The 57,671-nt window shown below is 42.3% G+C and carries 42 protein-coding genes, 3 tRNA genes, 1 pseudogene and 1 riboswitch; of the genes and pseudogenes, 19 read left to right on the top strand and 27 right to left on the bottom strand.

What is annotated here, in order from left to right:
- Positions 1-378: 378 nt before the first annotated feature.
- Positions 379-945 (bottom strand): SecY-interacting protein, encoded by a 567-nt coding sequence (gene syd / locus Xmir_RS35515; protein ID WP_099114032.1) that lies wholly within the window; start codon positions 943-945, stop codon positions 379-381.
- Between the two features lie 507 nt (positions 946-1,452).
- On the opposite strand from syd, the gene Xmir_RS35510 reads away from it, so the two are divergent.
- The 5 genes from Xmir_RS35510 to xni all read left to right on the top strand — a co-directional run bounded on the left by Xmir_RS35510 (position 1,453) and on the right by xni (position 6,876).
- Positions 1,453-3,144, top strand: a complete 1,692-nt coding sequence (locus tag Xmir_RS35510) for a cholesterol oxidase substrate-binding domain-containing protein (protein ID WP_099114031.1) — start codon at positions 1,453-1,455, stop codon at positions 3,142-3,144.
- Positions 3,145-3,317: 173 nt separating this feature from the next.
- Positions 3,318-3,491 carry a YopJ family acetyltransferase gene (locus Xmir_RS35505; RefSeq protein ID WP_167385959.1) on the top strand — a complete coding sequence of 58 codons (174 nt, stop codon included), beginning with the start codon at positions 3,318-3,320 and terminating at the stop codon, positions 3,489-3,491.
- Between the two features lie 88 nt (positions 3,492-3,579).
- Positions 3,580-4,425, top strand: coding sequence for an NADPH-dependent 7-cyano-7-deazaguanine reductase QueF (gene queF / locus Xmir_RS35500; protein WP_099114030.1), 846 nt, complete (start codon positions 3,580-3,582; stop codon positions 4,423-4,425).
- A 246-nt stretch (positions 4,426-4,671) separates the two neighbouring features.
- A complete protein-coding gene (ppnN, locus tag Xmir_RS35495) occupies positions 4,672-6,039 on the top strand; it encodes a nucleotide 5'-monophosphate nucleosidase PpnN (protein ID WP_099114029.1) in 1,368 nt (455 codons plus the stop codon).
- 78 nt (positions 6,040-6,117) lie between these two features.
- Positions 6,118-6,876 carry a flap endonuclease Xni gene (xni, locus tag Xmir_RS35490; protein ID WP_099114028.1) on the top strand — a complete coding sequence of 253 codons (759 nt, stop codon included), beginning with the start codon at positions 6,118-6,120 and terminating at the stop codon, positions 6,874-6,876.
- A 92-nt stretch (positions 6,877-6,968) separates the two neighbouring features.
- On the opposite strand, the gene Xmir_RS35485 is transcribed toward xni, so the two are convergent.
- The 9 genes from Xmir_RS35485 to Xmir_RS35445 all read right to left on the bottom strand — a co-directional run bounded on the left by Xmir_RS35485 (position 6,969) and on the right by Xmir_RS35445 (position 18,305).
- Positions 6,969-8,480, bottom strand: a complete 1,512-nt coding sequence (locus tag Xmir_RS35485) for a M10 family metallopeptidase C-terminal domain-containing protein (protein WP_099114027.1) — start codon at positions 8,478-8,480, stop codon at positions 6,969-6,971.
- A 308-nt stretch (positions 8,481-8,788) separates the two neighbouring features.
- Positions 8,789-10,255, bottom strand: a complete 1,467-nt coding sequence (locus Xmir_RS35480; RefSeq protein WP_099114113.1) for a TolC family outer membrane protein — start codon at positions 10,253-10,255, stop codon at positions 8,789-8,791.
- A gap of 5 nt (positions 10,256-10,260) precedes the next feature.
- Entirely contained in the window at positions 10,261-11,598 is a 1,338-nt protein-coding gene (locus tag Xmir_RS35475; RefSeq protein ID WP_099114026.1) for an HlyD family type I secretion periplasmic adaptor subunit, read from the bottom strand.
- Between the two features lie 51 nt (positions 11,599-11,649).
- Positions 11,650-13,410, bottom strand: a complete 1,761-nt coding sequence (locus Xmir_RS35470; RefSeq protein WP_099114025.1) for a type I secretion system permease/ATPase — start codon at positions 13,408-13,410, stop codon at positions 11,650-11,652.
- 61 nt (positions 13,411-13,471) lie between these two features.
- Positions 13,472-13,807 (bottom strand): protease inhibitor Inh/omp19 family protein, encoded by a 336-nt coding sequence (locus tag Xmir_RS35465; protein WP_099114024.1) that lies wholly within the window; start codon positions 13,805-13,807, stop codon positions 13,472-13,474.
- A 251-nt stretch (positions 13,808-14,058) separates the two neighbouring features.
- Positions 14,059-15,492, bottom strand: coding sequence for a serralysin family metalloprotease (locus tag Xmir_RS35460; RefSeq protein ID WP_099114023.1), 1,434 nt, complete (start codon positions 15,490-15,492; stop codon positions 14,059-14,061).
- A gap of 377 nt (positions 15,493-15,869) precedes the next feature.
- Positions 15,870-16,967, bottom strand: a complete 1,098-nt coding sequence (gene rlmM / locus Xmir_RS35455) for a 23S rRNA (cytidine(2498)-2'-O)-methyltransferase RlmM (RefSeq protein ID WP_099114022.1) — start codon at positions 16,965-16,967, stop codon at positions 15,870-15,872.
- Entirely contained in the window at positions 16,960-17,355 is a 396-nt protein-coding gene (locus Xmir_RS35450) for a DUF423 domain-containing protein (protein ID WP_099114021.1), read from the bottom strand. The genes rlmM and Xmir_RS35450 overlap by 8 nt, the downstream gene beginning before the upstream one ends.
- Positions 17,355-18,305 (bottom strand): transcriptional regulator GcvA, encoded by a 951-nt coding sequence (locus tag Xmir_RS35445; protein WP_099114020.1) that lies wholly within the window; start codon positions 18,303-18,305, stop codon positions 17,355-17,357. Before Xmir_RS35445 ends, Xmir_RS35450 begins: the two co-directional genes overlap by 1 nt.
- A gap of 404 nt (positions 18,306-18,709) precedes the next feature.
- Between Xmir_RS35445 and csdA the strand changes: the two genes are divergently transcribed.
- A complete protein-coding gene (gene csdA / locus Xmir_RS35440) occupies positions 18,710-19,915 on the top strand; it encodes a cysteine desulfurase CsdA (protein ID WP_099114019.1) in 1,206 nt (401 codons plus the stop codon).
- A 139-nt stretch (positions 19,916-20,054) separates the two neighbouring features.
- Here csdA and Xmir_RS35435 read toward each other — a convergent pair.
- Positions 20,055-20,332: pseudogene (locus Xmir_RS35435) on the bottom strand (IS1 family transposase); the annotation flags it as partial.
- A 735-nt stretch (positions 20,333-21,067) separates the two neighbouring features.
- Between Xmir_RS35435 and Xmir_RS35430 the strand changes: the two are divergent.
- From Xmir_RS35430 to csdE, 6 genes are all read left to right on the top strand, one after another.
- Entirely contained in the window at positions 21,068-22,123 is a 1,056-nt protein-coding gene (locus Xmir_RS35430; protein WP_099114017.1) for a fatty acid desaturase family protein, read from the top strand.
- 24 nt (positions 22,124-22,147) lie between these two features.
- Positions 22,148-23,128, top strand: a complete 981-nt coding sequence (locus tag Xmir_RS35425) for a proline dehydrogenase family protein (RefSeq protein ID WP_208620409.1) — start codon at positions 22,148-22,150, stop codon at positions 23,126-23,128.
- 23 nt (positions 23,129-23,151) lie between these two features.
- Positions 23,152-24,408: an ATP-grasp domain-containing protein gene (locus tag Xmir_RS35420; RefSeq protein WP_099114016.1), complete on the top strand. Its 1,257-nt coding sequence runs from the start codon at positions 23,152-23,154 to the stop codon at positions 24,406-24,408.
- Positions 24,401-25,615 (top strand): MFS transporter, encoded by a 1,215-nt coding sequence (locus Xmir_RS35415; protein ID WP_099114015.1) that lies wholly within the window; start codon positions 24,401-24,403, stop codon positions 25,613-25,615. The genes Xmir_RS35420 and Xmir_RS35415 overlap by 8 nt, the downstream gene beginning before the upstream one ends.
- 1 nt (position 25,616) lies before the next feature.
- Positions 25,617-26,729 carry an aminotransferase class V-fold PLP-dependent enzyme gene (locus Xmir_RS35410; RefSeq protein ID WP_167385957.1) on the top strand — a complete coding sequence of 371 codons (1,113 nt, stop codon included), beginning with the start codon at positions 25,617-25,619 and terminating at the stop codon, positions 26,727-26,729.
- A gap of 293 nt (positions 26,730-27,022) precedes the next feature.
- Entirely contained in the window at positions 27,023-27,481 is a 459-nt protein-coding gene (gene csdE / locus Xmir_RS35405) for a cysteine desulfurase sulfur acceptor subunit CsdE (RefSeq protein WP_099114013.1), read from the top strand.
- 8 nt (positions 27,482-27,489) lie between these two features.
- On the opposite strand, the gene tcdA is transcribed toward csdE, so the two are convergent.
- Positions 27,490-28,302: a tRNA cyclic N6-threonylcarbamoyladenosine(37) synthase TcdA gene (gene tcdA, locus Xmir_RS35400; RefSeq protein WP_099114012.1), complete on the bottom strand. Its 813-nt coding sequence runs from the start codon at positions 28,300-28,302 to the stop codon at positions 27,490-27,492.
- 72 nt (positions 28,303-28,374) lie between these two features.
- The gene (gene mltA / locus Xmir_RS35395) at positions 28,375-29,472 is read right to left on the bottom strand and encodes a murein transglycosylase A (protein ID WP_099114011.1); all 1,098 of its coding nucleotides are present in this window, start codon (positions 29,470-29,472) and stop codon (positions 28,375-28,377) included.
- A 225-nt stretch (positions 29,473-29,697) separates the two neighbouring features.
- On the opposite strand from mltA, the gene Xmir_RS35390 reads away from it, so the two are divergent.
- From Xmir_RS35390 to Xmir_RS35380, 3 genes are all read left to right on the top strand, one after another.
- Positions 29,698-29,774: transfer RNA gene (locus tag Xmir_RS35390), tRNA-Met, on the top strand.
- 122 nt (positions 29,775-29,896) lie between these two features.
- Positions 29,897-29,973: transfer RNA gene (locus tag Xmir_RS35385), tRNA-Met, on the top strand.
- Between the two features lie 68 nt (positions 29,974-30,041).
- A tRNA-Met gene (locus tag Xmir_RS35380) sits at positions 30,042-30,118 on the top strand.
- A 150-nt stretch (positions 30,119-30,268) separates the two neighbouring features.
- Here Xmir_RS35380 and amiC read toward each other — a convergent pair.
- Positions 30,269-31,516 carry an N-acetylmuramoyl-L-alanine amidase AmiC gene (amiC, locus tag Xmir_RS35375; RefSeq protein WP_099114010.1) on the bottom strand — a complete coding sequence of 416 codons (1,248 nt, stop codon included), beginning with the start codon at positions 31,514-31,516 and terminating at the stop codon, positions 30,269-30,271.
- 257 nt (positions 31,517-31,773) lie between these two features.
- Here amiC and argA point away from each other — a divergent pair, with 257 nt between their 5' ends.
- Positions 31,774-33,099 (top strand): amino-acid N-acetyltransferase, encoded by a 1,326-nt coding sequence (gene argA, locus Xmir_RS35370; protein ID WP_099114009.1) that lies wholly within the window; start codon positions 31,774-31,776, stop codon positions 33,097-33,099.
- Positions 33,100-33,201: 102 nt separating this feature from the next.
- Here the strand turns inward: argA and recD are convergent, their stop codons facing one another.
- From recD to rppH, 12 genes are all read right to left on the bottom strand, one after another.
- Positions 33,202-35,091 (bottom strand): exodeoxyribonuclease V subunit alpha, encoded by a 1,890-nt coding sequence (gene recD, locus Xmir_RS35365; RefSeq protein ID WP_208620415.1) that lies wholly within the window; start codon positions 35,089-35,091, stop codon positions 33,202-33,204.
- A gap of 5 nt (positions 35,092-35,096) precedes the next feature.
- Positions 35,097-38,804: an exodeoxyribonuclease V subunit beta gene (gene recB / locus Xmir_RS35360; protein ID WP_099114007.1), complete on the bottom strand. Its 3,708-nt coding sequence runs from the start codon at positions 38,802-38,804 to the stop codon at positions 35,097-35,099.
- The gene (gene ptrA / locus Xmir_RS35355; protein WP_099114006.1) at positions 38,801-41,686 is read right to left on the bottom strand and encodes a pitrilysin; all 2,886 of its coding nucleotides are present in this window, start codon (positions 41,684-41,686) and stop codon (positions 38,801-38,803) included. Before ptrA ends, recB begins: the two co-directional genes overlap by 4 nt.
- A gap of 19 nt (positions 41,687-41,705) precedes the next feature.
- Positions 41,706-45,128: an exodeoxyribonuclease V subunit gamma gene (gene recC / locus Xmir_RS35350; RefSeq protein ID WP_099114005.1), complete on the bottom strand. Its 3,423-nt coding sequence runs from the start codon at positions 45,126-45,128 to the stop codon at positions 41,706-41,708.
- Complete coding sequence (locus Xmir_RS35345; RefSeq protein ID WP_099114004.1) at positions 45,121-45,504, bottom strand: prepilin-type N-terminal cleavage/methylation domain-containing protein; 384 nt, start codon at positions 45,502-45,504, stop codon at positions 45,121-45,123. The genes recC and Xmir_RS35345 overlap by 8 nt, the downstream gene beginning before the upstream one ends.
- Positions 45,501-45,959, bottom strand: coding sequence for a YgdB family protein (locus Xmir_RS35340; protein ID WP_244170903.1), 459 nt, complete (start codon positions 45,957-45,959; stop codon positions 45,501-45,503). The genes Xmir_RS35345 and Xmir_RS35340 overlap by 4 nt, the downstream gene beginning before the upstream one ends.
- 7 nt (positions 45,960-45,966) lie before the next feature.
- Positions 45,967-46,638, bottom strand: coding sequence for a prepilin peptidase-dependent protein (locus Xmir_RS35335; protein ID WP_244170902.1), 672 nt, complete (start codon positions 46,636-46,638; stop codon positions 45,967-45,969).
- Positions 46,635-47,216, bottom strand: a complete 582-nt coding sequence (locus tag Xmir_RS35330; RefSeq protein ID WP_099114002.1) for a prepilin peptidase-dependent protein — start codon at positions 47,214-47,216, stop codon at positions 46,635-46,637. Before Xmir_RS35330 ends, Xmir_RS35335 begins: the two co-directional genes overlap by 4 nt.
- A gap of 290 nt (positions 47,217-47,506) precedes the next feature.
- Positions 47,507-48,301 (bottom strand): thymidylate synthase, encoded by a 795-nt coding sequence (thyA, locus tag Xmir_RS35325; RefSeq protein WP_099114001.1) that lies wholly within the window; start codon positions 48,299-48,301, stop codon positions 47,507-47,509.
- Positions 48,298-49,188: a prolipoprotein diacylglyceryl transferase gene (gene lgt / locus Xmir_RS35320; protein ID WP_099114000.1), complete on the bottom strand. Its 891-nt coding sequence runs from the start codon at positions 49,186-49,188 to the stop codon at positions 48,298-48,300. The genes thyA and lgt overlap by 4 nt, the downstream gene beginning before the upstream one ends.
- A gap of 221 nt (positions 49,189-49,409) precedes the next feature.
- Positions 49,410-51,656 (bottom strand): phosphoenolpyruvate--protein phosphotransferase, encoded by a 2,247-nt coding sequence (ptsP, locus tag Xmir_RS35315; protein WP_099113999.1) that lies wholly within the window; start codon positions 51,654-51,656, stop codon positions 49,410-49,412.
- A gap of 9 nt (positions 51,657-51,665) precedes the next feature.
- Positions 51,666-52,196 carry an RNA pyrophosphohydrolase gene (rppH, locus tag Xmir_RS35310; protein ID WP_099113998.1) on the bottom strand — a complete coding sequence of 177 codons (531 nt, stop codon included), beginning with the start codon at positions 52,194-52,196 and terminating at the stop codon, positions 51,666-51,668.
- A gap of 116 nt (positions 52,197-52,312) precedes the next feature.
- A riboswitch (TPP riboswitch) is annotated at positions 52,313-52,417 on the top strand.
- 102 nt (positions 52,418-52,519) lie between these two features.
- Between rppH and thiB the strand changes: the two genes are divergently transcribed.
- The 3 genes from thiB to thiQ are packed head-to-tail and all read left to right on the top strand — an operon-like array spanning position 52,520 to position 55,801.
- The gene (gene thiB / locus Xmir_RS35305) at positions 52,520-53,533 is read left to right on the top strand and encodes a thiamine ABC transporter substrate binding subunit (protein ID WP_099113997.1); all 1,014 of its coding nucleotides are present in this window, start codon (positions 52,520-52,522) and stop codon (positions 53,531-53,533) included.
- Complete coding sequence (gene thiP, locus Xmir_RS35300; protein ID WP_099113996.1) at positions 53,509-55,113, top strand: thiamine/thiamine pyrophosphate ABC transporter permease ThiP; 1,605 nt, start codon at positions 53,509-53,511, stop codon at positions 55,111-55,113. The genes thiB and thiP overlap by 25 nt, the downstream gene beginning before the upstream one ends.
- Positions 55,106-55,801 (top strand): thiamine ABC transporter ATP-binding protein ThiQ, encoded by a 696-nt coding sequence (gene thiQ / locus Xmir_RS35295; protein ID WP_099113995.1) that lies wholly within the window; start codon positions 55,106-55,108, stop codon positions 55,799-55,801. The genes thiP and thiQ overlap by 8 nt, the downstream gene beginning before the upstream one ends.
- 432 nt (positions 55,802-56,233) lie before the next feature.
- Here the strand turns inward: thiQ and Xmir_RS35290 are convergent, their stop codons facing one another.
- Entirely contained in the window at positions 56,234-57,379 is a 1,146-nt protein-coding gene (locus tag Xmir_RS35290) for a hypothetical protein (protein WP_339373879.1), read from the bottom strand.
- Between the last annotated feature and the right edge of the window lie 292 nt (positions 57,380-57,671).

The raw sequence follows: 57,671 nt of genomic DNA, 5'->3' as shown, positions 1-57,671 counted from the left end.
CTTAATCGTTGTACTGCTCAATTATTATACTGATAGTATCCGGCGATAATGGCATTTGGCGATCCTGCCTCTACCTGACCTTCCCTGAACCATCTTCCCGATGGGTTTATTCCCTGGTTATTGTTTTGCTGTGATCCCTTACGGAACAGTAAAAGGATCTATGATTTGGGCGGTTGGAACAAGCAACCGAACAGGAACCGTCAGTACGATGGTAAAAAGGATACTGCTGTCACATTCTGTATGATATTGATATAAAATAGAAATAATTTCACGCGCTAATATTCACTTTGTGATTAAAAGAAATATCTCACGCACCATGTGAGATATCTCTTACAAAAGATCAAACTAATATCTGCAAGTGACTGCACACATCTGCAACTAACTGCACACAACGGGATTGATAACTGAAAGGAAACTTGCCAGATTTGCAGATAACATTGTCCTCTCGTTACTGCCAAACTGCTCCAGAATCACCTGGCCGGTCAGATTACATACAGAAATCAGCCCCATATCAGAATCAGTCGTGCCAATAAATACGGTTGGTGAGAGCTTTAACCGCTTCTGTGTGACAAGATGACCAATTAGGTTTTCCTGTAACCGAATAAAATCATCTTCACTCCATACCTGAATCAAACTGAAATTCTGCCCTTCAAAACTGGCCGTCATATCACCCGCAAGTTGCGTCACATAGTAATCATGGATAGCACTTTGCAAACAAATATCCAGCGCTGTTTCGACCTTCTGGAGTTTTTCCCGGACAGAAAACGGCTGGGGAAGCCAATGCACTACACCATCTCCGGTACGTTCAATACAGGGTGAAGGTATGCCATACAGATCACTGCTGGCTGGCGGAAAACCTGTCTTCTCTTGCCACAATTCAACATAGCGTTGGGTGAAGCCAGAGAGAGCTTCTGTCACATTAGCTTCTGTCACATTAAAGGTCATATGATTATATCATCCATCATTTTCAGGTTTATAATGTTATCCTACTTATTCCTATACGTTTTTTAGCAAAATAACAACCGAAGAGTGATGTTACCATTGTTATGAAAGTTACCATTGTTATGAAAAAGTGTTGATATGACTTCCTTCATCTGAATACCTGTCATCTATTCCAATAAATGCTAAAAATGAGATCATTTTCGTATCTGACCTATAAAACTTTCTATTATCCTCATCATTAACCCATATTATTTAATTTCAACAAAATTTATGTTTTCTGAATTTCTTCACAAGTCTGAAATTTAAAGCATTTAATGACGACTATATGTCATCCATATCGCATCAAGTACATATCAGAGATAAAATAAATATTAACAGATGATCCCCACTGCCTAAAGGCGGAATGACCTTTTAATGTTCATAGTAAATAATCCCGTAATAAACGGATTTAGTTTTAAATTCATATTAAAGAACCCAAAACTCACAAAATAAAAATTAAGGTGACAAATAATGACCACATCAGATATAAATCGACAAGATGAAAATTACTTACAAGATAACATTATTACTGAGCCAGAATATCACTTGCCTCATTTTCCTGACCATATTATCTGGAAAAATTTAAACTTTAAAAATTGGTCAGGAGAAGTTCAGGCTCACAATGTACCATGCTGTATACCTCGTTCTGCTGAAGAGGTTATTTCAGTCGTCAATTGGGCATGGAAGGAAAATTATAAGCTAAGAATTGTCGGACAATCTCATAATTGGTCACCATTGATCCTGGAATCAGGGCAAAGCTTCAAAAATCGTATTATGTTGATGGATCTCTCTGAGCATTTTACTCACGTCAATATCGAACACCGTTCCCAATTTTCTATCGTAACCGCACAAACGGGTATATTGATGGAAACACTAATGACTCAAATGGAGGATCAAAATCTTGGTTTCACCGCAACACCAGCTCCCGGTGATTTAACATTAGGGGGCGTTCTCGCGATAGGCGGGCATGGAACTGCCATTAAAGCAGTGGACGAAACGCCACTTCCCGGGCACACATATGGCTCTCTGAGTAACACAATATTGTCCCTGTCTGCTGTTGTGTGGGATGCAGAAAACCAGCAATATACTATCAAGCATTTTGAGCGAAGTGATCCAAATTGTGCACCACTATTAACTCACTTAGGTTGTTCCCTGATTTTAGAAGTCCAGTTTCAGTCTGGTAAAAATCAACGCTTACGCTGCCAAAGCTTCACTAATATCTCAGCGGCGGAATTATTTGCCGATGCCGAATTTCCAGAAAGCAATCGAACTTTTAGTCATTTTCTAAATAAAAGCGGTCGGGCTGAGATTATTTTATTTCCTTTCACAAACCTCCCATGGTTAAAAGTCTGGAGTGTGGCACCAACCAAACCGGCTGCCAGCGTTGAGGTTAAAACACCCTATAACTATCCATTTTCCGATAATATCTCACCAGCCATATCGAATATCGTGGATGACATTCTTTCCGGTTTCCCTGCAATAACGCCTCTGGTCGGTGAGATGCAATATCAACTGGCAAATACCGCTTTACAAGGCCATGGAAAAGATATTTGGGGTTGGAGTAAAAACCTATTGCTGTATGTGAAACCCACAACACTGCGTGTTACAGCAAATGGCTATGCGGTATTAACGCGCCGTGCTGATATCCAGCGCGTTTTGAATGAATTTTATACCGAATGGCAAAAATTAATGCGTGAATTTGCAAATCAGGGGCGATATCCCATCAATGGCCCTATTGAAATCAGAGTCACTGGATTAGATGATCCTGCCGACGTCCTACATGAAAAGGCGGTTGTTCCCAGTTTATCTGCAATCCGTCCCCGTTTAGATCAGCCTGAATGGGATGTTGCAGTCTGGCTCGATATATTGACCTTTCCAAACACACCTTATGCCATTGAATTTTGCCGCCAATTTGAACAGTGGCTATTTAAAGAATTTGAGGGTTCTTATGCCTCAGCCCGTGTTGAATGGAGTAAAGGTTGGGCTTATGGCACCAACGTTGCGTGGGAAGATAAAGAAGTTTTAACCAAAATAATTCCAGCTTCATTCACTGATGGATTGCCTGCCGATAACAATTGGGTTTCAACAATTTCTGCATTGAAGAAATACGATCCACATCACATATTCAGATCGCCATTATTAGATAAATTACTTTCTGAATAAAGGCATCTTAACAAATAGTAGATATATTTTTATATCTACTATATCCATAGGCTTTCAAATTATAATTTCGTTAGTTACACGATGCTTCACAATGACATGGCAACCACATCATGAATTATGCTTTCTGGGATTTAACTTCCTTATCATCATGCCGCATCTGAAATCCATTGGGTATGACCATAAAAGTATGGAGAAAAAAAAGAGAAACCCTGCCAGAACGATATAAACGTCATTTGATTACCCGCACAATTGATGGTAAGTCACGAGACTACAGTACATCTATTGAAGAAAAAAGGCTTAGCCTTGCAGAAGCAGCGCTAAAATGGCTCGATGAGTACGGAGAATAATGCACAATAAAAATACGACCATTCAGGATTCCTTGATAAACTACGGTCTACCTCAAACATAATGATTTACCAATTTTAAGGAATCTTAATGTCTTTATATCAGGATAATCAGGCACTCGCTCAACTCACGTTAGGTAAACCCACTCCCTACCGCGACAACTACGATCCGACTTTACTGCAAGCGGTTCCCCGCAGCATGAACCGTGAACCGCTTGGACTATTCCCTGAAAGTATTCCTTTTCATGGTGCCGATATCTGGACGATGTACGAACTTTCCTGGCTCAACGCACGCGGTGTTCCTCAAGTTGCTATTGGTCATGTCAGTCTGGATGCCACCAGCGAAAACCTTATCGAATCAAAAAGCTTTAAGCTTTATTTGAATAGTTTTAACCAAACCCGCTTTGCTGATTGGGAAACCGTACAAAAAACGCTGCAACAGGATTTATCTGCGTGTGCCAATGGCAATATCGACGTTGTCTTACATCCCCTCCACAACTTCAGTCAGCAGCCAATTGCCGAATTTACAGGAAAATGTATCGATAATCAGGATATTGAAATTGATGATTATCAGTTCAGTCGCGATTATCTTAACAATGCAGCCATTGGCCCTATTGTTGAAGAAACTTTAGTGAGTCATTTGCTAAAATCAAACTGCCTGATCACTAATCAGCCAGACTGGGGATCTGTCATGATCCACTATAAAGGCGCCAGAATCGATCAGGAAAAGTTATTGCGCTACTTAGTTTCTTTCCGCCATCACAATGAATTTCATGAACAATGTGTCGAGCGTATTTTCAATGACTTAATGACATTATGCGTGCCTGAAAAACTCACTGTTTATGCACGTTATACCCGCCGGGGAGGGTTGGATATCAATCCGTGGCGCAGTAACGAAGAATTTACTCCAGCAATAGGAAGGTTAGCCCGTCAATAATCAAATCAATTTGATTAGCAATGGGTAACCAGACTGCTGGATGAAATCAGTTATACCCAATAAATTTCAGGTTGCTGTGACGGCAAATAAGCTAATTCCCCAGAAACTGAGATAACTGTCATAAGGTAACATCATGTTATTTCGTTATATCGCTGGAAGGAGTGGACGCAATAAAGCAGCAATTTGAAAGATAGAGGGTATAAATCATTATTGAGGAACCCCTATAAGGGGTAAAAGGAGTCATTCTTGATTACACATGTCAATCCATTGGGATCGATGGATTTACTCTCTCAGCTTGAAGTAGATACGCTTAAGCGTACCGCAAGTAGTGATTTATACCGCCTTTTTCGTAACTGTTCACTGGCGGTTCTTAATTCTGGAAGCCAAACCGATAACAGTAAAGAATTGCTGTCAAAATATGAAGATTTTGATATCAACGTACTGCGCAGAGAACGCGGCGTAAAGCTGGAGTTAGTCAATCCACCGGAAGACGCTTTTGTTGATGGTAAAATCATCCGTTCCCTGCAAGCAAATCTGTTCGCAGTGTTAAGGGATATTTTGTTCGTTCACGCGCAAATTACCAATGCACAGAAAGCTCACAATTTAAATATGGAAAATGGTACACATATTACCAGCACCATTTTCTCCATCCTGCGCAACGCTAACGCCCTGCATATCTCAGAAGATCCGAATATGATTGTTTGTTGGGGCGGTCATTCCATCAATGAAAAAGAGTATTTATATGGGCGCAAGGTAGGGAATGAGCTGGGGTTACGCGAACTGAATATCTGTACAGGTTGTGGCCCGGGAGCAATGGAAGCCCCAATGAAAGGCGCTGCGGTAGGGCATGCCCAGCAGAATTATAAAAACAGTCGGTTCGTCGGTATTACAGAGCCTTCAATTATCGCGGCAGAACCTCCCAACCCGTTGGTGAATGAGCTGATTATCATGCCTGACATCGAAAAACGTCTGGAAGCCTTTGTCCGTATTGCTCACGGTATTATTATCTTCCCCGGCGGCGTGGGTACGGCAGAAGAACTGCTGTATTTGCTGGCTATCCTGATGAATCCTGAAAATAAAGATCAGGTTCTGCCACTGGTCTTAACAGGCCCCAAAGAGAGTGCCGATTACTTCCACGCGTTAGATGAGTTTATCGTTAATACTTTGGGAAAACAGGCTCGTCACTACTACCGCATTATTATGGATGCACCATCAGAAGTCGCACGTATAATGAAAAGGGCGATGCCAAACGTCAAAGAGAATCGCCGTTCTACCGGAGATGCTTACAGCTTCAACTGGTCATTGAAAATCAGCCCTGATTTACAATCTCCATTCAATCCAGCCCATGACAACATGGCTAACCTGAATTTATATCCAAATCAACCACCTGAGAAACTTGCGTCAGCATTGCGATGCGCATTTTCTGGCATTGTGGCAGGTAATGTAAAAGAAGTGGGTATTCATGCCATAGAGAAATACGGGGCATTCAAGATCCACGGTGATGCTGACATTATGCACTGTATGGATAACTTGCTAGAAGATTTTGTGGAGCAAGATCGCATGAAACTTCCGGGAGGTACTGCTTATGAGCCGTGTTATGAGATAATCAAATAAATCACAGATACCTTTTCTCTTCACGATTCAATGAGGCTAGTGCCAAGGAATAAAATCCAAGGATGGAATATAACGACCATGATACATCTTTTAATTGTAGACGCCCTAAATCTGATTCGACGCATCCATGCGGTACAGGGAAGCCCTTGCGTTCCTGCCTGCGAACATGCGTTAAAGCAATTAATCACCCACGCATCCCCGACTCATGCCGTTGCCGTATTTGATGAAGATGATCGCAAACATAGCTGGCGCCATCAACTTTTCCCTGACTACAAAGCAGGGCGTTCTGCTATGCCAGAAAACTTACAACAGGAGATGCCGCTGATTAAGCAGGCATTCAATGAACTTGGCGTAGCTTGCTGGCATGCAGAAGGACATGAGGCGGATGATTTGGCCGCAACATTGGCGACTAAAGTCGCCAATACCGGTCATCATGTCACAATTGTTTCAACAGATAAGGGCTATTGCCAGCTTCTTTCTCCCAATATTCAAATCCGTGATTACTTCCAAAAACGCTGGCTGGACTTACCGTTCGTTCAGCAAGAATTCGGCGTTTCCCCTGACCAACTTCCTGATTATTGGGGGCTGGCAGGTATCAGTAGCAGTAAAATCCCCGGCGTTCAGGGCATTGGCCCGAAGACAGCCGCCACCCTGCTACAACAAGCCGGTTCGCTGGATAATTTATTCCAGAATCTGGAAGCCCAACCAGATAAATGGCGAAAAAAATTAGAAGCTCATAAAGAAATAGCTTATATCAGCCGGGAAGTCGCTTCATTAAAAACCGATCTATCACTACAAGGAAATTTGCAGCAACTCAGGCTGATTTATGTCGAATAAATCTCAAATCGCAGAGAAGAATAACCGTCTAAGAAAGTGAGCCGGAAAAACCAGTCATCTTGCGACTTGAAAAACAATATGTATAAACTGAATTAGAGAATAAAATCTGATTCAGTTAATTCTTTTATCCCTATAAATACTAACATAAACATATCAGAGACCATTCCTTTCCCTAACTTAATATATAAACTTGTTGAATTGTATATACTCTGGTATATAAAATAGGCATCTCCTGGCTGACCAAAATTGTGACGCTCAACAAATTTCACTTTTCCTGTTCCACCAAAATCAAAACCTGATAAATCGACTTTATCTTTACCTGATTCAAAATCAAGAATGGTATCGTAACTGCTATCTATTGATTGATTACCAGACAAATAAACGAATGTGTTTTTTCCCGTTCCTCCCCTTATCGTTCCTCCTCCAAAGCCACTATATAAAATATTATTGCCCGCAGTGCCTTCCAAATTTTTTGGAACATTATTACCTATAATGATATCGTTACCACGACCACCAATAGCCTCATGAATAGTACAACCGCGGGCGATAGAGACATTGCCTTTCAATCCACCAACATCAGAAAAAGCCCCCTCATTCAAATTGATAACCTGATCCTGCACAAAACCAGAAAAGTCAAACCTATTAACCTCTATTTCTTTGCCTGAAATAATATTAGGAGGACAGGCACAAAATATCAATTTACTCTCTTTGTGTAATGCAGTTTCATAATCCAAACCGGTATTAGAATTAAAACCATATACAATATAAGTAGGATAATTACTACTGTTAAGACCATATAACTTTTGAACAGCAGAAATATCATTCATTACAGGGCAAGATGGGTATAAATCCTCAAAATCCTGCCCAGTATAAGATGAATTAAAATAACTCATAACAGTATAAGCGAAACTATCCTCAAAATGAGAAGCACTCTTCTCATAATTGGGTTTCTCTTTATCACCGGCATCATATGGAGACGGGTGGATCAGACTCAATTGATGCCCAATTTCGTGAACAAACGCCTTTCGTATATTTCTATTGACTTCAAGAAATTTTTTATCAGAAAATTTGTCATTATTCATATTAAACCATGAATGGGATTTATAATTTCCTTTAGTAGGTAATTTAGTAAATGGATTAAGATCTGCTTTTTTTATATTTTTACTATAAAAACAAACGACAAGATCAGCTTTATCATAATCATAAACTTCGGTAAAAGAGATATTAGCAACACGACTCCAAGATTCATAGGATTTATCCAAAGCTTCCTTAATATCCATATCAATGGTCGCAAGTTCTGCAACCTTGGCTTTCTCCATAGCTTTTTTAACCGCAGGTTCTTTCGCAAATTTAGACTTTGATGTTAATATACAATATTTGAATTGTACAGGCTCGTTAGGTAGCGTCTCTTTTTTCTTATTCTTCCAAATAAAATTCTTTCTCAAAATTTTCTCATATGATTTATCACCATATATTGGTTTTTTATATTTATTAATATTTTTATTTTTACTTGGATTGTAATAATCCAAATATTTTTTTATTTGTTTAACCGCATAAGAATATAAAACCTCATTCTCATTAATTTCTTTTTTCGACAAGGACATCCCGACCTCCTTAAAAAGGCATCAACCTGAAATAAAAGACGGAAATCAATTGCTGACATATAATAAACACATCAACCACAATATAAAGTTTAGTTCAAATTCCTGTGAAAAGAGATCATTTTACATATCGTTTAACATTTATTTAAACTTATCCCTCTCTTAATCAGATAAGCTAAACAATCCCATTAAATTATTTTATAAAAATAAAAAACAGCATAGCTTTATAATAAAGTACGCTGTTTTCTCTTATCTGTTATTTAATGGAAATTTCAAAAAATCATTTAAATCGGTTTCTGCATAAAATCAGATCAACCAAAATAATCAGCAATTAACTTAATATGTTCACCATTTAATTGCCCCGACTCATTCAGCAATCCAATCCACGCTTTCATATAGTCATATTTAGCCTGAGACAGTTCACGACGCGCAGTATAGAGTTGTTGCTCAGCATTGAGCACATCGACATTCACTCGCTGCCCCAAAGCAACGCTTTTTTGCGTCGCTTTCACCTGTAATTCAGCCGCTTCTACCGCGGTTTCATAGACTCGTATCCGCTTCTCACCATTAACATAGGCATTATAATTGCGGCGCAGTGCATTCAGGATTTCGCCTGCCTGTGCATCCATCTCATATTTAGTCTTGCCATAATTTGCCGCCGATTGACGTACTGCCGCCGCCGTTCCGCCGCCATTATAAAGATTCATGGAAACACGCAAGCCAATAGAATCTGTCCGGTATTTTTGGTCAATACTGTTATCGCTACTGGACTTATTTTCGCTATGAGAAGCATACAACTCAAGTTTTGGCAGGTATCCCGCACGATTGCGGTTAATGTCATGATACGCCACATCAACTTTCTGCCGGGCTGCCGCCAATTGAGGGTTCTGGCTTAATGCCTGCTGTTCCCAATCAGCATAACGCCCGATATCCCGTTTGATGGCTTTGAACTGTGGTGCGTCGGACAAGCGATTAACCGGTAAACCGGCGGGCAACGGTACACCAACTAATAGCTGCAAGTCACGGATTGCGGCATCCAGCTCATCCTGCACCATCAATTCATCGGCCAGTACCTGGCTGTAACGTGTTTGCGTTTCTGCCACATCGGTGCGAGTGCCCTCGCCAGAGGAAAACAATTTCTGATTGCGTTCCAGTTGCTCTTCATAGGCAGTCCTCTGCCGGGCGACTTGCTCCAGCCGATCCTGTGCATAGGCTACAGCCACATAGCTGTTCACTACCCTGACCGCCAATTGCTGGCTATCCGCCCGAAAGCGGGCATCACTCATCAGCGTATAAGCCTGACGGGTTCGATAACGCGCCCACGCTTCAAAATCAATCAGCGGCTGGGTCAAAATAATCGCACCGCTATAGCTGTCATACTTCCGGTCACGGCTTTCGCTAACCTTCCGACCACGCATATCTACAGAATGAGATTCCATTTTCTGCCAGTTTTGCGGTGAATTCTGATAGCTAATCAATACCTTGGGCAGCAATTCTGCCAGCCCAAGATTTTTCTCTTCCTGCCCTGCTTCCTGCTCTTTGATGGCGGCCTGAAATGTTGGATCATGCTGCAATGCCAGAGCATAAGTTTCCGTCAAAGAAAGGGCTTTCGCGGAACCGGAAGCTGACATCACCAACAATGCCGTTAAAAACATTTCCCTCAAAAACATTGCCCTTAAAAACATTGCCCTTAAAAACATTGCCCTCAAAAACATTCGCCTTAAAAACAGAGGCAATAGCAAAGTACGTTTATTGGCAAAACCGCAATACCTCAACATCTCCATTACTCCTCAATCAGCGATGTAGACGCCCTATCCACCAGTGGCTTGAACAGATAGCTCAACAGAGAGCGCGATCCCGTTTTGACGAACACCTCAACCGGCATCCCCGGCTTGATATTCAGTCCTGCCAATTTCTCCATTCCCTCAGGGGTCACTTTCAATCGCATCTGGTAATAAGGTTCCCTTGTTACTCCATCCACTAACCGGTCAGCAGAAACCACTGCCAGCTTAGCCGTCACTTTCGGCGTCCGGTTTTGGTTGAACGCAGTAAACATCAAATCAACATCCTGACCTACAGCCACCTTATCAATCAAATGCACCATCAAGCGCGCTTCCACTTCCAAGGTACTCTGAGCAGGGAGGATCTCCATCAATTTCTCACCGGAAGCCACCACACCGCCTTGGGTAAATACGTTCAACCCCACCACTGAACCATCGACCGGAGCCGTAATTGAGGTATGAGACAAATCAAACTGGGCCGTTTCCAGCTTATTGCCTAATTCATTAGCCAACACCTGCACATCCGACAATTGGCTGCGTACTTCACGTTGGTAATCAGCCTGACGCTGAATAATTCGCTGTTGCGTTTCCTGCCGCTGCTTTTCAAGCTGACCAATTCGCCCAGACATCTCGGCCACACTGCCACTTAACTCACTTTGGTTACGCAGTAATTCCAGATACTGGTTACGGGGAAAATAGCCTTCCTCTGTTAAAGGTTGCAGGTTAGTCACTTGCTCCTTGAGTGAAGCCTGCTGTTGTCGCTTGCTTATTAAGGCTTCTCGTAATCCTTTGATTTGGAAATTCAGCCCTTCCTCAGTCTGTTGCATGCCTGCCAAGTCACTTCGCAACATCTCACGGCGTGACAGAAAGAGCTGTTTCTGCAATGCCAGAATATCCTGAACGCGCGGCTCCGATTGCTGACTCAATAATGTGGATGGAAAGACAATGGCATCCTGTCCTTGTTGTTCGGCCAACAGTCGGGCTTCCGTTGCCAAAGTGGTATAAAGTTGCTGTTTCAGAGAATCAATCTGCGCATTAACCTGCACTTGGCTGAGCTGAACCAAAACCTGCCCGGCCTTGACTTGCTCACCCTCTTTCACCTGAATTTGCCTGATAATACCATTCACCGGGGACTGTACCGTTTTTCGGTTTCCATCCACGACAACCGTCCCTGAAGAAGCCACCCCTTTATCGAGTGGCGCAAACGCGGCCCAGATTAAAAAGCCCAGAATGCCAATGCCAATAACCAACCAGCCTATTCGCAGGTAACGATTCGCATCCAGCGGCAATAATTCTGACGCCTCATTTTGGGCATCCTTTGCATTGGTCTGATAGGACATCTTTACTCCCAGATAGCAATATCCCAAGAATTTAAATATGGCTGAATCATGTTACGAGGCACGTTCGACCGCTTTTGGTTGTGGCTGTGGCTGTGACGGAGACAGCGCCGCCATGACTTGCTGGGAAGGGCCAAACATTTTCATTTTACCCTGCACCAACAGCAAAACTTTGGTTGTTTGCGAGAGCAATGAAGGACGATGGGTAATCACCACCACCGTTTTCCCTTGTTCCCGTAATTGAGCAATGGCATTACTCAGCGCTTTTTCTCCGATATCATCCAGATTCGAATTAGGTTCATCCAATACCACAAGCGACGGATTACCATACAAAGCGCGAGCCAGCCCAATCCGCTGTTTTTGCCCACCAGACAGCCCCATTCCTCCGGCACCAATGACCGTGTCATAACCCTGTTCAAGATTGAGCACCAATTCATGGACGCCGGCTTTTTGTGCCGCCTCGATCACTTTTTCAGGATCAACATCGTTAAAACGCGCGATATTCTCAGCAATCGTGCCACCAAACAGTTCAATGTCCTGCGGCAAATAACCAATGGATGCCCCCAATTCATCTTTGTTCCACTGGTAAATATCGGCACTATCAAGTCGTACAACGCCTTCCTGTGCCGGCCAAATCCCCACCAGCAAACGGGCTAATGTGGATTTCCCTGACGCACTGGGGCCAATCACCCCCAGAACATCGCCGGGATTTAAGGCAAAGTTGATATCCTGCAAAACATATTGCTTGTTTTGTGATGTCTGGCTTGGTGATGCCTGAGCGGCACGTGTTTTACCGGGTGGTATTGCAGAGACTTTCTCCAACAGCAATACGCCCTTGGGAACAGGCAATGACATGCCACTTTTGCGCTCTGGCTGAGCTTTCAGGAGCTTGTCCAACCGCTGCCATGACAAACGAGCCGCACTCCAGCTCTTCCATGCCTGTATCAACTGCTCAATCGGGGACAACGCCCGCCCCATCAAAATGGAACCTGCTATCATCATTCCCGGCGTGATATTCCCTTCAATCGCCAGCCAACCGCCCAAACCCAGAATCAAAGATTGCAAGGCTATGCGTACTGTTTTAGTCAGCGCAGCAATGAATGCCGCTCGTTCACTGGCAATACACTGGAAATGGAGAAAGCGCTTATGCAAACCAAACCAGCGGTGACGCAATACCGGCAACATTCCGAGCGCTTCGATCACTTCTGCGTTGCGTAAGTTGGTGCTGGCAAGATGGGCTGATCGTAAAGAGAGGTTGCTTGCTTCGGCTAACGGTGCCTGGGATAGCCACTGGTTCAATACCGCCAGCGTGATAAGAATGATGGCCCCAACCAGTGCCAACAATCCCAGATACGGGCTAAACAGGAAAATGACACAAAGGTAGACGGGGAACCAAGGAGCATCAAAAAAAGCAAACAGTGCATTCCCCGTCAGAAACTGGCGAATAGTCGCCAAATCATTGAGCATTTGCCCCGCATCTGTTGAGCCACTTTTTAGGTTGGACTCATACGAAGCGGTGTAAACCCGCTGGTTCAGGCTCATATCAAACTGGTTGCCAATGCGGATTACCACCTGACTGCGGATATATTCCAGCCCGCCCATGATGGCAAACATACCCAGTGTGATAAGCGTCAGCATTAACAGGGTCATTTCATTACCGGATGGCAGTACCCGATCATATACCTGAAGCATATAAATCGAGGGAACCAGCATCAACAGATTGATAAACGCTGTAAATAAGCCAATAGTCCAGAATACTTTGCTGCGTGCACGGATAACATCCGTGATTTCATCCTTCGGAAAGCGTAATTTCACTGCAATCCCTTTATCATTAACTGAAGCAAAACGAATTAGTTATCAAATCATGCCTGATTTTTTATTTTGTCACTGCATTCGCTGTGCCACTAAATGTCATGACCAATTCCCTGCCATCAACAAGGTAGGCGACCCATTGTTCTTCAGACTCATGACCAAAAAAGGCCAGACTATTACCGTCATCATCCGTCAATGTGATTCCATCGGGAGCCGGACGCCATCCTTCAACAGGCTGACCAAACAGCGCTGTCGCACAGGCGTCACTTTTTAGCGCCCAAATTGACCCTTCAGGTAAACGGGTATCGGTCAATTCAACACGACATACCTGCTGCCCATCGGAGAGTTGCCATAGCCCTTTCAACTCATCAGCGGGTGGAAGTCTCAAACTACTCGCCATACATCCTCCTGCAAAAAAAAGAGATAAAATTACCGATAATTTCAATGCCGATAAATTTATTGTCGATAAAAAAGCTCTCCGCAAACATGTCTTCAACCTATAAAACGGAGTTCCAAAAAATTCATACTGATGAAACAGGGGACGAAAGAAAACCGATATTATCTTCAGATGACGATATAACACAGCGGCCTCCTTAATACTGCCGTACACCAAGAAGCATACGGCAGCATTCAGTTATTGCGATGACATCATCAAACGATGAAATCTGCCTCAGTCAGCGGCTGGCCAACAACTTTCACTAGGAAATCGTTGCCCGCCAGATCACCACCAAGACTGATCTCTAAATCTGTGACTTCATTCACTTGGTCATAAGTGAACTTCACTTCACCCGCCTTGCCTGAGAATGAATCCACAAATTTGATATCGCCACGACTACCGAAGTTGAAGAAAGACAGATCGATCTTATCTTCACCAGAAGTAAAATCATGAATCCAATCCGGGTTGTCTTTCAATGATTCTTTGCCATCCAGATAAACAAAGGTATCCTTGCCTTCGCCACCCCACAGATGGTCACCGCCAAGCCCGCCATAAATGATGTCGTCGCCTGCACCACCTTTCAGGATGTTATCTGCGCTGTTACCGACCAGAATGTCGTCACCGCTACCGCCAATCGCATTTTCAATAACGACACCACGTGCGATAGAAACGTTACCTTTCAAGCCGCCAACATCAGAGAAAGCCCCTTCATTCAGGTTAATACGCTGATTTTGGGTAAAGCCAGAGAAATCAAATGTATCTTCACCGCCCGCATCCCAAACGCTGAACACCAGTTTGCTGTTCGCATCGGTAGCGGTCATGAAATCACGGCCAGTATTGGAATTGAAGCCATATATGGTATCGTCTGCACGAGTTTCCATATTAGCGCCATACAAATCCTGAATGGCAGAGATATCATTCAGCAAAGGTGCTGATGAATATTCACCTTTGAAATCCTGGCCCGTGTATTTCTCACCGAAATAACTCATGACCGTATAGGCACGAGAGTCTTCGAAATATTTTGCTTTAGTGATATAGCTTGGACGCACTTTATCAGAAGCATCATAATCAGCAGGGTGTTCCAATCCTAAAGTATGTCCAATTTCATGCGTGAAAGTCTGACGGGCATAACCATTCACATCAATGTCATTGTCTACAAAAGTATGGCTCTTAGCGTTATACCATGTATAAGCTGTTTTTTGTCCCTGTGGCAGATTTGCGAATGCGTAATCTTTCGCTTTGCTATAATCAAAGAAGCCAAAAGTGATATTTGCTTTATTAGCATTACTTACTTCGGTAAATTTAATATTGGCAACATCAGACCAAGACTGTAAAGAAAGTCTCGCTGCATCTTTCTGATCTTCATTAAACGCACTGAAGCCAGAAACATTAAACAGCGGCATGATAGCCGGTGTTTTTGTTAGAAAATGATATGATAATTCCAATGTTCCAGAAGAATTAACATATTTATTGGACCAGTGATAATGGCCCCTCACAAGCTGATCAGGCGCATTATCGCCCAATGGATTATGATCAACACGAATAGAAGAATCGTAATTCGGAACGTAGGCTGTGAGAAGTGCTTTTACATCCTGAACAGAATTAGAATCAGATAACCCCGAATAGGTATATTTTTTCTTTGAGGTCATGTAAATCTCCTGTAAGAACAAGATTAATTTTCTAAAACCCGAAATAGTTGTAATAACGGGAGCAAGAGTTTTAAATTCTTTCTAAGTTCCCCTTAGAAATAAAACTCCAGCATAAAATAGCGTTAGTTCTTGTCCGTGTAAAAATAATTAATATATCTTTTTAGAATACATATTGAACAAATTTAGTTTATGTATTTAATTATTTATTTTTCAATGAAATTTTTTTGATAACAAAAAAACAGTATTATTTATTATAAAATAATACTGTTTTTATCTGCTGGAAATTAGCCCTAAGAAAGAATTATCTATTTACACTTTCTTTTTTCAAATTGCGGTATTTTCACCGCAACTTGAAATTTATTCCCTATCCATCACCTTCAATAATCCCTTTCAGTTGCATAAACAGACCAGATGCGGCGAACATGTACTGTAATCTCTTCACGATCGTGATACAGATGTTTCGCCTGAATTTGAGCATTTACACCATTCTCTTTCAGTTGCGACTCAATTTTCTGCAATATGTGATCCACTTCCTCATAACGCTTTTTCATCGGCAATTTGAGATTGAAGATCGCTTCACGACACCAGCTTTTTACCAACCAATCTGTCATCAAGTGTGCAACTTTGGCAGGTTTTTCAACCATGTCACAAACCAGCCAGTAAATGTTTTTTACTGACGGCTCAAATTTAAAGCCATCCACGCGGTGATGCTTCACCTGACCGGTTTCCATTAAACTTTCCGCCATCGGGCCATTATCTACCGCATGAACCAGCATGCTGCGTTTTACCAGCTGGTAAGTCCATCCTCCCGGACAGGCACCGAGATCCACGGCATGAAGACCGCTGCATAGACGTTCTTCCCATTCGTCATAAGGAACAAAGACATGAAAGGCTTCTTCCAGTTTCAGCGTGGAACGGCTTGGTGCATCAGATGGAAATTTCAGACGAGGGATCCCCATATAGAAACGGGAATTATTGTTACTGTAGGAATACCCCACATAGCAGCAACCTGAAGCAATGAAAAAAACATGGATTACAGGACGGCTGTAGTTTTCCTTTGCCAGCAAGAGCTTTTCCTGACGCATTGCATTACGTAGTGGAACCGTAAATTTACGGCAGAATTTCATCAACTCTTTGCTTTCATTGGTGTCCGGGACTTCTACACGCAGCTCACCGGCTCGCTCAATCACCCCCATCAACATACCAATAATCGGTGTAATGCGATCTTCCTGCGGCAGATCTTTCAACAACTCGCCCACGACCAACATTTGGCGGGCAAAAATCAATTCCTTAAACGGAATTTCACGGATCAGACGATCGGCATCATCAGGCTGATAACACTCAAACAGTACATATCCGCTGTTTTCTTTCACACGGGCGAAACCGTAAATTTCTTTTTTACCCGCTTTATCGGTAATTTCTGCCGCACACTCTTTTTCAAAACCCGGGCGGCAATATAAAGCAACTTTATTCATGGCTAAGCGCCGATTTCCTTAGACGCAGAGCGCCAATTAATACACATAACCAACCAATGAGAAAACTCAGCCCACCGATTGGTGTCAAATACACCAGAAATTTTAGCGGTAAAAAGGCCAGACAATAAAGACTGCCGCTAAACAGCACAATTCCCGCTGCGAAAAAAATACCACTCCATCCAAATTGGGGTACTGGCTGACGCATCAAAAAAACAGCCAGCGCCATCATGGCGAGTGTATGCAGCCCTTGATATTGCAGGCCGGTATGAATCCATTCCATCTGACGTGAAGTCAGGACAGGCGCCAACATATGTGCCCCCATCGCTCCCAATGCCACGTAGAAAAAACCACTGATCCCGACAAAAATAAGCATGACCCGACTGCTCATCACACAGCTCCTGTTTCAGATTGGCATCTATTGGGTATAGTGATATATCCCAACCTTTCTTGTTCGGACGCGGCTTGCGTCAATATCCATTTCCGAAAAGCGGCAATCTTGCCCAATTCTGCCTGATTATCGTGACAAACCAAATAAAATGCGTTCTTACTGACCAGAACATCATTGAATGGACAGACCAAACGCCCCGCATCAATTTCATTTTGTGCCATAACATTATTGGCAAGGGCAACCCCCTGACCGTGCACAGCCGCCTGAATCACCATTGCACTGTGACTGAATATTGGCCCTTGCTGGACATTGATTTGTTGCTGCATGTCAAGCTGACGAATATAGGCTTGCCAATCCCTCCGGGATGAATCGTGCAATAAGGTATGCCTGGCAAGATCTGAAGGGGTTTTCAAGGGCCGGTCTCCCGCCAACAAGGCCGGAGAACAGACGGGCAGTAAATACTCAGGATAAAGACGATCGGTCCGCAACCCCGGCCAATTGCCCCTGCCATAAAAAATGGCGACATCAACATCATCAGTCAATTTATCTTCTTCCCGATCTATCGCCTGAATCCTGACATCAATCCCCGGAAAGCTCTGATTAAAACCAGAAAGCCGTGGCACCAGCCATTGAATAGCAAAACTGGGAGACAAACTCACGGTTAACGCCCCTTTAGCGCTACGTGCCTGAAGCTTGCGGGTTGCATCATTGATAGCAGTAAAAATTTCCTTGATATCGAGATAGTAACTCTGCCCATCTTCAGTTAACAACAGTGAACGATTACGACGACGAAAAAGCTTTAATCCCAGAAAATCTTCCAGACTTTTCATCTGATGACTAACTGCGGCCTGAGTCACAAATAATTCTTCTGCCGCCTTAGTAAAACTTAAATGACGGGCGGCGGCATCAAAAACGCGTAAGGCATTGAGTGGAGGTAAACGTTTAGACATGTTGGTTTCTTATATGGTGGTGACGATACCGGTAACTCTTTTCGTTCAGGTATTAGTTTTTATAATCCGAAGCATTATAATTTGTCCCTTGATGATATACCAGCAAATCCCTATAGTGTGCGCACTTCCTAAGCCGGAACGAAAAGTCTCTTTGTATTAATACATTGATACTTTTGGCTTTGTGGTTGTGATGTTGTGTTTGCAAGTTGTCTGGTAATCCAGACTTTGTAGCGTAAGCTACCGTTTTTTTTCACTTCCTGTACATTTACCCTGTCTGTCCATAGTGATTTTTTTAATGCACCGCAATTGCGGTGCTTTTTTTCTCAACTTTCCTGTAGAATTCCCCTTCCTCTGGCTAAAGAAAAACTTATTCTTTATCACACAATGATTAAATTACACCGTTTATGAAAGCCTTTGACTCAGAACAATTCCGCCAACAATTTCCTGCCCTGCAAGAATCAACCACGTTTCTGGATAGTGCCGCCACTGCATTAAAGCCGAGATGTATGATTGAGGCGACCGAACACTATTACCAGAACCACAGTGCGACGGTACATCGCAGCCAGCACGCGACAGCACAAGCCATGACCGCGCGTTATGAGCAAGCCCGATCACGGGTCGCGGAATTGATCAATGCGCCATTACCTGTGGATATCATCTGGACGAAAGGCACCACTGAGTCCATTAATCTGGTAGCGCAGAGTTACTTTCGCACCCGCCTGAACGTAGGTGATGAAATCATTATCAGCGAACAGGAACACCACTCTAACCTGCTACCGTGGCTGATTCTGGCAGAACAGACAGGCGTCAAAATCGTAAAATGGCCGATTGGCAACCAACGCCAACCTGAAATAGAGAAACTGGTAGAACTGTTAAATGAGAAAAGCCGACTAGTCGCCATCAGCCAAATGTCGAACGTGACTGGCGCCGCCATCGATTTGGCACAGGTCACAACACTCGCCCATCAATATCACTGCAAGGTACTGGTTGATGGTGCTCAGGGCATCGTTCACGCACCTATTGATGTTCAGCAACTGGATATCGATTTTTATGCGTTCTCAGCCCATAAACTGTATGGCCCGAATGGGTTGGGTGTGTTGTATGGCAAAACTGAGTTACTGAATGCGATGTCTCCGTGGCATGGCGGCGGCAAAATGCTGACTCAAGTCTCATTTGACGGTTTCACACCGGAAGCCGTGCCCTATCGCTTTGAAGCAGGTACACCTAACGTTGCTGGCGTAATCGGCTTTGCAACAACTCTGGAGTGGCTGAAAACCATTGATATCCAGCTCGCCGAATCCCATGCCATTGCCCTGACGGATTACACCGAGCAGCAACTCAGCCTTCTGCCGGGTTTTATCAGCTACCGTGTGGCTAGTTCCAGTTTGCTGGCGTTCAATTTCGCCGGAATACATCACAGTGACTTAGCAACACTGATTGCAGAACAAAATATCTCCCTGCGTTCGGGGCAACATTGCGCTCAACCCTTGCTAGAAGCTCTTGGGATCAGCGGCTGCTTGCGCGCTTCATTTATGCCTTATAACAACCAGCAAGATGCAGATAGATTGATTGAAGCGGTGAAATTTGCGCTGTCGTTGCTGGATGAGTGATATTAGTTTGTTGTTGATTACGCCTCTATTTATAGTAGGGGCGTGTGTTTAATATATTGACTGAAACGTTCAAGGAAATGCTTCTGTTTCATAAAATTGTATCTTAATCAGTTAGTCATGACTCCAATAGTGAGATCATTTAAAGGAAGTAGTATTCATTTTCAATGAACGTTCCTATCCTTTATTGTGTGTTTCTTCGGATTTGGAATAACCTATCGTTTTTCGGTTTAGCCTTTTTAGGCGGATACGCTGAGTGAGATTAGTTCTCCCGATACGTTGGGTAAACGTCTTTCCCGTGAGGTGTTTTTTCTCAGGAAAGCAATGACAAACGACATAGTCATCTGTACAGTAAAACCAGATATTAAAAGAAGACAGAAGTAAAAGCAGTTTTTCCAACGTTTTCCTGCTGCGATCACCACTTTGACATGTTCTAATTTGTGACAATAACAACAATAGACGTTAACTTTAGCCATGCTTTACCTTCATCACTAAAAACCGATAAGCCTGCTACAACTCATTATTTAATACATGACCCCATCCTGAATATAATATCTGATCTATTTAGTTTAATAGATAAATTGACATTATTTAATTTTTCAGAGCGACATTATGTGTAGATAAAATTACTATCCAAACTTTTTCTCTGAAGAGCATTTCTAATTTTTATTTCTTCATAAATAAAAAACCAATTAGAGTATGGCATTGTTTATAAATTTCATTATAAGGATGTGTATTTTTCACAAAATGAAACCAAATTGGAAGCACTAAAATAAATTTAACCCTAAAGTGTTATTTTTTTAATTTAGTTTGTTGTGTTTATGTAACTTGTTTGCTATTTTAATTTTTGTGTTTATCTAGCGTAGTCATATTAAATATTTATCAGTGAAACTATAACCAAATGTTTAATGCTTGGTTTATATTTAAAACTAAAATTAGATTTTTATAGGAGTGATTATGTACTTGTGTGAAAGTTAAATAAAATTTAATGTAGATAGTTATAATTGACTTTAAAAGCAAGTTTCTTTAGTTATAATTACGCATTTAATTTCGAAATTAAATACTACTTTCTAGTAAAAATCAAGTTTTATCTTTATTGGAAAATATATTATCAACATCATGATCTTATTTTTCCTTATTAAGTAAGGGTGTGTTATGATTTCTGAAAATATAGAGGTATCTAATAGGTATAAAATATCAAGAGATGTAATTAGAGGATTAAAGCCTTTATGTAAACAAGATAATTATCACTGGCTGTTAGCTATTTTAAAGGACTACTCTCTTATAGCTATATCAATATATTTAACACTTGGTGTCAGTTATTGGTTTTACCCTATTTCATTATTTGTGATTGGTTCTACACAAAGAGCGTTCACTAATATATTACATGAGGCATCTCATAATGTCTTGGCTAAAAATAAGGTGTTAAATTATATAGCTGGTACTTACTTGTCTGGCTATTTGGTGTTTCATTTTTATAATTCTTATAGTTATTCGCATATTAAATATCATCACGTTTATTTAGGGGATAAAGATAAAGATCCAGATTATAACTTTCATATAAAATCTGGGCTGTACAATTCGAATGAAGATTCAAAAGATTTCTTCATTAAAAATATTTTATTAGCCCTAACAGGTTACAGGTCCTTCAAATATATACAATATGTAATAAAAGATAGAATAAAGATACAAAATAATGAGAACGAGGAGGGGAAAAAAGAGTTAATTCCATTTTTATTATATTGGATTGCTATTTTATCAGTTTGTGTATACTTTGATGTTATATTATATTTTTTAGCTTTTTGGTTAGTGCCATTATTTACCTTTGCCGTTGCGATTGGTTGGATAGTTGAACTTTCCGAGCATTACCCCTTGCCTGAATCTGAAAATGAAGCACTATTACTAACTCGAAATCGCAAAGGAGCATGGTGGGAGAATTTCTTTTTTGGCAGACATAATGATAACTATCATCTGGTTCATCATTTACATCCGGGTATTCCACATTGGAATATGAAAAAAGCCCATATCCATCTGATGAGTGACACAAATTATGCTAGGTGGGATCGATTATGGGGAGGAATATTTACACGTAAAAATAAAAACGAAGAAACACTGCTTAGTTATGCTAAAAAATATAGAGAGTATAAACGATTGAATGAAAAAAATGATGTTAGTCACAGTTTTGCGAAATATATGTTGTCTCTTCAATAACCTATATTAAAAAGGATATTGCTTATGAACCTTGTTTTTATGAATGACGTAAACCAAAGACTAATAACCTCTAAGGCACTTAAGTACTTTGCTGCCAATGCTTCTTTAAGAGAATTATTCATATCATCAAAAGAATTTCAGGACTTTTTAAGACCTGCAGCACATCGCTATATTGTCGGTGAAAATATTTCTGAGTTATTCGAAAGGTTACAAAATTTAGCAAGTATAGGCTATAACACGGGAATCGAATTTGCAGGTGAAGAGGCTTCCTCAATAGCTGAAGTAGATACAATAGTTAATGAATATCTTAATTTGATCGACCGTATAGACAATGGGGTTGATAGTAAACCTCAGTTAGGATTTGATTTATCTAATTTAGGTTCAGGAATTTCAAAAGAGATTGCTATTCTGAATTGTGAGAAAATTTGTGAGAAAGCAATCAAAAAAGATATACCCATAATCATTAGTATGGAAAGATCTAAATGGACTGATATCATTCTTGATATTTTCTTTATGCTGAGAAAGAAGTTTAGTAACTTAGGAATAACGTTACAAGCTCAATTAAATAGAACTAAGGATGATATAAAGGATGTTCTTAAAACCGGATGTAAAATTAGGTTAGTCAAGGGGGTTTATGATGAACCTGAGAAAATATCTCTCCCCAGAGGAAGCAAACTTGATAAGAGATATATGGAAATTTTAATAGAAATAGCTAATAATGAAAATATCTTTGCTTATGCAACTCAAGATCCAAAGCTAATAGAAATGATTAGAGGGGAAGGTATACATAAGACAGGGGAGCATGAAATGCTGCATGGTGTAAGGCCTGAATTACTGAAAAGCACTAGAGATTTGTCTGTCATTAAACCGCGTATTGCCTGTGTTTACGGTTACAATTGGTATTTGCATTTTATACATCGTTTAGCAGAATCACCTGAAAATATTTATCAAGCATTCAATGATATTTATTTAAATGGTAAAATCAAAAAGTCATATAACTATTAGTTATATAAGTAAATGGAAAACCGATGAAAGAATATGTCGCTTTAGTTGATGTGTATTCTAGTGGTAATTTTTTACCACGTTTTTTTAAAGAAAATGGGATCTCGCTGATTCATGTACAAAGCACCCCTGAACTGATGCCAACAATGTTAGGGCCTAATCTATCCGAATATGAAATTAACTTAGTTTATAATGGTTGTAATTTAGATGAAATTGTAATTTTATTGAAAGAAATGAATGTGATTGCTATTATTGCTGGGCAGGAACCGGGAGTAATTTTAGCTGATTTATTAAGTGAATCACTTCATTTAACCAATTCAAACGGAACTCAATTATCCAGTTCTAGGCGAAATAAATATGATATGATTGAAACGTTGCATCAAAATAATATTAACGCGACATGCCAAATTAAATCAGCAGAAAAAAATCATATCCTTGATTGGGTGAATAACCAAAGTGGATATCCTTGTGTTGTAAAACCACTAAGTTCAGCCTCAACGGATGGTGTGACTATTTGTTTTAATGAAAAGGATGTTATTGATGCGTGTGATGTTGTTTTAAACAATAAAGATATATTTGGCCTTGATAATAAGGATATATTAGTTCAATCATTTCTTGAAGGTGATGAATATATCGTTGATACAGTAAGTAGTCATGGGCATGTTTATATTTGTGGGATATGGAAATATGTTAAAAAAATGGTCCATGGCGGGAAGAACATATATGACAGAGATGTGTTGATTGATGAGAATAGCGATGAAGCAAAATTATTGGTTGATTATATCTATAAGGTCTTGCCCGCTCTAGGGATAATGAATGGTCCGGCTCACGCAGAAGTGATATTAACTGATAAGGGGCCTGCACTTGTTGAAATAGGAGCGAGACTAAATGGAAACATGGAACCTGATTTTCACGATATTGTGTTGGGTAACAATCAGGCAAGAATAACTTATATTGCCTATTGCTCTCCGGATAGGTTCTTGAAAAATTTTGCAGGTAAAAAATATAGAAAATTAAAAGAAGCATGTGTTTTAAACACATCAACGAAACAGGATGGGATAATAACCGCGATTAATGAAAGTATAGTGAATGAAATTAGAGGGTTGGATACGGTTTTTAAATTAGTAGTAAAATATAGTGTTGGCAGAAAAATATCACCCACTATTGATCTCTTATCAAGTCCACTAAGGATATTTATTTTCTCGGATGAAAAAACAGCTATCGAATTAGATTATAAAAAAATAGATTCAATCAAAGATGGAGTGTATGAGTTAAATGTTTGACACAATAGCAACGATACGAGGATTGAACAAAAAACTTCAATCTTTATTTTTTGCGACGCTTTCATTCAGAATGGGAACGATGGGGTTCCCATTCTTTGCCGCATATCTTATACAGGAAAAATCATTAACTGCCATTCAAGCGGGTGTGTTAGTCGGTGTTTTTGGTGCAGGTGCATTACTTTGTGATCTTATTATCGGCTATTTTATTACAAAATTTGGCTCTAATAGAATTATTGTTTTTTCATTATTGTTTACATCGATGATCTTGTTTGTTATTCCATTCCTAGATTCTTATCATACAATTATTGTATTTTCTTTTCTTTGGGGAATGAGCTATGAGTCTTTTACGCCTGCCGCCTATTCTGAAACAGTTGCAAATTCAGATTATTCAACAAGGAAAATTGCCTTTTCATGTAATAGATTAGCTATAAATATCGGTATGGCAATTGGACCCTTTATAGGAGGGATTATATTTTCTGTCAGTCCTATATCTGTTTTTTTAGTGAATGCAGTTTTTGCTTTATTCTCACTTATTTTTTACCTTTTCTCTCTGAGAGTCAGAACTACTCTTAATAGAGAGCTTGATGACACGGATGATAATATGAAAAAGGAATATGAAGTTTCGGAAGATAGAAAATATCAATCTTCAAGATTAGTGGTTATTCTATCTTCCGTTTTACCTGTACATATTGCCTATGCACTTCCGCCAACCTTTCTTTCTGCCTATATTATAGGCTATACATCACTGCCCAGCTACTTTGTCGGTGTTATTTTCTTTGTTAATGCGTTTCTTGTGATTTTATTTGAGATTCCGATTAATAAAAAAATGAATAATATCAATAGTAGACTTTCATTAGTTTTAGGATTTTTGTTGGCAGGAGGAGGATTCTCATTAATGATCTACGGTCATAGTATTTTTCTTCTAATAAGCGCTACTGTATTATGGTCTTTGGGCGAAATGATAATATTCCCTGCTATCACGCATTATATTAGTGGTATATCTTTACGTGAAACGGTTGATAGAAATTTAGGTTTTTATTCAGCTGGTGTGAACATAGGTATTATGATTACACCTTCTATTGCGTTTTATATGATGGAAAATAAATTTATCTCCCCTTGGCTATTTATTGGGGTGATTTTACTGTTTATTTCTGTTTTTTTGTTTTTGGTAAAGAAAAATAAAATATTGTGGAAGGATAATGCTTAACATGAAAGTACATATGAACACTGCCGGATCGGGTATTATCCATGCTTCCACTCATGAGGTTATGAGTAATTATTTATCTTCAGAGTTTCAAATAGGTAGTTATGAAACTGAGTTGAAGAATGAATTTCTTTTAAAGAATGAAGTTTATAATCATTGTGCACAACTGATAAATTGTGATCCAAAAAACGTCGCTTTGTTTACCAGTGCAACAGATGCCTGGATTAACATTATGAGAATGTTATCAGTTAAAGAAGGAACAGAAATATGGACTAGTGATTCAGAATATGCCGCTAATATTATATATTTCTCATTTTTATCCAAAAAATACAATTTAAAATTACGAAAAATCCCCTCTAATCCAGATTTTACTCTTAATCTCGAATGGATGGAAAATAACTTATCGGATAATGTTTCTATTGTCAGTATTACACATATTCCATCATGCTGTGGGATTGTCAATCCTATTGAAAAAATTGGTGATATATTAAAAAATAAAGACACAACTTATATTGTTGATGTATGTCAATCAATAGGTCAACTGCCTGTTGATGTGAAAAGAATTCAATGTGATCTTTTAACCGGTGCCGGCCGCAAATTTTTGCATGGCCCTAGAGGGGTGGGTTTTGCATTTATTTCAGAAAAATTATTACGTAAACTTAACTATGACTTTTTTGACCTACATGCAGGTTATATCGAGAATTTTAATTCGTATTTGACTGTCAATACTGCAAAAAATGTTGAAAAAACAGAAAGGAGTCTTGTTTCTGTTTGTGGTTTCAATAATGCGTTGAAAATAAGAGTGAATGATAGTGATTATAATAATGAAAGTTTCACATTTTTTTTTGAGGAATTAAAAAAAATTAAAACGATTAAAGTTCTTTTCCCTGATTCAACGATACAAGGAATAGCAGCCTTTCAATTTGAACACTGCCCTGCTTCTGATGCGGTGAAAAAATTAAGAGATCAAGGCATTAATTTATGGGAAGGAACGGCGCAACATACCCCATTTTTAGCCCCTCATCTGTTACACAGTCAATTTGTACGGGCTTCTTTTGATAAAAGATTAACAATTTATGATATTGAAATTGCGTTAAACGCAATTAGAAAAATATAAAGTGTTTTTTGATAATAGGTATATTTTCTCAAAGTGGAAGTAGCTGGAGTTATGTGTTTGTATGAAAATCATACTCTATTGGCAGTACCAACAATGGCTAAAAAACACTCTTTTTTGACAACGAATAAAACTCATCAATTTTTCCTTTTTCGCATAACTGATTATTGAAGTGGGAAGCCTCTCCCGATACAGTCACCGGAAATGCTAATTCATCATAGCAATGATAACTGCTATGATCCTGAAACCTCATCCAGAGAAAATCAGTAACAAACTCACTGCAAGATAAAAAACCGATGACACAACTTTCAGACAGCATCCTTGCTCCGCATCCATTCGGAACAGAGATTACAGAGCAACAACTCATTGAAAACTTCCGGCAATGTAAGTTGTGGGAAGATCGCTACCGACAGCTAATCGGCCTTGCCAGAAAACTGCCACCTTTGGCGGATAAACTAAAACAGCAGAATATTGAAATGTCCGGTTGTGAAAACCGTGTTTGGTTGGGGCATCAATTGCTTTCAGAGGGCTGCCTGCATTTTTACGGTGACAGCGAAGGCCGCATTGTTAAAGGGTTATTAGCGGTTATCCTGACGGCGGTGGAAGGCAAAACACCTGAGCAGGTTTTGCAGACACCTTTGGCCGAGCTATTTCAACAACTCGGCCTGGAACAACAACTGAGTGACTCACGGCTCAATGGTGTGAAATCCCTGATTAACACCATTCAGGAAATCGCGCACACTTACACGAATTAGTCCCTCTATTACAGCGCCTTTTCCCGTTCGGCTTTTGCCACCATCTTTTTCAGTGCGTGGGATACAGCAACAAAACCAAAGGTCGCCGTAACCATCGTTGCGGCACCAAAACCAGAAGCACAATCCATTCGTTTGGAACCATCCGCCGTGCTCTTGGCAGCACAAACCGTACCGTCAGATTGCGGATAAACTAACTGTTCCGTGGAAAAAACACAGTCAATGCCTAATTTTCCTTTACCGTTTTTCACTACGCGATAATCCGATTTCAGGCGCTCTTTCAATTTCGCTGCCAGCGGATCTTGTACTGTTTTCGCCAAATCCACCACCTGAATCTGGGTAGGATCAAGTTGTCCGCCCGCTCCCCCCGTCGTAACAACAGGGATCTTATAACGACGGCAATAAGCCAGTAACGCCGCTTTTGGCCGTATGCTATCAATGGCATCAATGACATAACTGAATCCTGTAGACATCAATTCAGCGACATTATCAGGCGTGACGAAATCATCAATGCACGTCACTTGGCATTCAGGATTAATGGCCCGTATCCGCTCGGCAATGACTTCCGTTTTCGGCAATCCGACATTTTGTACCAACGTATGCAACTGGCGGTTGGTATTAGTGATGCAAACATCATCCATATCAATCAGCGTGATAGCACCAATGCCTGTGCGCGCCAACGCTTCTGCGGCCCACGAACCGACACCGCCAATGCCGACAACACAAACATGGGAGCGGGCAAATAATGAAAGTGCTTTCTGGCCATATAATCGAGCCGTGCCAGCGAAACGTTGGAGATAAGCATCAGAGAGAGAAACTTGCATCGCTAAATAAATCCTGCATAAAACCTATCTCTATCGGGATAGGTTATCGATTGATGATTTTAGGAGGGGATCTTACTGGTTTGCCGCTAAAAAACCAGATAAGGCTTTCTTCAATACCCAAACACGGCCATAGTGATTATAAAACCCTGCCATTTCCCCCGCTTTTTCACCGACACCATGATAAATGTCGAAATGATGCCCTTTAATGGCGCCACCAACATCCAATGCCACCATCAACCGCATGCGATACTGTCCGGTAAATTTACCGGATTCATCCAACACAGGAACTTCCGCCAGCAATGCGGTCCCCGGCGGGATCAATGTCTTATCAGATGCCACCGAAGCTTTTGCAACAAGAGGGACAGCACTGGCTCCCCTGACAGGGGTATAAGACTCAGGTTTAAAGAAAACAAATGAAGGGTTCTGTTCCAGCACCTCTCTCACTTTAGCTTCGCTGTGCTGTTCTCCCCACAGACGAATCGCTTTCATTGACATTTTGTCACTGGGGATTTCTTTACGGTCGATCAGCACCTTGCCAATACTGCGGTAGGCATGCCCATTTTTTCCCCCGTAACCAAAAAAGGTCAATGGTTGACCATCACCAAAATTGACGTAACCACTTCCTTGCACTTCCATCATAAAATTATCCATCAGGGAATTACTGTACCCGATGATAAATTTTTTGTTCAACGCCCCGCTGTATATTGCTGCGCGATTGGGTAAACGAAAACGCGATTTCGTTGGCATACTGTACAGCGGATATTTGAATTCCCCTTGCTTAATATGCCGGGCTTGCAAAACGGGCGTGTAATAACCCGTAAACTTCACATTACCGTAATTATCTCCGCCTTCCATCTGATAGGCGAGTAAACCAAACTCATTTAAATGGCGAGTATCACCACCGGATAACATCCAATTTTCGATGGCTTCGAATGTTTCACGGTGACTGTTATACAAGCGGGGAGAAGATGTACTGATATATTTAACTTGGGTAGCAAAATCTTTGGCATTAACCGGGCTACCCTGAGCATTAGGCATGTTAACCAATTGGAGATTTTGGGTAATCCGACCATCTTTATATTGCTGAGCCTGATCTGTCGGACGTAAATGACAGCCCGATAATGACGAGATGACAAATCCACATAAAAGATATTTGCCCCAGTGCTTCATATTTCTGCCTTATTTTCTTACCATTACTATCTGACGATGAACAATATCAAACACCAATAAATAATAAAATGTAGTTAGAAAAAATAGCTTATAGTTTTTCAACGCACATAGAACAAAAACAAAACAACAAGAATGCTTTTTAACCAAAAAACAAACAAATTCAGTAAATATCAATAAAAAAACTTGCAACCACGCCGTTCAAGAGTATAGTGTGCCGACATCAGACGCGGGGTGGAGCAGCTTGGTAGCTCGTCGGGCTCATAACCCGAAGGTCGTCGGTTCAAATCCGGCCCCCGCAACCAAATCTACGCGAGAATATCATTTATTAACAGATGATTCAGCATAGACACAATCTAGCAGTAAAGAATGTTATCATTCAGTATTTGCACTCACTATTGATAGTCAAAGTTTGCAAATAGACGGACGCGGGGTGGAGCAGCCTGGTAGCTCGTCGGGCTCATAACCCGAAGGTCGTCGGTTCAAATCCGGCCCCCGCAACCAATTTTGTATGATGTCATCATTAAGTATTTGCACTCATTGTTAATAATCAAAGTTTGCAGATAGACGGACGCGGGGTGGAGCAGCCTGGTAGCTCGTCGGGCTCATAACCCGAAGGTCGTCGGTTCAAATCCGGCCCCCGCAACCAATTTTCTTTTTATTAATACTTCCTTTTATTATTTCCTTAATCTTCATCTCTTATTGCTTATCTGGTTTTCACAGCCGTTCCCAACGCTTATTTAAAATTTTTTAAGTCTGGCTATTTTAAGTCTGGATATAAGTATCTAAGGCGGATATTTCACCGCCGTGCCAATTCTGCGCCACTTTTAAAATAAGCCTTAATGCCAGCAAAAATAGATTCCGCTACTTGTTGCTGGAATTTGGCTGTCTTAAGTTTACGCTCTTCTTCCAAGTTGCTGATAAACGCAGTTTCCACCAAAATGGAGGGAATATCTGGCGCTTTCAATACTGCAAACCCCGCCTGATCGACACTATTTTTATGCAGCTTATTAATTTTATTCATTCTCTTGAGCACTTCATCACCAAATTTCAGGCTATCGTTGATAGTCGCGGTCTGAACCAAATCCAGCATAGTATGATCCAAATATCTATCACCGCTTTTACTCACTCCCCCAATCAAGTCCGCCTCGTTCTGGGTCTGGGCCAGAAAACGGGCAGTATTACTGGTTGCTCCCTTAGTTGACAACGCAAATACGGATGAACCACGGGCAGAGCGGTTCGTAAAGGCATCCGCATGAATCGAAACAAAGAGATCAGCCTGCATTTTACGCGCTTTTGCCACCCTGACTTTCAACGGAATAAAGACATCTTCGTTGCGAGTCATGTAAACTTTCATGCCAGGTTCACGTCTTATAAGCGCCTGTACACGACGAGCAATTTGTAACACAACATCTTTTTCGCGGGTTTTATATTTTCCAATCGCCCCTGAATCTTCACCGCCGTGCCCCGGATCGAGCATAATTACAATTGGCCTGTCTTTTCCGGCCTTACCAGGTTTGCGTGTTTCCGCAGGCAAGTGTCTTTCCAAGTCCCCGCTGTTGTACTCTTCAAGCAAAGCCTGTAAAGGATCATCATCCACAGCAGCGGCCTTTTTCGGATAAAGATCTAATACCAAACGGTGCTTAAATTTCGCAATCGGTGGCAATGTAAAAATATGCGGAGAAATTAGCTGCTTAATTTCAAAAACCAAACGCACCGTTTTAGGATTAAATTGTCCGGCTCTCACCACTTTCAGGTAAGGATCGCGTCGCTGAACCTGTGTTCCCATGCTGCTCAAAACGCTATTAAGCTGGACACCCTGTAAATCGATAACAATGCGATTAGGATTTGAGAGAGAAAATTGGCGATACTTGAGTGGAATATTAGACTCCAACGTCACTCTGGTATAACTTGATGCAGGCCAAATACGAACAGCAACCACTTTTGAATTTGCTGCCTGGCCGATAGGGCTAATACTCAACAGCCATACAGCGGCTGCGCCTTTCAACAGACGACGACGTGAAAAATTATAGTCTGAATGACTCATCGTTTATTCCATTTAAAAACAACCAAACGCAGTAATCTTTACCCAACATATAATCTTTAACCAACATAATAGTCAGGCGGGAACTCTAATTAATTAACGAATCGCTGTCATCAAAAAAAGCATTTTTTGCTCTCTCAAGTTATTTATACCAATATAAATAATAACGTTATTTTTATCCATGTTTCCGCTTGCCATTTCCTTTCAAAAAGAATAAAAATACAAAAAATTCGAATAAAAATTCAATCGGAGAGGGTTTCATGAGAGAGCGCAGTACCGAATTGGTTGAAATATTCCGGCACTCGGTTCCATATATCAATGCACACCGAGGTAAAACCTTTGTCATTATGTTGGGAGGTGAAGCCATCGCCCATGATAATTTTTCCAATATCGTCAACGATATTGGATTACTGCATAATTTGGGCATTCGTTTAATCGTCGTGTATGGTGCTCGCCCACAAATCGAACAAAATATTGCCGAACACAATCACCAACCGTTTTATCACAAACACACCCGGGTAACTGACGCCAAAACGCTGGATTTGGTCAAACAGGCTGCCGGTCTGTTGCAACTGGATATTACGGCGCGTCTTTCCATGAGCCTGAGCAATACCCCATCACAAGGCGCACATATTAATGTTGTCAGCGGTAATTTTATCATTGCCCAGCCCCTGGGCGTCGATGATGGGGTCGATTATTGCCACAGTGGCAGAATACGCCGTATTGATGAAGATGCCATCAACCAACAATTGGACAATAATGCGATTGTATTAATTGGGCCTGTTGCCGTTTCCGTTACGGGAGAAAGTTTCAACCTGACAACTGAAGAGATTGCAACACAACTGGCAATTAAATTAAGGGCGGAGAAATTGATCGGTTTTTGTTCATCACAGGGCGTGCTTGATGCTGAAGGCAATACATTATCAGAAATGTTCCCCAATGAAGGAGAAAACCGCCTGCATGAATTGGAAAACTCCGATGATCACTATTCAGGAACAGTGCGTTTCTTGAGGGGAGCCATCAAAGCCTGTCGCCGTGGCGTTCGCCGCAGTCATTTGATCAGTTATCAGGAAAATGGTTCGCTGATTCAGGAGTTATTTTCCCGTGAAGGTATCGGTACTCAAATTGTTATGGAGCGCTCCGAACAGATTCGTCGTGCCAATATCAATGACATTGGCGGCATTCTTGAGCTTATTCGCCCATTGGAACAACAAGGCATTTTGGTGCGTCGCTCACGGGAACAATTGGAAATGGAGGTTGATAAGTTCATGTTGATAGAACTTGATAACGTCACCATCGCGTGTGCGGCTCTGTATCCTTATCCTGATGAAAAAATCGGGGAAATGGCCTGCGTTGCCGTACATCCAGACTATCGGAACTCTTCCCGGGGTGAAATACTGCTAAATTCCATTATCAATCAGGCTAAACAAACAGGGTTAGAAAAAATCTTTGTGCTTACAACTCGCAGTATTCACTGGTTTCAAGAGAGAGGGTTTGAACCCGCAGGCATTGAAACACTGCCAGTAGAAAAACAGGCTCTGTATAACTACCAGCGCTGTTCCAAGATCTTAATGCTGAATTTATAGCTCCATTGATTTTGTATACGGAAACTTTACTCAGATTACCCTTAATTTAATTGACTCCGGTTATATTGGCCTTGGTGATAACAACCTCGGCCAATACCTGTTTCACGGCTGATTTAGCCATTCTGCCAACCCACTTCGGCGCTGTGTTGCCGTAGCCACAGCCTTATCCAACACGGGCTTATGGGCATAAAGGGTTAATTTTTCTCGTGCCCGAGTCAGTGCGGTATACACCAATTCCCGGCTGACTATCGGTGAATATTGGGTCGGTAATACCAATGCAGTATGTTCAAATTCTGAACCCTGAGATTTGTGCACCGTCATCACATAAGCCGTTTCATGTTGTGGTAATCGGCTCGGCTGAAACCCTTTGATCTGCCCATCCGATAACTGAAAATAAGCTTTCAGTTCATTCTCCTGATTCCTGAGCATAATCCCGATATCGCCATTAAACAGTCCAAGGGTACTGTCATTACGTAATATCATGATCGGACGCCCGGAATAACCCCGATTCTCGATATTTCTGGGTAGCGTTATAATTCCTTTTCTGTGCAGCAGTTGCTCCACTCGCTGATTTAACCCCATAACCCCAAACGGCCCTTCCCTTAATGCACACAATAACCGAAAACGGTTAAACTCCGCCAAAATGGCTTTTTCTGAAGCCCGTTGCTGCACCATCGCCAAATATGAGGAGTAACCCTCAGCAGTTTCAGTCAATAAACGCTGATAATCTTCATCCCCTGAAAGAGGATTAAAGGATACATCGGGAAAAGGTTGCTTCAATACCGCAGATACTCCGGCACGATTTCCCTGATTAACTGCCGATGCCAGCCTTCCAATGCCAGAAGCCGAATTGAAACGATAACTTTTACGTAACAGACATAAACAATCCTGCACGGCGAAAGGTTTATCATCAGCATGAGATATAGAGTGTGACATAAAATAAGGCATTAACTGGCACCCGGTTAATCGCCCCAATTGTTCCGTACGTTTAGCGCTATATCCCTGTTCAGCGAAGCGGCAAATATCCCCCAATACCGCTCCGGCTTCGACCGACGCCAACTGATCTTTATCCCCCAGAAAAATCACTTTTGTCCGCGATGGTAACGCATCAATCAAATGTGCCATCATCGGTAAATCCACCATAGAGGCTTCATCAATGATCAAAATATCAAGGGCAAGAGGGTTATTGCGATTATAACGAAGCTTCTGGCTATCAGGTTGTGCGCCCAGTAAACGATGGGTGGTTTGCGCCTGTTCTGGAATGCTACGCCATTGTTCCGGGGTCAAAGCCAATTTATTTACTGCTTCCCTGAGAGACTCAGTTAATCTCGCCGCCGCTTTACCCGTTGGCGCTGCCAATTGAATGCTCAATTGCTGCCCTTCATGCAGTTTTATCAAGGCAACCAGCAACTTAGCCACTGTCGTTGTTTTTCCTGTTCCCGGCCCACCAGAAATAACCGAAATACGGCTTGTTACCGCAACGGCCGCCGCTACTTTCTGCCAATCGATCTCCCCTTCAACAGTGACACCGAAAAGCTCATCCAAAATGCGGCGTAACTGCATTTCATCAGGAACATCAGTCAATTCAACAGTGGCAAAGAAACCTGCCACACGCCGTTCACTTTGCCACATACGTTGCAAATATAAACGGTAATCAGAAACATTCTGTAACGAAAGGATGATCGGCGCAGGAAACTCCCCCGTACTCACTGCCGGACATGCCTGCAAAGCAGCAATAATCTGCTGTTGATCAGGCTCCCCCGTTAAAGACCAAAGCGAAGCGGCTAATTCTGGCTGCCTGCCTTCAAATAAATATTTCGGGGAAATCCGTTCGAGGGGTAAACAAACATGTCCCGCGCCTGATTCGGCACTTAACAAGGCCGTAATCAGCAATAAAAGAGGATTTTCATCTTCAATCATCGCATAAGCAAACTGCACATCCAGCGGGCGCAACAATTTCTGGCTCACGGCGTGTTGCAATAATGACTTCATGGAATTCATACGCTTTGTTCCTTACCCACAGCGCTGAAAAGCGTATCCAGTTCATCAATAAATTCAAAGGGCGGTAAATAGTGATAAATACCATGTCCGGGATTATTTTTATCAATACCGCGTAAAAATAGGTATATTACCCCGCCGAAATGCTGACGATAATCATAGTGAGCTAATCGATGACGCAAATAACGATGCAGAGCCAACGTATAGAGCTGGTACTGTAAATCGTAACGATGTTCTATCATGGCCTTAGCCATCGCTTCCTGCGTATATGACTGGCTACTTTCTCCCAGCCAGTTTGATTTATAATCCACGACGTAAAACTTATCCTGCCAACAAAAAACCAAATCAATAAATCCTTTTAACATCCCCTTGACCTGATAAAAGCCCAACGGTGCACATTGTGCTGACAACGGATCATAGCGACGAGTCAGGGCATCCATCTCTTTTGAATGCAATAACTTATCCACTGGTAAATAAAACTGCATTTCACTTTGCTGAAAATGGCGAGGCACACTGGCAAGCTGCATTCCTTGCGCATTCAACTCTGCGCTCAGAATATCTTTTACCCACTGTTCCAACACAGATGCCCAATTTTCATCAAACCCTGATGCTGCCAGTTTTTCTGCCAGGCACGTTTGATCAGGGGGATTAGCGAAATCTAAATCTTCCAAAATACTGTGCAGAAAAGTTCCCGCAGATGCTCCGCGTGGAAAAGTATGCGGGGTCATCTGCAATGATAGTTCCTCTTGTTTTTCACCTCGTGCATCAATATCCAGCTTCGGAGCGATGGATTGCACGATCACATCAACTGACTCCACAAATGCACTCGTGCGTTCATGGGAAATAGCATTTGAAATAGCATGGGAAGCTGAATGTTGTAAACCTGAATAGCTCGTCACTCGCCAATCATCCCGAATGGAGCGCTGAAATCTTCGGGCTTCCAGCGAAAAAGGAATTTCACTTTGTGAGCACCATTGCTTATCAGCAGTTTCGCCCACCCGCTCAACTTCTATGCTGTCGTCACAAAGTTCATTTAAGCTATCCACCAGCAATTCCGCATCGCCTTTCTGACCTTTCTGCAATAGATACCCCAAGGCAGATAAATGTAAATCAGTCTCCCCCGTTTTTCCTCTATTTCCTTTGATAAGCGGAGCCACACCAATGCTACAGTGATAAACTGAACGGGTTAATGCAACATAAAGTAAACGTAAATCTTCTGCCAAGCGCTCTTCATCAGCCAGTTCCAAAGCTTTTTTCAGTTTTTCATCATCATGTGAAATGCTGAGATGAGTCTCAAAATTACGGCGATCATGGTAAACCGCCTGTTTCTGCTTCCTATAACTGCAAATGAAAGGCAAGCAAACCAATGGATACTCCAGCCCCTTTGATTTATGGATAGTACAGATCTGCACCAAGTGCCGATCACTCTCCAGTCTCATTTGTTGGGCTTCTGATTGTGGATTAGGGCGGGAAATCTGTTGCGCCAACCAACGGGCAACAGCGTGTTCGCTATCCAGTTGCAGGGATGCCTCCTGCAATAACTCCCCAATGTGCATCACATCAGTAAGCCGACGTTCACCGTCATCTCCGGCCAGCAAGTTTTCCGCTATCTGATATTTCACCATCACCGCCCGCAACATTGGCAATACCCCACGTGTGCGCCATAAACGGGCATAGCCATCGAATTCATCAACCAGACGATCCCACGCAGCTTCGTCGTGATTCAGTTGATCAATTTGCTGTGCACTCATACCAAATAAGCTACTGGCTAGTGCGCTTCTCAGTTCTCGGGCCTTTTCCGGCGATAAAACCGCCTGTAACAACCAAAGGAGATCTTTGGCTTCCGGTGTATCAAACACGCTTTCCCGATTGGAAAGAAATACCGATGGTATCTTTAACGTGTTCAGTTCGTTACGGATTAATGCGGCTTCCCGTCGATCACGTACCAATACCGTAATATCTGCCGCCACAACAGGACGGCTTTTTTCCGCCTGACACATTTCTGCCTGACACATTTCTTTCTTACACAACAGAGCCTTGCCTTCTTGCCCCGCCTGTAACCAATCCCGGATTTGGGCAGCGCACAGTCGCGCCATGTTCTGTTCATATTCCCCTTTGGAAACACCTTCACCGGGTTGTAACCAAAATCGCAGCGCAGCCTGCTCCTCATTATGTAAAGAGAATTTCAGCCCATGATTTTTTTCAGCTGCATTGACATTAATGAATGGGATCTGTTCAAACCAAAATGGGCGTTCTGTTCGGGAAAACAGTTTATTGACTGCCTGCACCATTGATGCGGAAGAACGCCAGTTAGTCTCTAATGTGTAATGGGCTTTAACATTGGAACGCGCCCGAATATAAGTAAAGATATCCGCACCACGGAACGCATAAATCGCTTGTTTAGGATCTCCGATGAACAATAAGCCATTTTCTAATGGTGGATATTCTGACGGCTTGCTTTCTGATTGATCACAATATATAGCCTGAAAAATGCGGTATTGCTGGGGGTCAGTATCCTGAAATTCATCAATCATCGCAACGGGATAACGTTGGCGGATAGTCGTTGCCAGATGTTCCCCGCCAGCACGCCTCAAGGCGCTATCCAAACGGGTCAGCAAGTCATCAAACCCCATGTAGCCGCGCATCAGCTTCTCTTGATTGACAGATTGGCGGACTTCAACAATCGCCTTAGAGATAATGATATCTTTCAGCGTCAGTGGATGCTGGTATAACTCATCAATAGCTTCAAACAGCGGATGCCGTGGAGCTTCACCCTTTTTAGTTTTTTCCAATAATCGTGATTGGCAAAATTTATCCAAATCCTTGGCAAGCTGGTAATCTTTGGTTGGTGATTTAGCCCATTCAGAGACGTTACTTAACCAATTAGGTAAGAACCGGCTGCTATAGCTTCGCTTATCAACACCAGAACTGGCAATAAGACCGGGTAAATCAGCGGCTGCATCATTCCACTGGCGTTTTATCAGATCAATTTGCTCAATAATTTTCTGGTGACGGCTAAACAGTGTTTCATCGCCATCAGGCGCATTGACGATATACGGCATATCCCCATGCAAATAATCAGAGATATCTTTCAGCAATGCTTCCGGCCCACTCCATATTCGGCTTATTTCTGAGGCAATCGGCAATGGAAGAGGATAACAGTGACGGCGCCAGAAATCGGCACAGCCTTGTTTACGCAGCTGGCTCTCATCCTGAATTAACGTTTGCTCAAACAGCACACCGGATTCAAACGCATTGTGAACCAACATTCGCTGACAAAAACCGTGGATGGTATAAATCGCCGCTTCGTCCATTTGGCGTTCAGCGGCTAATAACCAACTCGCGGCGCTTTTTTTATCAGAAATCTCATCCAACAATTGCTGATAGGCCGGATCGCTGACAGTTGTTTCTTCCCGTACCCGTACGCACGCCAAGCGAAGCTGGTGGATATTTTCGCGAATACGCCCGCGCAATTCATCCGTTGCCGCTTCTGTAAAGGTAACAACCAGAATCTCCTCAACATTCAGCGGGCGGGAAAAGGCGGCAGAGCCGCCCAGTCCCAGTAACAGACGAAGATAAAGCAAACCTATTGTGTAGGTCTTTCCTGTGCCTGCTGAAGCCTCGATCAGCCGCTGACCATACAGCGGCAATGTTAATGGGTTAAGTTTATGAGATTGTATTTGGTGTTCGGGTATTTCTTTGCTCACTGAGCATTCACCTTAACCGGTAATTGTTTCTGGAAATCTGACACATAATTGTAAGTTTTCCATCCTTTCAGCTCAGCATATTGATGAACCGTGCCTTTTTTCCCGGTAATTTGGGAAATCAATGCCAATCCCTGACGCTTGATAACCGCTTTTTCGTAGAACTCAATCAGTTGTGCTTTCGTGACTTTTTCCATGGCCGCAATGTTTTTCTCTCTCGTATCAAATTTGAAGTTATTGCGCCCAAAATCCCAATCATAACGAGCGGCTTCTGAATAGAACGTTTCTGGCGGCTGACGCATTTCTGTCAGAAGTGCTTTTTTATACTGCTCAAACTCAGCATCAGGCATCGCTTTCAATTTTTTATCTGCCTGCTGATAGAAGCTTTGGTAGCGTTGATGCAAATAATCGGGTTGCTTACTGTTACTCTGCAACAGAAAACCTAATCCCCCCTGTTCTCCCACTTTCTGATTGAAAGCAAAGACCGCATAGCCAAGTTGTTCTATCGTCCTTAATTGATCATAGAACCACGGTGACAAAATGCTACTCAGCAAACTGGAATAAATATTACTATGGATACGGTCATACCCTGTTGGGATATAGATTTCAGCCAAAGCATTATCTGTACTATTCGCAGTTCCCTTGAAATCAGCAGCATAATTGCGATCAATCACAATGTGATCGCCCGTCCACCATACCGTACCCTGATTGGCGAGCTGCTTCTGCGCTGATTGAACGATGCTGATGCTCTCCTGCTCCGTAAAATTACCGAAGATAAACGCTTGTAAAGCAGCATGTTGAATCATCATCTGGCGATATTTCACAATATCGTCAACGGTGATGGTATCCAGTACCTTCAATTTTTCTGCCTGTTCAAAGTAAGGTACGCTTGAAAGGCGAGAAATGGGCTGCATAGCCATTTGGAAGGCTTTGCTATTATTGGCAACTTCAAGTTTTTCCCGGTACCATGATTTCGCTTGTGCTAATTCTTCCTGAGTTGGCGTAAACGAAATATATTGATTAATTGCTGAAGTTAACAATTCCGGTAAATGTTGCGTATAACCATTGACGCCGATTTTCAAACCATCGACATACCCCGTATAAACGCCCATTCCTCCGACTGATGCCTGATAACTCAGTTGATCAAGCGCAAGCCCGGACAAATAACCCAATAATGTATCTGAAAGCTGATCTTTAATATTCTTCAATCCATTAGGATTACGCATTTCCAGAGCAATACTGCCTTTAGGTTCATCCGCAAAATATTGGCTCGGCATATACAGCAAGCGAACATTTGGCTTTTCCAAAATCATGGAAGGATGTTTTTGGCTACCCGATGGTTTAATCAGGGATAAATTGTCAGGAATATAAGGGTTCAATTTAGGTAAAGAGAACGAAACGCCTTGCTCGAGCTGTTTCCAGTCCGCCAACTGTTTCGGGGTAATTTTATTGACCTGATACGGAGCCTGCACAAAGTAAGCTTCTTTGTTATATGGCTCTGTTGGGCTGATAAACCAGATACGCGCATTTTCAGGTGTTAATTCATCCAAACGGCTCGCTATCGCTTTTGGCTTGAAAGTATCCGCAACATAACCCGCATCCAGCACATGGGAAACAGGCAGTACTTGTATGGCATTGGACAACCCTTCAATGTAGTTCATATCCCGCACAATTGACGCATATTGAAATGCCAAATTAAGAACCTTTGACATTTCATCGAAATAGTTCTTATTGATACCCTGTTGTTTCAACAGATTAATATAAGAAAAAATAGCGGCTATAACTTGATCGCGATGTTCAAGCCCTTTATCCGTCAGCGAAACATAAATCTCAAACGTCCCGGAATTACCATCAGTTTTGGGACTCGCTCCAGCGTCAATACTTTCGATGAGTCCCTCCTTCTGCAACCAATCAGACAAGGTATTCTGGCTTCGGTTACCAATCAAATACCCAACATACGCATCTGTTTTACTGCGAAAGTCTGCACTGTTGTCAGCGATGCTAAATTCCAGTCTTAACGCCTTATGAGGTTGGGCAGGCACATAATGGATGATGATGCCTTTTTCTTTATCGGTAATTGCCGGCACTGTAATAGCAGGTACTGAAGCATGTCGATTCGGAATGCGGCCGAAGGTTTCCGTCGCCATCTGAGCCAACTTATCGATTGATTGGTTGCCATACACAACCCCTTTCATCAAATTAGCAGAGTAATAGCGTTGGTAAAAATCAATCAGTGCGGTCTGTAATTTGCTGTCTGGTTTATCTTTGAGCGTTTCTAAGTTTCCGCCAGCAAAGCGGGCATTAGGGTGAGCGGGGTTGATGGTCTCAGCCCGGATTTGCCACATACGATGCGCTTCACCTGCACGAGCGATGGTCATTTCATTATCAACAGCATTGCGTTCCCGATCGGCATTGACCGGGTTCAACAAAGGTTCTGCCAACGCATCCGCAAGGCGATCAACCGCTTCAGTTAAGGAATCATTTTCAACTTCCAAATAGAATGAAGTGCGGTTGGCAGTGGTACTGGCATTACGGCTTCCCCCATGTTTTTGCAGAAATTCAGCAAAATCACCTGGTTGTGGGTAGCGTTTGGAACCCATTAATACCATGTGTTCCAAATAATGGGCCAAACCAAGCTGATTGTCTGGATTCTCCATATGACCGACCGGAATCGAAACGGCGGCCAATGATTTAATCGCTTTTTCATCGGAAACCAGCAGGACTGTCATGCCATTTTGCAATTGAATGGCTTCATATTGGCGAGGATCGCGATTGCTCTTGTGAATTGTATCCGGCAACGGTTGCCACAGCGGTTGAGCATATGCCGTTACTCCACAAAGCAGCAGAAAGAGCATCATCATGATGCGAACGATATATTTAGGCATAACCTAATATTCTCCCTAGTTATTTGAACAACGAGCCATTTGAATAACGAGCCATAGGTAACAAATAGCTCTGAATTTCGCGTTTCATACGCTCTAAAAGTGATTGATCAACTTGCCGGAAAGCCCGCTGTATATAGTGATCGTAACTTTCACCTTTTCTGTCATGTGTCCCCAACCATTGCTCCATCAATTTACTTTCAGCACTTTGTTGAGTTTCCTCACTAAAGTTGATTTCCTGACTTTCCCGGTCAAAACAATCAGCCAGCCATGCCCAGCCACTTCGACAAAATAGAGGGAGAGGCTCAGACATGCCTTGAAAATACCCTTCTATCATCTGATTCAGGTAGTTTCTCGCCTCATCCCGTCCTAGCGGTAAAAATCGGCAATCTGGCACCTTTTTACCTTCTTTCTCCCTTTTATCTTTTTTCCCGGTTCCATACATGCGACTTTCGCTGGCTCCACCTGAAAGACAGTAGGCAAGGTGCTCAATCCATAGTTGGATACTATCATTGGCCGTTAAGTTCGCCGGACGCCAACGTAAAATCCCATCAGACTGTACCTGATGGATTTTGCCGGCCAATATCACGCTGTCTAATTCTTCATACAGGTCGATGGTAAAAGTCTCGGTTCTCTCTTCACGCACCTTATCCGCCAGTGGCCACATGGACTCCAACTGTTCTTCCCAATAGACTTCGCCAAAAGAGCCGTATGGCAATCCCCCCGATGCCCGAAGATGGTGGAATAAAGATGCCGGATCGCCCTGCTCTATCAAGATACTGAGCAACAGTTGGTTAAATTGATAACGTTGCAGATTATCCAGTACAAAAGGTTCTTCTTCAGGCAATTCCATTTCTTCAATCACAAAATGTACTTTTAGCCGCTGCTGAAAAAAGGCCCTGACAGGGTGGCGATAAAAACGGATCAGTTCATCCAATGCAACTTCTTTTATTTCACCGCGATCAAATGCAATCGGTCGGCAAAAATCAATCCCTGAGGCGCCCTGCTGTGCTGCCGCAGGCAGCCATTCTGCGGCATAACTTTGTGAGTAATGGTCGGGCAGGAAATTCTCTGTCGCAAAAGGAACACGAGTATGCTGTGAAAGTAAATGATTTCTGACATTTCTCGCACTGTCATCAACATTCAGCATTTCATCACCCAAGTGGCAAAAGCTCTGGCAAACATAATCCAGTAACTCATTGACCAGAACAGATGGGTTACATTCGGTATCATCTCGAATCGATTTACCGATATAGCTGATATAAAGAAATTGCTCAGCCGAAATTAATGCTTCCAAAAAGAGATAACGGTCATCATCGCGCCGTTTTCTATCCCCTCGCTGGGTTTTTTCAACCATCAGATCGAACCCAAGCGGAGGAATTGTCCGCGGATAAACGCCGTCATTCATTCCCAGCAGGCAAACAACCTTAAAAGGAATAGAACGCATAGGCATCAGGGTACAGAAATTAAGTGATCCTGCTAAAAAACGCTGGCTGATCTTCTCATCATCAAAACGAAGCGCCAATTCATCCCGCAATAGTACCAAAGGGATTTTTTCGCTGTAATGTGCATTAAGACCATTATCAATCACTTTTTGCCATTGCTGCGTGATAAGTGCCAATACCAGTTCAATTTCATCATCGGATTCAAAAAAAGTCTCCAACAATTGCGGACATATTGCCAGCCAATCCACCAATCGCTGCTCTTCACTCAAAATTTTCCGCCAGTGATTCAATTCCATTAAAAACTCAGCCAGTTGTCCGGCTAATTCGGCAGCAAGGCCACTGGATTCATCATAAGGCAAAACATCATTCCACGGCCCTGCATGGCTATCCATCGCATAACCCAGTAGCATTCGTGTCAGGCCAAAACGCCAGGTATTCTGCCCCGTGGCAGGCAAAGACAAGGCTTCAATATTGTCATCATCCAACCCCCAACAGATCCCGGATTCTTTCACCCAACGCCGCAATAAACGCAATCCTTCTTCCTGAATGGCAAATTTACTGGCTAAAGCCGGCACTTCCAATAATGCCAATACCTGCTCAGCCGTAAATCGGCTCTGCGGCAAATCCAATAAAGTAATAAATGCTTGTAAAACAGGATGAGCCTGACGCGCTTTACGGTCTGAGATGGCAAAAGGAATATAGCGATCATCCGGCGCATTACCGAAAACCGCCTGAATATAGGGGGCATAGCTGTCAATATCAGCCATCATCACAATAATGTCCCTCGGTGTCAGCGAGGGATCATCATCCAACAAATGCAGAAGCTGATCCTGCAACACTTCAACTTCCCTCTGTGGGCTATGACACGAGTGAAAAGTCAGAGAACGATCAGTATGATCGAACGGGCGTTTTTTTAAACTGTTTCTGAAAGTACTATCCGTAGATCCTATCTGAGCATGATCTTCAAGATTAAAAATATCTCGTTGGACTTGGTGCAAAATACAGTCAGATTCCAGTTCAACAAAAGCATGAATATCGGAATCTGGCTCTAATTGTGACAGCAGGTAGAGATTATCCCTCCCCAATTTTCCCCAGGATGCCAATAGTGGGTTATTCAGATTTTGTTCCCCTTCTTCATTAAAGAGTGACGGGGCATTATCTGGATCTTTGAATCTCTCCAGTAATTGGCTGTTTTTATAATGTTTGGGTTTACGGCTACTTAGCCTGGCAAGAAACGCATAACTCTGAATATCTCCCCAATAATATTGGCACGGATTGGTAAACATAAGATGAATATCAATATGTTGCCCTAATGCCTTAAATACTTGCAGGTAAGCAGGAGGAAGCGTAGATATCCCACAAATGAAAATACGCGGTGGCAGATTCTCCAACGGAAAATTTCCACTTTCCAGCGTCGTGATAAACCGCTGATATAAATTGGCGCGATGCCACAGCGGTTGTTGTAGCTGACGAGTATACTCTGTCAGTTCAGACCAGAGTCTTTGTTGCCACAATTGATTACTGCTCAGGCCATCAATTAATTGACCATTTTCCCAATTTTCTAACCATTGCGGACGATAAACGAGATATTGGTCAAATAGATCCGCAACCCGACCCGCTAATTGGTGAATTTTGCGTTTATCGATATCCTGATCAAGATAGTGCCTGAGGGCCGAAAATTCGGGTTCTGTTAACAATTCAGGCAACAACATCATTAACTTCCATTTCATGGCATCCTTACTAAAGGCACCATCTTTAGGAATATCAGGTAATACCAGAGTGAACATCTGCCAGATAAAAGTCGCGGGAAGTGGAAATTCCATGTTCGCGGCAATGCCCAATTTCTCTGCCAATTGAATCTGCAACCACTGTGACATTCCTGGGCTTTGAACCAGAATCACTTCTTTGCCAAATGGGTCAGAAAGGGGGGTTTCCCCGATCAATATCGCCATCAACTCTTTAAGAAGATCGAGTTGATTTGAATGATAAACTCTAAACATCAATGCTCCCACTTGCACAAAACCAGCGTTCTAATTTACTTGGTTTATTGTAATATACTGTCAATTTAACCGTTACCTGAAAGCATTCCAAAGAGTGAAACTCTCGTTGAAACTCCATTTTCCATTTCTGCCTTGACGCCGTTTCTCCCTCTGTTTTACCCGAGCCTATTTGCCCTTCCAAACGTTCATACTGTTCCAACTGATCATGGGCATAACGGATTGCCTTAAGTTGCCCCCAATATTGCTGAAAATTTGCTGACAATGCCTGATGGTAGCGCATTAACCCCAATAATGAGATCGCAAATACAACAGATGCTACCAGAACTTCTGGCAGACTCATGCCTTCTTGCCGGCCGAGGTGGAGGTTCCTTTTCATAAACAAAATTCAACCTGAGGAACAGGGCAAAAATCTAACCAACCACTTTCAACGGGAATCAGCCCAACAGAAATAAGTGTATCCTGATTTAAGTGTTTCATCTGTTTCATCCATTGATAAAGTTCAATATTTTCCCCTGAGGTGAATGGAGCTATTCCTTTTAATAAAAAAAGCTCATCTGAATAACGTCTTAAACAGCTTTTCAAATTAAACTCTGTCTGTTGCAAACAAAACCAATCATCCATTTCTTGCTGATTGATCTGCCACGGTTGCACCTTTCCCCATGCCAGTGAGGATTCCGCCCGCAGAAAAGCATTCAGATAATGTTGTTCATCCATCATCATAAGCATCGCGTTTTCTTGTTGATAATGGAGCGCTTTCAACATCATTAAGCTCAGCGCCAATAACATTATTATCGATACCAGCAAAATATTTCCCTGCTGCTTGTTTGCCATATTTTCTTTATTCCCTGACATTACGTAGCCGGATTGTCGTTTGGTGATGATAGACAATTGATGAAGATTTCAGCCAATGGGCTTTAATGGACAGAGTGACAAAAATCGGCCCTTTTTTTGCCTGTGATTTTTCAAGGTAGAAGATATCAATCACAATCTCTTTAGGATCAAATAACCTTTCCCAACCATTTTCCTGACAATCACCCGCCCCTCTTTTCCATTCAAGCGCCCGGTTATTCAGACGATAGCCAAAAAACTCGGATTCAATATGATCAGGTTTTTCCCATCGATTATTTAGGTTTAGATCAAAAGCGACAATAAAACAGGAGCTGGCAGGTTCTGTATTCTTATTTTTAATGATCAATGGCTCACCTTCACACTGTTTTTTATCCTGACAATAACCTGCCCGCCGGATATCTTTTTCCATCAAATAAACGGTTCTATTCACCAAATAATGCAGACGATATTTACGATAGAGATCGAAGACCTGACCAGACAAAACCGGATAGGTTTTGGTCATGGCAATAAAAATAACACTACTAATCAACATGGCTACCATTATTTCCAACAAGGAAAACCCTGCCTGTTTTTGTTTAAAACAGAACATAGTCTTAAAACAGAAGGTAGTTTTAAAACGAAAAGTAGTTTTAAAGCGAAAAGCAGCCAGCATCATGATCATGGATTTTTTATTCCTTCACAATCAGGAAGTTGGCTAATTGTATTACTGCACGTTCTAATCCGACCGCGTCCCGAAATCACAATACTAATTTCACCCGCAGAATTTGCCAGCATGAAACTGGCCGGCATTGCCGTGTTTCTAATGCCATAAAAATCAATGCGTTCAGTCGTAGATGACGCCAAAAAAACATCGCCATGAGGAGAATTAACCCGTTCTCCATGTTCTGCACTACAATCAGATACCTTGGTCACAGAAGATATCAGACACCAAGAATGCCCCATGACTAACCATAGTGTACGATCTTGGTTCAGATAATTTGCCAAAGCCTGTTGCCTTTCCATAAAGGACAAAACATTGTGCACCGCTGATTGCAAGCGCAGGCGGTTTTGATATTGCCCCCAATAATACAGTCCATAAGACAAACTAATGGAGATAATCAGCATCGCTATCAATAACTCCAATAATGTAAACCCTGATTGTTCAGGTCTGTTTACTCGCCTATTTGCTTTGCAATTTAATAAACTATTTTCTGGACAATTTTCTACCTTAGTATTTGTCGTCTTAATAATTATTCTCATATCAATCTCTTATACGCCAATTCCTTTTATAATTAAGGCGTGATTCTTTCGGCTAAAATATCTTTGATTCATAGAAAAATAGGAAGACAATTTATTTCATTATGCGAAGTGATTTCAGGGAAAAATAACGATGAAATAATCTCTTTCATTTTATTTGGGAGGCAACACGCAAAAGTGACAAGCAGCTAATTTTTAATATTGAGAACCTCTGGCGATAAATGTAAAAAGAGCAGGCAAAACCCGCTCTTTAATAATTTGGTATTACGTTAAGAAACTATTGGTATCGTTTCTTAAATCGCGACTGGGGCTTTGATGCCCGGATGTGGATCATAACCCACAATTTCAAAGTCTTCGAATCGATAATCAAACAATGAATCAGGCTTACGCTTAATAACCAATTTAGGTAACGCACGTGGCTCACGGCTTAACTGAAGTTTAGTTTGTTCCATATGATTACTGTAAAGATGGGTATCTCCACCTGTCCAAACAAAATCACCCACTTCAAGATCACACTGTTGAGCCATCATATGCACTAACAAAGCATAGCTGGCAATGTTGAATGGCAATCCTAAAAACACATCACAGGAACGCTGGTAAAGCTGACAGGACAGTTTGCCATCGGCCACATAGAATTGGAAAAAAGCATGGCATGGCGCCAATGCCATTTTATCCAACTCGCCAACATTCCATGCTGAAACAATAATCCGGCGTGAATCAGGATCATTTTTCAATTGTTCAATAACTTGGGTTAATTGATCGACTTGACGACCATCCGCCGAGCCCCAGGCGCGCCATTGTTTACCGTAAACAGGCCCCAAATCGCCATTTTCGTCAGCCCATTCATCCCAGATGGTCACGCCATTATCATGCAGATATTGGGTATTGGTATCACCATTTAAGAACCAAAGCAGTTCATGGATGATGGAGCGAAGATGACAACGCTTGGTTGTTACCAGCGGGAAACCTTCTTGCAAATTGAAACGCATCTGATGACCAAAGATAGAGAGAGTTCCCGTACCGGTACGGTCATCTTTTGCCGTGCCTTCTTCCAGCACTTTTTTCATTAAATCCAGATACTGTTTCATTTTGCCTCTTGTACCTTATTGTTTCGAGCTTTGTTGCCAGGGCTTTTATACGCCCATACCATCATTAAAATTCCGACCAGAATCATTGGAACAGAAAGGATTTGCCCCATACTAATCCCTTCAAACAGCCCGAGCTGCGCATCAGGCTGGCGGAAAAATTCGACTATTATACGGAATGCGCCGTAACCAATCAGGAACAGGCCTGAAATGCTTCCCATCGGACGTGGTTTACGGATAAATAAATTAAGGATGATAAACAGCACAATACCTTCAAGCACCATCTCGTATAACTGTGATGGATGGCGAGGCAGGACACCATATTTTTCCAAAATCGGCCATAAAGAAGGATCGGTTGTCGCCAATGCGATATCTTCACTGCGGGAACCCGGGAACAACATCGCCCATGGCGTATCAAGCGTGACACGCCCCCACAGTTCGCCATTGATAAAGTTACCGATACGCCCCATGCCCAAACCAAAAGGAACCAATGGGGCAACGAAGTCAGCGACCTGTAAGAAATGACGTTTAGTCCGGCGGGAAAACCACCACATGGCGCAGATAACCCCTACCAGCCCACCGTGGAAGGACATGCCGCCATCCCAAACCTTAAACAGATAAAGAGGGTTATCAAGGAACATTGGAAGGTTATAAAACAGAACATAACCGAGGCGTCCACCGACGAAAACCCCGACAAACCCTGCATATAGTAAGTTCTCAACTTCGGTTTTATTCCAGCCACTGTTGGGTTTTGCTGCACGGCGATTTGCCAGCCACATGGCAAAAACAAAACCAACCAGATACATAAAACCGTACCAGTGGAGGGATACAGGCCCGATTGAAAATATGACTGGGTCAATTTTAGGAAATTCCAGATAGCTAGTGCTCATCGTTCCCCACTAAAAGTAATGTTGTGTGAATAAATGATATGGCGGATAAATTATCTTATGCGAATAAATTATTTTGCTTGAATAACTCCAGACAAATAATAGCATAGCCAAGTGACTGTTCTCCGCCCTTATCGTCAGACATCGAATTTCAAGCATAAAATTCACGGTGTTTTTGAATTAACTCCAATGCCTATTCCAAGGGATTTTGAGCTGATTTAATGCTAAATACCGCCTCGGATTAATCCTCCCAGCCCATGCGATTCCATAAACTCGGCTGACAAAGTTTTTACCTGCTGGCTGGTTTCGGCTTTCAGTACCACATCTATCAGGCTTTCGAGTTTGTTAACACCCAATTGGCGCAACAAATATTTGATGCGTGGAACACTTCGGCCACTCATGCTCAGGCTACGATAACCTAAACCAAGCAATATTAATGCTCCCATCGGTAAACCCGCCATTTCACCACATATGCTGATAGGAAGATCAAGGCGTTGACATTCATCAAAGGCCAGTTTTAGCGCCTTAATCACCGCAGGGTGTAAATTATCATAGAGTGAAGCGACATGGGTATTATTGCGATCCACTGCAAGTAAATACTGGGTTAAGTCATTCGTGCCAATAGAGACAAAATCAACCCGCTTCTTTAACTGCGGCAACAGAAAAATCGTAGATGGCACTTCAATCATGATACCAATCTGGGGCATGGGGATTATGTCAGAGATGGTTTGCTCAACCTCAGCTTTCGCTCTTTCAATCAGTTTTCGAGCTTCATCAATTTCCTCAATACTTGTCACCATTGGCAAAAGAATTTTTAGATTGCCGGTGTGTATATTGGCTTTCAGCATAGCCCTAAGCTGAATGAGAAAAATCTCAGGCTGATCCAGAGTGATACGAATTCCTCTCCAGCCGAGACAGGGGTTATCTTCACTGATGGGCATATAAGGAAGTTGTTTGTCTGCACCAATATCCAGTGTTCTCAACACCACAGGCTTATCAGGAAAAAGTTCCAGCATCTCCTGATAACGATTTTTCTGCTCATCTTCTGATGGAAAACCGTTATGCAGCATAAAGGGGATTTCTGTGCGATATAGCCCGACGCCATCAATACTATCCGCTATTTGCTGTTCATGTTTCAGACTCAGGCCCGCGTTCAGTTGCACCAAAACCCGCTCACCACTCTTGAGCTGTGCTCGCTGCTGCTGTTCACCTTCGGCCAGCTTGCTGAGGACGCGTTCTTCTTCAATGATCTGCCGATATTCCTGAGCGATAAGCGGCTCTGGCTCAACGAAAATCTCTCCGCGATAGCCATCAAGGATAAGCGTCCGGTTATGCAGTAGTTCAGGTTGGATATCCGCTCCCATAATAGCCGGGATCCCCATCGCACGAACCAGTATCGCAGAGTGGGAATGCGTCGCACCGTCACGCACAATCACGCCAACTAACTGTTCTTGCGGCATTTCAGCCAACAAATTGGCACTAAGTTCATCGGCAACCAGAATAAAGCGTTCCGGCCACTGACCAGCGCCAGCGAAAGAATCATCCAGATGAAACAACACCCGCTGCCCAAGCGCCCGCAGATCAGATGCTCTTTCTCGCATATAGGGGTCTTGCAAGCTGGCAAACTGTTCGGCGTATTTTTCAATCACGACTTTGATTGCCCATTCCGCCATAAAACCATTATCGACGGAATAAAACAGATCTTGCTTGAGTTGGGGATCATTCAATAAATGAGAATAGAGATCAAAAATGGCAGCACTTTCTTTCTGTGAGCTCACAGTGAAACGCTTGCTAATCCGGCGACACTCCGCTGTAGTTTGTTCCAGGGCCCGAGTCAGTCTTGATCGTTCAGCCTGATAATCCAGCGTCAATGCCTCAGATACCTGATCCAGCAAAGGTTGTGAGCGATCTTGCCATCCCTGAGCCATGACAATGCCATTAGAAATAGCGAGAGCCTTAATACGGGTTTGACGGTACTGACCAAATAACCCTTTTGTCTGCGTCTGAGCAAGAATAACACCAAGCTGTGTCGCCAGTGTAACCATGAAAGATTCTTCACTTTCATCAAACAGCCGCCGTTCAAGTTGCTGAACAACTAATATTCCCTGCAACTGACGGCGATAAATAATAGGCACACCTAAAAAAGCCCGCAGGCTTTCTTCCTTGACTTGGGGGATATATTTGAAACTAGGATGTTCGCGAACATCTGCGAGATTGATTAATTCAGACAAACGCCCGACTTCGCCCACGACGCCTTCATCAAAGGCCAGACTGATCGCTTGACCCCGGGGTTTTCTCAACCCTTTGGTTGCCATTAGGTAATAACAATGTCGCTGATGATCTGCCAGATAAATAGAACAGACATCCGTGTTCATTGCCTGACAAGTTTCATTGACCAACAGCTCAAGCGCTTCAGATAAATTAGCTGTCATAGCCACTTTTTCGACAATTTCCCGTAAGCGCGTGAGCATAACAATTACCTAACTTCTTCTACGACGATGTAAATAAGGTGAATGTATCTGTGAAGCAGATTCCTGTATTGGCATCACAATGGAAGAAAATTCTTTCATCACGCGGCGGTATACATCCCGTTTAAAGGAAACCACTTGCCGGACAGGATACCAATAACTAACCCAACGCCAGCCATCAAATTCCGGCGTATTACTGCGCTGCACATTAATATCTGCTTCATTACACAGCAACTGCAATAAAAACCAGCGTTGCTTTTGCCCAATACAAACAGGCTTTGTATCCCAACGCACCAAACGCTTGGGTAATTTGTAACGCAACCAACTACGGGTCGAGGCGAGAACCCGTACGTCTTTGCGACTTAAACCAACTTCTTCGAACAACTCGCGATACATCGCTTGCTCTGGTGATTCCCCCGGATTGATACCCCCCTGAGGAAACTGCCAGGAATGCTGCCCATAACGGCGGGCCCACAGAACCTGCCCTTGGCGATTACAAATTACAATTCCTACATTCGGGCGGTAGCCATCATCATCGATCACCAGACTACCTCTCGATAAAATACATTTGAAAAGATGGCTAATTGTTTCACACTCATCTCAAGCGGTAAACCTCTATGATTGGACTTTGCAGACGTAGCCTAAGTCTCTACAATACCGCCATCTCAACGGGGTGCGGCTGTAATAAAACAGTTTTGCTGAGAACAAACCCGTCGAACCTGAACCGGTTAGTACCGGCGTAGGGATTTGAGACGCTAGTCATTGATATAAAATAAGTAATTATCATTTAGCACCTTCTCAGATCCTTTGCCAATCTGCCAATAACGAACGTTAATAACTAATGTCCATAAGTACAGGAGAGCAAAGTGTTTAAGAAATTATTTTTCAGCTTTATCGCCATCAGTACGCTATTGATTTCTGCCTGTGTCTTTGCCCAAGCATCTCAATCGAAGCCAACATTGACAGTTTACACTTATGATTCATTTGCCTCTGAATGGGGGGCTGGGCCAGCCATTAAAAAAGCCTTTGAAGCAGAGTGTGGTTGTGAACTGAAACTTGTTGCTCTGGAAGATGGCGTATCCCTACTGAACCGTTTGAGAATGGAAGGCAAAAAAACATCAGCAGATATCGTGCTGGGATTGGATAACAACTTGATCCAAGCCGCCCAACAAACAGGATTGTTCACAACAAGCCATGTTGATGTATCAAAACTGAAATTACCCATCTCATGGAACAATACAACATTTATTCCTTACGATTACGGTTACTTTGCCTTCATTTACAACAAGAACACCTTACCTCATCCACCAAAAAGTATGGATGAATTAATCAATAGTCACCAGAACTGGAAGATTATTTATCAAGACCCGCGCACCAGTACTCCGGGCTTGGGCTTCCTGCTCTGGATGCAGGATCTCTATGGCGATAACACCGCACAGGAGTGGCAGAAAGTAGCCAAAAAGACGCTTACTGTCACGAAAGGGTGGAGTGAAGCCTATGGCCTGTTCCTGAAAGGCGAAGGTGATATGGTGCTGAGCTATACCACTTCACCGGGTTATCACATCATGTCAGAGAAAAAAGATAACTATGCGGCGGCGATATTCGAGGAAGGGCATTATTTGCAGATTGAAGTCGCAGCCCAATTAGCCTCAAGCAAACAGCCTGAGCTGGCACAAAAGTTCATGAATTTCATGGTATCGCCGGCATTCCAGCAAGCCCTTCCGACAACCCAATGGATGTATCCCGTGATTGATATTCCTTTACCTGAGGTTTTCAAGCAACTCACGGTTCCTGAGAAATCCCTGCTATTCAATGCAGATGATGTGGCAAAACACCGTACCAAATGGATCCGTATATGGCAAAGCGCTGTCAGCCGTTAATTGCGGGTTGGATATTGCCGGGGGTTATTGCCTCCGGCCTGTTAATTATCGTTGCCCTGTCAGCATTTGGGACGCTGTGGTTCAATGCGCCTGAAAGCAACTGGCAGACATTCCTGCATGACAGTTATCTCTGGCATGTTATTCAGTTCACCTTCTGGCAAGCGTTCTTATCTGCCGTATTATCGGTAATACCCGGCATTTTCCTCGCAAGGGCGCTTTATCGCCGCCATTTTCCGGGCAAAATGTTGTTTCTGCGCTTATGCGCAATGACATTGATCCTTCCTGTTTTGGTCGCTCTGTTTGGTATTCTCACTGTTTATGGTCAAACCGGCTGGCTGGCAAATATTTCCCAATGGATAGGGGTGGAATACCGTTTTACGCCTTATGGGTTGCAAGGAATTCTACTGGCGCATATCTTCTTTAATATGCCGATGGCAACACGCTTATTGCTGCAATCTCTGGAAAATATTGCCATCGAACAACGGCAACTTGCAGCCCAGCTTGGTATGAGTGAATGGCAACATTTTCGTTTTGTGGAGTGGCCTTATCTGCGCCGCCAAATTTTGCCGACAGGCGCACTGATTTTCATGCTGTGTTTTGCCAGTTTTGCCACTGTGCTTGCATTGGGTGGTGGCCCTGCGGCGACCACTATCGAACTGGCTATTTATCAGGCAATCAGTTATGACTATGATCTCTCTCAAGCTGCCCTGCTCGCCCTGATACAACTTTTTTGCTGCCTCAGCTTGGTATTACTTAGCCAAAAACTCAAAGGCACCTTTTCTGTCGGTTACAGCCATCAACGAAAATGGCGCAATCCACAGGATTCATGGCTGAGAAAACTATCCGATGGTTTACTGATTAGCGTGGCGTTACTACTTCTGCTGCCTCCTTTGCTAGCCGTCATTGTCGATGGACTGAACCTCAGTATTTTTACTGTCTTGAGCCAGCCCGCTTTATGGCAGGCCCTTATCACTTCCATCTTTATTGCACTGGGCGCCGGATTACTTTGTGTCGTACTGACCATGATGCTGCTATGGAGTAGCCGCGAATTACGTTTACGTCATTTATCGCGCTGGGGGCAAGCAATGGAAACCAGTGGCTTGTTAATTCTTGCCATGCCGGGCATTGTCCTTGCTACAGGTTTTTTCCTTTTACTGAATACCACTATTGGCATACCCCAATCACCTTACGGATTGGTTATCTTGACCAACGCACTGATGGCGATCCCTTATGCTCTAAAAGTATTAGAAAATCCTATGCGCGATCTGGCTGAACGCTACAACCCTCTATGCCGTTCCCTCAATATTCAGGGTATTCATCGGCTGCGTCTCATTGAGCTTAAAGCACTGAAAATCCCATTAGCACAAGCACTGGCTTTTGCCTGTGTATTGTCAATTGGTGATTTTGGGGTTGTCGCATTATTTGGCAACGAAGATTTCCGTACTCTGCCCTTCTATCTTTATCAACAAATTGGGGCATACCGCAGTCAGGATGGTGCAGTCACCGCGTTCTTACTGCTCCTTCTCTGTTTTATTTTATTCACTGTTATTGAACGTCTACCGAGCCGACGCCATGATTAAACTCGATAATGTCACTTATACTTACGAACATCTTGCCATGCAGTTTGATGTGAACGTTAAAGCCGGGGAACGCATTGCGATCCTCGGTCCAAGCGGAGCAGGCAAAAGTACCTTATTAAGTTTAATGGCGGGCTTCCAATTTCCTGAGCATGGCAAAATCTGGCTGAATAATGAAGATCATACGTATACTCCTCCTTCTAAGCGGCCCGTTTCTATGTTATTTCAGGAAAACAATCTGTTTTCCCATTTAACCATTGCGCAAAATATTGGTTTAGGTTTACACCCCGGATTGCGCTTAAATACCGAACAAAAGCAAACACTCCAGCAGATCGCTACTCAGGTATCGCTGGAGGAATGCCTCTCTCGCTTACCCGCTCAACTTTCTGGCGGTCAACGCCAACGCGCAGCATTAGCGCGTTGCTTGGTTCGCCATCAGCCTATTTTATTGCTGGATGAACCCTTTTCAGCACTTGATCCTGCTTTACGCAATGAAATGCTGGAATTGCTGGATCAAATCTGTCGTGAACGCCAAATCACTCTATTGATGGTGTCTCATAATCTCGATGACGCTGCAAAAATCGCTCCACGTTCGTTACTGATTGTGGATGGGAAAATTCGTTATGATGGTGCAACAGAGAAATTGATGAGTGGAGAGGCGGCTGAGGCGGCGGTTTTAGGGATAGGTTGAATTTTGACATTTTACACAGACAAAATATTGCCTGACTATTGTCAGTCTTAATTTAAGGGCATGCGACTGTTTCATAAAACTGCACCTTAATCAATTAATGCCTAACTTTTGGGGTGCAGTTCAAATTTTGATATTTTTTCAGAGGGATATCCCCTGAGATAACGGGTATCAATTTCTAACTCAGGATAAACCGAGTGCAGATAATTTATTATTGTTTGATTAATCATGGGATAACTCTTTTTGAGCCTTGAAAAATAGAAGTATCCAAGCAAGGATGTAGCTGCTAATGAACCCTATGATTATCTTGAAAAAACTTATACATTCTATAAAAATATTTTTGGACGTAATTCGATTTATTGTCATTGATTCTTGGAGTCAAGTTGGTATTTGTCCTAATTAAATAAAGCGCCATTTAATGGCGCTTTATTTAAATTATTTATTATCTTCCAACCCCACCTTTTTATAAACCACCAAATTTTCACGATCTTGACCTGGCCTATGCCCCTGCCAAAATAACACCATGCCTTTAGGTGCAGGATCTATCTCTTCAGATAAAAATAAAACAAGCAACCAATCACATTTTTTGGGGGCATCAAAGGTTTTCTGTTGTTGATGCAAAATATGGGCATAGTAATAGAGCATTGGAGCTTCAGATTCACCAATATTATATGAAGCCATGCAGTCATTATATCGATATACCCCTGCTAACTTCTCCTTTAAATCAAGAAAAGTGCCTTGATAACCTTTGGTGTAGTCAATCCAACCGACAAATAATGTAAAGACTAATCCCCAAACTGTGGCAATACCCAGAACCCAGTTTTGTGCGGCGTGCAAAGCGGGAGATTTAGAAATAAGCCAATTTTTGGCTACCCATATTGCCGTAATTAAAACAGCGATAGTAAATATAAATCCAGAAAAATGTATCTGATAACTCATTGGCAACCATCTGCCAAGTGGCGTTAACCAGTGTTTATAATCCGTGGAAAGTGCTAAGAAATAACAGACCCATAAAAATATAATCAGAACAGACCAAAGTATGGAGGAAAATAAGGTTAAATATTTATAGATTATTTGAGGTATTTTAATGAAAGTCTCTGTTGCTAAAATAGCCATAGGTGCAATAAAAGGCAGTAAATATAATGCCCGGCCAGAGGCTGATATTTGCAATAGAACAACACCTAATACAACAAATGCGGAGCAAAGGAAATAGTGCTCATCAGATAATGACTTGATTGGATTCATTAATATGAAGATGAAAGCTAAAACACCTGATGGCAGAGCGAATAAAAGCACGGCTTCGGGGATCATGGTCAAATTACCTCTGGCTCCGAGGTCTTCAACAGAGAAACCTAAAAAGCGACCGATATTGTTATCCCAAAACCAGACTTTAAATAAATCAGGATGTTCAATAAGTAACATGACTGGCCACGGCAGGATGAATACCAGTGCAATAACGCCTGACAAGAAAGTATTTAACCCATATTGTTTAGTTCGACACTGTTTTAGAAAAACGGGGGCAAGAAGCAAGCAAATCCATAATAATCCCGGAATAAATACCCCTTTTGATAACAATGTCATAACCGTACCGATAATTAACCATAAACAGGAGTAACTGGTTTTTTCTTGTTTGATTAATCCCAGTAAACCATATAAGCCGATGGTTGTTCCTGCTATCAATGAGGTATCAGTAAACATATCGTGACTGTGACGAACCAAACCGGGAGCACTTACATACAACGCAAAGGCAATCCATATCCGGCTGTCTGTAAAGTGTCTGGCATCAAATACACGCCGGGATAACAAAATAAAAAAGGAAAAATTGATTATAGAAAAAAATAAAGTGGCGGTTCTGGCTGCATCATACATCGGA

It is taken from the genome of Xenorhabdus miraniensis (assembly GCF_002632615.1).
This window is presented reverse-complemented; position numbering and strand designations above follow the sequence as displayed.

Coding starts and splice junctions, on each gene's coding strand:
- syd (WP_099114032.1), bottom strand. CDS start 945: ATGACCTTTAATGTGACAGAAGCTAATGTGACAGAAGCTCTCTCTGGC.
- Xmir_RS35510 (WP_099114031.1), top strand. CDS start 1,453: ATGACCACATCAGATATAAATCGACAAGATGAAAATTACTTACAAGAT.
- Xmir_RS35505 (WP_167385959.1), top strand. CDS start 3,318: ATGACCATAAAAGTATGGAGAAAAAAAAGAGAAACCCTGCCAGAACGA.
- queF (WP_099114030.1), top strand. CDS start 3,580: ATGTCTTTATATCAGGATAATCAGGCACTCGCTCAACTCACGTTAGGT.
- xni (WP_099114028.1), top strand. CDS start 6,118: ATGATACATCTTTTAATTGTAGACGCCCTAAATCTGATTCGACGCATC.
- Xmir_RS35485 (WP_099114027.1), bottom strand. CDS start 8,480: ATGTCCTTGTCGAAAAAAGAAATTAATGAGAATGAGGTTTTATATTCT.
- Xmir_RS35480 (WP_099114113.1), bottom strand. CDS start 10,255: ATGTTGAGGTATTGCGGTTTTGCCAATAAACGTACTTTGCTATTGCCT.
- Xmir_RS35475 (WP_099114026.1), bottom strand. CDS start 11,598: ATGTCCTATCAGACCAATGCAAAGGATGCCCAAAATGAGGCGTCAGAA.
- Xmir_RS35465 (WP_099114024.1), bottom strand. CDS start 13,807: ATGGCGAGTAGTTTGAGACTTCCACCCGCTGATGAGTTGAAAGGGCTA.
- Xmir_RS35460 (WP_099114023.1), bottom strand. CDS start 15,492: ATGACCTCAAAGAAAAAATATACCTATTCGGGGTTATCTGATTCTAAT.
- rlmM (WP_099114022.1), bottom strand. CDS start 16,967: ATGAATAAAGTTGCTTTATATTGCCGCCCGGGTTTTGAAAAAGAGTGT.
- Xmir_RS35450 (WP_099114021.1), bottom strand. CDS start 17,355: ATGAGCAGTCGGGTCATGCTTATTTTTGTCGGGATCAGTGGTTTTTTC.
- Xmir_RS35445 (WP_099114020.1), bottom strand. CDS start 18,305: ATGTCTAAACGTTTACCTCCACTCAATGCCTTACGCGTTTTTGATGCC.
- csdA (WP_099114019.1), top strand. CDS start 18,710: ATGAAAGCCTTTGACTCAGAACAATTCCGCCAACAATTTCCTGCCCTG.
- Xmir_RS35430 (WP_099114017.1), top strand. CDS start 21,068: ATGATTTCTGAAAATATAGAGGTATCTAATAGGTATAAAATATCAAGA.
- Xmir_RS35425 (WP_208620409.1), top strand. CDS start 22,148: ATGAACCTTGTTTTTATGAATGACGTAAACCAAAGACTAATAACCTCT.
- Xmir_RS35420 (WP_099114016.1), top strand. CDS start 23,152: ATGAAAGAATATGTCGCTTTAGTTGATGTGTATTCTAGTGGTAATTTT.
- Xmir_RS35415 (WP_099114015.1), top strand. CDS start 24,401: ATGTTTGACACAATAGCAACGATACGAGGATTGAACAAAAAACTTCAA.
- Xmir_RS35410 (WP_167385957.1), top strand. CDS start 25,617: ATGAAAGTACATATGAACACTGCCGGATCGGGTATTATCCATGCTTCC.
- csdE (WP_099114013.1), top strand. CDS start 27,023: ATGACACAACTTTCAGACAGCATCCTTGCTCCGCATCCATTCGGAACA.
- tcdA (WP_099114012.1), bottom strand. CDS start 28,302: ATGCAAGTTTCTCTCTCTGATGCTTATCTCCAACGTTTCGCTGGCACG.
- mltA (WP_099114011.1), bottom strand. CDS start 29,472: ATGAAGCACTGGGGCAAATATCTTTTATGTGGATTTGTCATCTCGTCA.
- amiC (WP_099114010.1), bottom strand. CDS start 31,516: ATGAGTCATTCAGACTATAATTTTTCACGTCGTCGTCTGTTGAAAGGC.
- argA (WP_099114009.1), top strand. CDS start 31,774: ATGAGAGAGCGCAGTACCGAATTGGTTGAAATATTCCGGCACTCGGTT.
- recD (WP_208620415.1), bottom strand. CDS start 35,091: ATGAAGTCATTATTGCAACACGCCGTGAGCCAGAAATTGTTGCGCCCG.
- ptrA (WP_099114006.1), bottom strand. CDS start 41,686: ATGCCTAAATATATCGTTCGCATCATGATGATGCTCTTTCTGCTGCTT.
- recC (WP_099114005.1), bottom strand. CDS start 45,128: ATGTTTAGAGTTTATCATTCAAATCAACTCGATCTTCTTAAAGAGTTG.
- Xmir_RS35345 (WP_099114004.1), bottom strand. CDS start 45,504: ATGAAAAGGAACCTCCACCTCGGCCGGCAAGAAGGCATGAGTCTGCCA.
- Xmir_RS35340 (WP_244170903.1), bottom strand. CDS start 45,959: ATGGCAAACAAGCAGCAGGGAAATATTTTGCTGGTATCGATAATAATG.
- Xmir_RS35335 (WP_244170902.1), bottom strand. CDS start 46,638: ATGATCATGATGCTGGCTGCTTTTCGCTTTAAAACTACTTTTCGTTTT.
- Xmir_RS35330 (WP_099114002.1), bottom strand. CDS start 47,216: ATGAGAATAATTATTAAGACGACAAATACTAAGGTAGAAAATTGTCCA.
- thyA (WP_099114001.1), bottom strand. CDS start 48,301: ATGAAACAGTATCTGGATTTAATGAAAAAAGTGCTGGAAGAAGGCACG.
- lgt (WP_099114000.1), bottom strand. CDS start 49,188: ATGAGCACTAGCTATCTGGAATTTCCTAAAATTGACCCAGTCATATTT.
- ptsP (WP_099113999.1), bottom strand. CDS start 51,656: ATGCTCACGCGCTTACGGGAAATTGTCGAAAAAGTGGCTATGACAGCT.
- thiP (WP_099113996.1), top strand. CDS start 53,509: ATGGCAAAGCGCTGTCAGCCGTTAATTGCGGGTTGGATATTGCCGGGG.
- thiQ (WP_099113995.1), top strand. CDS start 55,106: ATGATTAAACTCGATAATGTCACTTATACTTACGAACATCTTGCCATG.
- Xmir_RS35290 (WP_339373879.1), bottom strand. CDS start 57,379: ATGACATTGTTATCAAAAGGGGTATTTATTCCGGGATTATTATGGATT.